Origin of the sequence: Tardiphaga robiniae, from assembly GCF_001618955.1 — a bacterium.
GTDB classification, from domain to species: Bacteria; Pseudomonadota; Alphaproteobacteria; order Rhizobiales; family Xanthobacteraceae; genus Tardiphaga; species Tardiphaga robiniae_A.
In genome coordinates this window covers 1-57671 of record NZ_LVYV01000034.1, presented here as the reverse complement: position 1 = coordinate 57671, position 57671 = coordinate 1, and the positions used below count along the sequence as shown (strand labels likewise).

Annotated in this window: 49 protein-coding genes (1 of these 49 running past the window's edge); 23 read left to right on the top strand and 26 right to left on the bottom strand. The window is 61.6% G+C overall.

The genetic code is table 11. The features are described 5' to 3' along the window. The 6 genes from fmdA to urtA form a co-directional block, all read right to left on the bottom strand. Positions 1-941 carry the 5' portion of a formamidase gene (gene fmdA, locus A4A58_RS20390; RefSeq protein WP_068735529.1) on the bottom strand. It extends 289 nt beyond the left edge of the window, so the window shows 941 of its 1230 coding nt (coding positions 1-941); it begins with the start codon at positions 939-941; its stop codon lies off the left edge, out of view. A 48-nt stretch (positions 942-989) separates the two neighbouring features. Continuing rightward, positions 990-1679 (bottom strand): urea ABC transporter ATP-binding subunit UrtE, encoded by a 690-nt coding sequence (urtE, locus tag A4A58_RS20385; protein ID WP_068735526.1) that lies wholly within the window; start codon positions 1677-1679, stop codon positions 990-992. A 10-nt stretch (positions 1680-1689) separates the two neighbouring features. Beyond that, the gene (gene urtD / locus A4A58_RS20380; RefSeq protein ID WP_068735525.1) at positions 1690-2445 is read right to left on the bottom strand and encodes an urea ABC transporter ATP-binding protein UrtD; all 756 of its coding nucleotides are present in this window, start codon (positions 2443-2445) and stop codon (positions 1690-1692) included. A 9-nt stretch (positions 2446-2454) separates the two neighbouring features. After that, entirely contained in the window at positions 2455-3600 is a 1146-nt protein-coding gene (gene urtC / locus A4A58_RS20375; RefSeq protein WP_068735523.1) for an urea ABC transporter permease subunit UrtC, read from the bottom strand. A gap of 36 nt (positions 3601-3636) precedes the next feature. Then, a complete protein-coding gene (gene urtB, locus A4A58_RS20370; protein ID WP_068735521.1) occupies positions 3637-4563 on the bottom strand; it encodes an urea ABC transporter permease subunit UrtB in 927 nt (308 codons plus the stop codon). Positions 4564-4696: 133 nt separating this feature from the next. Then, positions 4697-5956 carry an urea ABC transporter substrate-binding protein gene (gene urtA, locus A4A58_RS20365; protein WP_068735519.1) on the bottom strand — a complete coding sequence of 420 codons (1260 nt, stop codon included), beginning with the start codon at positions 5954-5956 and terminating at the stop codon, positions 4697-4699. Positions 5957-6118: 162 nt separating this feature from the next. Between urtA and A4A58_RS20360 the strand changes: the two genes are divergently transcribed. The 11 genes from A4A58_RS20360 to A4A58_RS20310 all read left to right on the top strand — a co-directional run bounded on the left by A4A58_RS20360 (position 6119) and on the right by A4A58_RS20310 (position 19164). Further along, complete coding sequence (locus tag A4A58_RS20360; RefSeq protein WP_068735517.1) at positions 6119-9493, top strand: hybrid sensor histidine kinase/response regulator; 3375 nt, start codon at positions 6119-6121, stop codon at positions 9491-9493. Beyond that, on the top strand, positions 9483-10406 hold the full coding sequence (locus A4A58_RS20355; protein ID WP_068735515.1) for a response regulator: 924 nt from the start codon (positions 9483-9485) through the stop codon (positions 10404-10406). The genes A4A58_RS20360 and A4A58_RS20355 overlap by 11 nt, the downstream gene beginning before the upstream one ends. Before the next feature lie 196 nt (positions 10407-10602). Beyond that, on the top strand, positions 10603-11808 hold the full coding sequence (locus A4A58_RS20350) for an ABC transporter substrate-binding protein (RefSeq protein WP_068735514.1): 1206 nt from the start codon (positions 10603-10605) through the stop codon (positions 11806-11808). Between the two features lie 6 nt (positions 11809-11814). Further along, on the top strand, positions 11815-13542 hold the full coding sequence (locus tag A4A58_RS20345; RefSeq protein WP_068735512.1) for an FAD-dependent oxidoreductase: 1728 nt from the start codon (positions 11815-11817) through the stop codon (positions 13540-13542). After that, complete coding sequence (locus A4A58_RS20340; RefSeq protein ID WP_068735510.1) at positions 13542-14309, top strand: SDR family NAD(P)-dependent oxidoreductase; 768 nt, start codon at positions 13542-13544, stop codon at positions 14307-14309. Before A4A58_RS20345 ends, A4A58_RS20340 begins: the two co-directional genes overlap by 1 nt. Positions 14310-14336: 27 nt before the next feature. Then, a complete protein-coding gene (locus A4A58_RS20335) occupies positions 14337-15122 on the top strand; it encodes an IclR family transcriptional regulator (protein WP_068735508.1) in 786 nt (261 codons plus the stop codon). Between the two features lie 216 nt (positions 15123-15338). After that, the gene (locus A4A58_RS31850) at positions 15339-15425 is read left to right on the top strand and encodes a type II toxin-antitoxin system HigB family toxin (RefSeq protein ID WP_433993647.1); all 87 of its coding nucleotides are present in this window, start codon (positions 15339-15341) and stop codon (positions 15423-15425) included. Further along, the gene (locus A4A58_RS20325) at positions 15413-15838 is read left to right on the top strand and encodes a helix-turn-helix domain-containing protein (RefSeq protein WP_068735504.1); all 426 of its coding nucleotides are present in this window, start codon (positions 15413-15415) and stop codon (positions 15836-15838) included. The genes A4A58_RS31850 and A4A58_RS20325 overlap by 13 nt, the downstream gene beginning before the upstream one ends. A gap of 238 nt (positions 15839-16076) precedes the next feature. Next, the gene (locus A4A58_RS20320) at positions 16077-17399 is read left to right on the top strand and encodes an ABC transporter substrate-binding protein (RefSeq protein WP_068735501.1); all 1323 of its coding nucleotides are present in this window, start codon (positions 16077-16079) and stop codon (positions 17397-17399) included. 50 nt (positions 17400-17449) lie between these two features. Next, positions 17450-18349, top strand: coding sequence for a carbohydrate ABC transporter permease (locus tag A4A58_RS20315; protein ID WP_068736246.1), 900 nt, complete (start codon positions 17450-17452; stop codon positions 18347-18349). A gap of 2 nt (positions 18350-18351) precedes the next feature. Then, complete coding sequence (locus A4A58_RS20310) at positions 18352-19164, top strand: carbohydrate ABC transporter permease (protein WP_068735498.1); 813 nt, start codon at positions 18352-18354, stop codon at positions 19162-19164. Between the two features lie 4 nt (positions 19165-19168). Here A4A58_RS20310 and A4A58_RS20305 read toward each other — a convergent pair whose 3' ends face one another. The 7 genes from A4A58_RS20305 to A4A58_RS20275 all read right to left on the bottom strand — a co-directional run bounded on the left by A4A58_RS20305 (position 19169) and on the right by A4A58_RS20275 (position 27193). Continuing rightward, complete coding sequence (locus tag A4A58_RS20305) at positions 19169-21874, bottom strand: nitrate reductase (protein WP_068736244.1); 2706 nt, start codon at positions 21872-21874, stop codon at positions 19169-19171. Further along, entirely contained in the window at positions 21874-23091 is a 1218-nt protein-coding gene (locus A4A58_RS20300; protein ID WP_081421979.1) for an NAD(P)/FAD-dependent oxidoreductase, read from the bottom strand. Before A4A58_RS20300 ends, A4A58_RS20305 begins: the two co-directional genes overlap by 1 nt. Before the next feature lie 9 nt (positions 23092-23100). After that, complete coding sequence (locus tag A4A58_RS20295; protein ID WP_068735494.1) at positions 23101-23526, bottom strand: globin family protein; 426 nt, start codon at positions 23524-23526, stop codon at positions 23101-23103. A gap of 85 nt (positions 23527-23611) precedes the next feature. Beyond that, positions 23612-24037: a globin family protein gene (locus A4A58_RS20290; RefSeq protein ID WP_068735492.1), complete on the bottom strand. Its 426-nt coding sequence runs from the start codon at positions 24035-24037 to the stop codon at positions 23612-23614. Positions 24038-24111: 74 nt separating this feature from the next. Then, positions 24112-24906, bottom strand: a complete 795-nt coding sequence (locus tag A4A58_RS20285; protein WP_068735490.1) for an ABC transporter ATP-binding protein — start codon at positions 24904-24906, stop codon at positions 24112-24114. Positions 24907-24931: 25 nt separating this feature from the next. Next, positions 24932-25825, bottom strand: a complete 894-nt coding sequence (gene ntrB, locus A4A58_RS20280; protein WP_068735488.1) for a nitrate ABC transporter permease — start codon at positions 25823-25825, stop codon at positions 24932-24934. Between the two features lie 51 nt (positions 25826-25876). Further along, on the bottom strand, positions 25877-27193 hold the full coding sequence (locus tag A4A58_RS20275) for a CmpA/NrtA family ABC transporter substrate-binding protein (protein ID WP_068735486.1): 1317 nt from the start codon (positions 27191-27193) through the stop codon (positions 25877-25879). Positions 27194-27393: 200 nt separating this feature from the next. On the opposite strand from A4A58_RS20275, the gene A4A58_RS20270 reads away from it, so the two are divergent. Next, on the top strand, positions 27394-28125 hold the full coding sequence (locus tag A4A58_RS20270) for a hypothetical protein (RefSeq protein ID WP_158005712.1): 732 nt from the start codon (positions 27394-27396) through the stop codon (positions 28123-28125). A gap of 27 nt (positions 28126-28152) precedes the next feature. On the opposite strand, the gene A4A58_RS20265 is transcribed toward A4A58_RS20270, so the two are convergent. Then, entirely contained in the window at positions 28153-29064 is a 912-nt protein-coding gene (locus A4A58_RS20265) for an intradiol ring-cleavage dioxygenase (RefSeq protein ID WP_068735483.1), read from the bottom strand. Between the two features lie 152 nt (positions 29065-29216). On the opposite strand from A4A58_RS20265, the gene A4A58_RS20260 reads away from it, so the two are divergent. From A4A58_RS20260 to A4A58_RS20250, 3 genes are all read left to right on the top strand, one after another. Next, complete coding sequence (locus A4A58_RS20260; RefSeq protein ID WP_068735481.1) at positions 29217-30473, top strand: serine hydrolase domain-containing protein; 1257 nt, start codon at positions 29217-29219, stop codon at positions 30471-30473. A gap of 621 nt (positions 30474-31094) precedes the next feature. Next, positions 31095-31466 (top strand): helix-turn-helix domain-containing protein, encoded by a 372-nt coding sequence (locus tag A4A58_RS20255; RefSeq protein ID WP_068735479.1) that lies wholly within the window; start codon positions 31095-31097, stop codon positions 31464-31466. 164 nt (positions 31467-31630) lie between these two features. Beyond that, a complete protein-coding gene (locus A4A58_RS20250) occupies positions 31631-32953 on the top strand; it encodes a dicarboxylate/amino acid:cation symporter (RefSeq protein WP_068735477.1) in 1323 nt (440 codons plus the stop codon). A gap of 67 nt (positions 32954-33020) precedes the next feature. On the opposite strand, the gene A4A58_RS20245 is transcribed toward A4A58_RS20250, so the two are convergent. The 4 genes from A4A58_RS20245 to A4A58_RS20230 all read right to left on the bottom strand — a co-directional run bounded on the left by A4A58_RS20245 (position 33021) and on the right by A4A58_RS20230 (position 38797). Next, on the bottom strand, positions 33021-34088 hold the full coding sequence (locus A4A58_RS20245; RefSeq protein ID WP_068735475.1) for an alcohol dehydrogenase: 1068 nt from the start codon (positions 34086-34088) through the stop codon (positions 33021-33023). A gap of 78 nt (positions 34089-34166) precedes the next feature. Beyond that, positions 34167-36494 (bottom strand): xanthine dehydrogenase family protein molybdopterin-binding subunit, encoded by a 2328-nt coding sequence (locus A4A58_RS20240; RefSeq protein ID WP_068735473.1) that lies wholly within the window; start codon positions 36492-36494, stop codon positions 34167-34169. A 150-nt stretch (positions 36495-36644) separates the two neighbouring features. Further along, positions 36645-37520 carry a dihydrodipicolinate synthase family protein gene (locus tag A4A58_RS20235; protein WP_068735471.1) on the bottom strand — a complete coding sequence of 292 codons (876 nt, stop codon included), beginning with the start codon at positions 37518-37520 and terminating at the stop codon, positions 36645-36647. Between the two features lie 17 nt (positions 37521-37537). Continuing rightward, a complete protein-coding gene (locus A4A58_RS20230) occupies positions 37538-38797 on the bottom strand; it encodes an allantoate amidohydrolase (protein WP_068736239.1) in 1260 nt (419 codons plus the stop codon). A 153-nt stretch (positions 38798-38950) separates the two neighbouring features. On the opposite strand from A4A58_RS20230, the gene A4A58_RS20225 reads away from it, so the two are divergent. Continuing rightward, positions 38951-39448 (top strand): nucleoside deaminase, encoded by a 498-nt coding sequence (locus A4A58_RS20225; protein WP_068735469.1) that lies wholly within the window; start codon positions 38951-38953, stop codon positions 39446-39448. A gap of 102 nt (positions 39449-39550) precedes the next feature. On the opposite strand, the gene A4A58_RS20220 is transcribed toward A4A58_RS20225, so the two are convergent. After that, positions 39551-40600, bottom strand: coding sequence for a hypothetical protein (locus A4A58_RS20220; protein ID WP_068735467.1), 1050 nt, complete (start codon positions 40598-40600; stop codon positions 39551-39553). A 593-nt stretch (positions 40601-41193) separates the two neighbouring features. Here A4A58_RS20220 and A4A58_RS20215 point away from each other — a divergent pair. Genes A4A58_RS20215 through A4A58_RS20200 form a run of 4 tightly spaced genes read left to right on the top strand, consistent with a single transcriptional unit; the run spans position 41194 to position 45861 of the window. Continuing rightward, on the top strand, positions 41194-42762 hold the full coding sequence (locus A4A58_RS20215) for an ABC transporter ATP-binding protein (RefSeq protein ID WP_068735465.1): 1569 nt from the start codon (positions 41194-41196) through the stop codon (positions 42760-42762). Further along, entirely contained in the window at positions 42746-43837 is a 1092-nt protein-coding gene (locus tag A4A58_RS20210) for an ABC transporter permease (RefSeq protein WP_068735463.1), read from the top strand. Before A4A58_RS20215 ends, A4A58_RS20210 begins: the two co-directional genes overlap by 17 nt. Further along, a complete protein-coding gene (locus A4A58_RS20205) occupies positions 43824-44741 on the top strand; it encodes an ABC transporter permease (RefSeq protein WP_068735461.1) in 918 nt (305 codons plus the stop codon). Before A4A58_RS20210 ends, A4A58_RS20205 begins: the two co-directional genes overlap by 14 nt. A gap of 40 nt (positions 44742-44781) precedes the next feature. Next, positions 44782-45861: a BMP family ABC transporter substrate-binding protein gene (locus A4A58_RS20200; protein ID WP_068735459.1), complete on the top strand. Its 1080-nt coding sequence runs from the start codon at positions 44782-44784 to the stop codon at positions 45859-45861. Positions 45862-46132: 271 nt separating this feature from the next. On the opposite strand, the gene A4A58_RS20195 is transcribed toward A4A58_RS20200, so the two are convergent. Then, positions 46133-47482, bottom strand: coding sequence for an 8-oxoguanine deaminase (locus A4A58_RS20195; protein WP_068735457.1), 1350 nt, complete (start codon positions 47480-47482; stop codon positions 46133-46135). Positions 47483-47649: 167 nt separating this feature from the next. Here A4A58_RS20195 and A4A58_RS20190 point away from each other — a divergent pair, with 167 nt between their 5' ends. Together A4A58_RS20190 and A4A58_RS20185 are read left to right on the top strand one after the other, a co-directional pair. Then, positions 47650-48471 carry an FAD binding domain-containing protein gene (locus A4A58_RS20190; RefSeq protein ID WP_068735454.1) on the top strand — a complete coding sequence of 274 codons (822 nt, stop codon included), beginning with the start codon at positions 47650-47652 and terminating at the stop codon, positions 48469-48471. Beyond that, complete coding sequence (locus A4A58_RS20185; protein ID WP_068735452.1) at positions 48468-51077, top strand: molybdopterin-dependent oxidoreductase; 2610 nt, start codon at positions 48468-48470, stop codon at positions 51075-51077. Before A4A58_RS20190 ends, A4A58_RS20185 begins: the two co-directional genes overlap by 4 nt. Positions 51078-51322: 245 nt before the next feature. Here A4A58_RS20185 and pucL read toward each other — a convergent pair whose 3' ends face one another. Then, the gene (gene pucL, locus A4A58_RS20180; RefSeq protein WP_068735451.1) at positions 51323-52162 is read right to left on the bottom strand and encodes a factor-independent urate hydroxylase; all 840 of its coding nucleotides are present in this window, start codon (positions 52160-52162) and stop codon (positions 51323-51325) included. Positions 52163-52366: 204 nt separating this feature from the next. Here pucL and A4A58_RS20175 point away from each other — a divergent pair, with 204 nt between their 5' ends. Beyond that, a complete protein-coding gene (locus A4A58_RS20175; protein ID WP_068735449.1) occupies positions 52367-53761 on the top strand; it encodes a nucleobase:cation symporter-2 family protein in 1395 nt (464 codons plus the stop codon). Between the two features lie 187 nt (positions 53762-53948). On the opposite strand, the gene A4A58_RS20170 is transcribed toward A4A58_RS20175, so the two are convergent. From A4A58_RS20170 to A4A58_RS31285, 5 genes are all read right to left on the bottom strand, one after another. Next, on the bottom strand, positions 53949-54722 hold the full coding sequence (locus A4A58_RS20170; RefSeq protein ID WP_068735447.1) for a substrate-binding domain-containing protein: 774 nt from the start codon (positions 54720-54722) through the stop codon (positions 53949-53951). A gap of 184 nt (positions 54723-54906) precedes the next feature. After that, positions 54907-55794 carry a 2-oxo-4-hydroxy-4-carboxy-5-ureidoimidazoline decarboxylase gene (uraD, locus tag A4A58_RS20165; RefSeq protein ID WP_068735445.1) on the bottom strand — a complete coding sequence of 296 codons (888 nt, stop codon included), beginning with the start codon at positions 55792-55794 and terminating at the stop codon, positions 54907-54909. 24 nt (positions 55795-55818) lie between these two features. Next, positions 55819-56769: an allantoinase PuuE gene (gene puuE / locus A4A58_RS20160; protein WP_068735443.1), complete on the bottom strand. Its 951-nt coding sequence runs from the start codon at positions 56767-56769 to the stop codon at positions 55819-55821. Beyond that, positions 56769-57182 (bottom strand): DUF3830 family protein, encoded by a 414-nt coding sequence (locus A4A58_RS20155; RefSeq protein WP_068735441.1) that lies wholly within the window; start codon positions 57180-57182, stop codon positions 56769-56771. Before A4A58_RS20155 ends, puuE begins: the two co-directional genes overlap by 1 nt. Before the next feature lie 305 nt (positions 57183-57487). Beyond that, positions 57488-57671 (bottom strand): hypothetical protein (locus A4A58_RS31285; protein WP_204378192.1); only part of this gene is annotated, 184 nt, incomplete at its 5' end.

Below are 57671 nucleotides of genomic sequence, written 5' to 3'. Positions count from 1 at the left end.
TCGACAGAGATGCCTTCGAAGATCAGATAGTCGTTGTAGTTCGGCGTCATCGGCGATGGCTTGAACACCGGGTTCTTGATGCCGTATTTCGACACGCCGTCCTTGATGACATCGACCTTGATGTGCAGCCAGCCGGCCATTTCGATGGCGCCGCAGAAGGTGATTTCGCCGTCGCCCTGCGAGAAGTGCAGGTCGCCCATCGAGAGACCGCCGCCGGGCACATAGACCGGGAAATAGACCTTGGAGCCACGCGACAGATCCTTGATGTCGCAATTGCCGCCGTGTTCGCGCGGCGGCACGGTGCGCGCGCCTTCGGCCGCAGCCTTCTCCTTCGCCTCACCCTTCAGCCGGCCCATATGGGCAGTCGGGCCGAATGGTGGATTGGCGAGGCCGGGAATGCGGGTCGGATTGGTGGCGATCAGCGCGGTCTCGCGCTCGTTCCAGGTGGCGAGCAGTTTCGGATCGGGCAGACAGCCGATCAGGCCGGGATGGATCAGGCCGGCGAAATTCACGCCCGGGATGTGGCGCGACGAGGTGTACATGCCCTTGAAATCCCAGATCGACTTCTGCGCTTCCGGGAAGTGGTCAGTCAGGAACCCGCCGCCGTTCTGCTTGGAGAAGAAACCGTTGAAGCCCCACAGCGAATCTTTCATCGGGCCGACATCGAGCAGATCGACAACCAGAAGATCGCCGGGCTCCGCACCCTTGACGCCGATCGGGCCGGACAGGAAGTGTACGATCGACAGATCGATATCGCGCACGTCGTCGGCGCTGTCGTTGTTCTTGATGAAGCCGCCGGTCCAGTCATAGGTCTCGACGATGAAGTCATCGCCGGGATTGACCCATGCGACCATGGGAATGTCCGAATGCCAGCGGTTGTGAATCATGTCGTTGTCGTAAGCCGATTGCGTGAGGTCGACCTTGATCAGTGTATCTGGCATTCAATGCTCCCCTTCGGTTACTGTCTTGGTGGTTGGACGCGTGGTGAATTAGACGGACAGATATTTAGCGATCTGCGCGGCATCGATACCTTCGCGGGCTTCGTCGCGAACGATCTCGCCGTTTTCGATCACCAGCACGCGGTCGGCGACATCGAGCGCGAAACTCAGCACCTGTTCGGAGACGATGATCGACAGGCCCTTGGTGTCGCGGATGTGCTTCAGCGTCCGCGCCATGTCCTTGATGATCGACGGCTGGATGCCTTCGGTGGGTTCGTCCAGCAGCAGAACCTTCGGCTTGGTCGCGAGCGCCCGCGCAATGGCAAGCTGCTGCTGTTGGCCGCCGGAGAGATTGCCGCCGCGACGGCCTTTCATTTCGAGCAGCACCGGAAACAGCTCATAGAGATCGCCGGGCACTTCCTTCTCGCCGGAGGCGACAAGGCCGGTCTCGATATTCTCCTTCACCGTCATATGGGAGAAGATCATGCGGCCCTGCGGCACGTAGGCGAGGCCGCGCGCGACGCGCTCATAGCTCTTCAGCGCACCGAGCTCCTTGCCTTCCATGGTCACCGAGCCCGACTTGGTCGGCACGATGCCCATCAGCGATTTCATCAGCGTGGTCTTGCCCATGCCGTTGCGGCCCATGATGGCCACGATTTCGTTGGGCTGCACCGAGACATTCAGGCCATGCAGAACTTCGCTCTGGCCGTAAGCGACGTGGAGATCGTTGATAGCGAGCATGATGATCTCCTCAATGACCCAGATAAACTTCAATGACCTTCGGGTCGTTCTGGACCTTCTCCATGGTGCCTTCGGACAGGATCTGTCCCTGATGCAGCACGGTCACCTTGTGAGCGATGTCCTCGACGAATTTCATGTCGTGTTCGATCACCAGCACCGAGCGATTCTTGATGATGGTATTGAGCAGCTCCGCAGTCTTGACGCGCTCGCTGACGCTCATGCCGGCGACCGGTTCGTCGAGCATCAAGAGGTCCGGATCCTGAATCAGCAGCATGCCGATCTCGAGCCACTGTTTCTGGCCATGCGAAAGCACGTCGGCATACATGTTGAGACGATCCTTCAGGAAGATCATCTCGGCGACTTCCTCGACGCGCTCGCGCACCGCGGCATCGCGCTTGAACATCAGCGAACCGAACACCGAGCGACCGCGCGGATAGGAGATCTCCAGATTTTCGAACACCGTCAGATCGTCATAGACAGACGGCGTCTGGAACTTGCGGCCAACGCCGGCCTGCACGATCTGGTTTTCCTTCAGCTTGGTCAGTTCCGTGCCCCGAAACTGCACCGAACCCGAGGTAGCTTTGGTCTTGCCGCAGATCAGATCGAGGACGGTGGTCTTGCCCGCGCCATTGGGGCCGATGATCACGCGGATCTCGTTCTCCTCCACATAGAAGGAGAGATCGTTGACCGCCTTGAAGCCGTCGAAGGAAACGGTGAGCCCTTCGACCGCAAGCAAAAACTCTTTGGGCTGATGTCCGATGAGCATGATGTCCCCTTACTCGGCCGGCGCGCCGTCGGCGGCGGATTTGATGGCCCAGGCCTTCTTGGATTTAGACGAGCGCATGGCGATCAGGCGATCGATGTGGCGCGCCACGTGATCGCGCCAGATACCGGACAGGCCATTGGGGAAGAACAACACCACGGCGATGAACAAGCCGCCGAGGCCGAACAGCCAGAGTTCCGGGAAAGATTCCGACAGCATCGTCTTGGCGTAGTTCACCAAGAGCGTGCCGTAGACGGCGCCGAAGATGGACATGCGGCCGCCAACCGCCGTGTAGATCACCATCTCGATCGACGGCACGATGCCGACAAAGGACGGCGACATGAAACCGATCTGCAGCGTGAACATGGCGCCGCCAATCGCTGCGAACATCGCCGCAGCACAGAAGGCGAAGATCTTGAAGTTGGCGACGCTGTAGCCGGAGAAGCGAACACGGTCCTCCTGCTCGCGCATCGCCACCAGGATGCGGCCAAGCTTGGTCAGCCGGATGAATTGCGCCGCGATGATGCAAGCAAACAGCACGAACACTTCAAAGAAGTAGAGAATGACCTTGGCGTGGTCGGTGCGGATGTCCCAGCCGTTCAGCGTGCGCAGGTCGGTCATGCCATTGATGCCGCCGGTGTAGCCCTGCTGGCCGATGATCAGGATGGTGGCGATGGCCGCGATGGCCTGGGTGATGATGGCGAAATAGACGCCGCCGACACGCCGCTTGAACATCGCCGCGCCAATGATGAAGGCCAGCAGCGTCGGCACCACGAGTATGGCGATTATGGTGAGCGTCAGCGAGTGGAACGGCTTCCAGAACAGCGGCAGCGCGGTGATCTGGTTCCAGTCCATGAAATCCGGAATGCCGGGGGTCGACTGGATCTTGGTGTTGGCGACGCTGGAGGCTTCCAGCTTGAGGAACATCGCCATGCAGTAGCCGCCGAGGCCGAAGAACACGCCCTGTCCGAGGCTGAGAATGCCGCCATAACCCCAGCACATCACAAGGCCCAGGGCGACGAAGGCATAGGTCAGATATTTGGCGACGAGGTTGAGACGAAACACATCGAGAAACAGCGGCAGGATCACCGCGAGCAGCAGCAGCAGCGACAGGAAACCGAGAAGCTCCGAGCGGTTGAAGAAGCGTGAATTGATCATGGTAATGATGCCCTGCTCTGTCTGTACTGCACGCGCTTACTTGCGGACCTTGAGGGCGAACAGGCCCTGCGGCCGGATCATCAGGATTCCGACGATGGTGAGCAGCGTCAGCACCTTGGCCATCGAGCCAGACATGAAGAACTCCATGGTCGACTGCGCCTGGGAGATGGTGAAGGCCGAGGCAATGGTCCCGAACAGGCTGGCCGCGCCGCCGAACACCACGACAAGGAACGTATCGACGATGTAGAGCTGGCCGGAGGTCGGCCCGGTCGAGCCGATCATGGTGAAGGCGGAGCCGGCGATCCCGGCGATGCCGCAGCCGAGACCGAACGTATAGCGGTCAACCTTCTCGGTATTGATGCCGACGGCGCCGGCCATCACGCGGTTCTGCACCACGGCACGAACCTGACGACCCCAACGCGACTTGTACATGATGTAGGCCACCACCATGGTGATCCCCAGCGTCAGCACCATCACGAAGATGCCGTTGATCGGCACTTCGATCGTATCGGTGACCTGCTTGGAGCCCATCATCCATTGCGGCAGTTCGACGCCGACTTCACGGGCGCCGAACACCGAACGATAGGCCTGCTGCAGGATCAGGCTGAGGCCCCAGGTCGCCAGCAGCGTGTCGAGCGGGCGCTTGTAGAGATGCCGTATCAGCCCCCATTCGACCAACATCCCCAGCGCACCGGAGGCGATGAAGGCGAGGACCATGGCGACGAAGAAGTAGCCCGAGAACAGCGACGGCAGATGCGACTGGAAGAAGTTCGACGTCAGCCAGGTGACGTAAGCGCCGAGGATCATGAATTCGCCATGCGCCATGTTGATGACGCCCATCTGGCCGAAGATGATGGCGAGGCCCAGGGCCATCAGCACGTAGACCGAGAACAGGATCAGGCCGGCAAAGCCCTGCATTGCGAAGATGGCGCCAAGGTCACCAATCGAATAGTCGCCGAACATCGATCCGTCCTCCGTCAGGGAAAGGGTCCCGCGCCGCGCGATGAGACGCGACGCGGGGTTGTCGTGCGCGGATAGGTCGTCCGCGCCAGGGAGAAGGCGCGCGGAGATACGCTCCGCACTTGAGGAGGAAGGCTTACTGGTAGCCTTTGGGGAACGGATCCGGCTCGATCAGTTCGGGCGTCTCGTAGACCACCTTGAACTGCCCATCGAGCTGGGCCTGGCCGACGCGGGCCTTCGACCACAGATGGTGGTTCGGATGGACCTTGACGTAGCCTTCCGGCGCCTTGGTGAATTCGATGCCGGCAGACGCGGGCGCGATCTTGTCGATATCGAAGGAGCCGGCCTTTTCGACCGTCATTTTCCAGAGCCACGGGCCGAGATAGGCGGCCTGCGTCACGTCGCCGATCACGGTCTTCTCGCCCCACATCTTCTTGAAGGCGGCGACGAATTCCTTGTTGTTCGGATTATCGAGCGACTGGAAGTACTTCATACAGGCATAGGCGCCCGCGATGTTCTCGCCGCCGATGCCGTCGATCTCGTCCTCGGTGACCGAGATGGTCAGCAGGGTCTGCTTCGACAGGTCGATGCCGGCCGCCTTGAGCTGCTTGTAGAAGGCGACATTGGAGCCACCGACCACTGCCGCATAGATCACGTCCGGCTTGGTCAGCTTGATCTTGTTGATCACCGAGTTGAACTGGGTGTGGCCGAGTGGGAAGTATTCTTCGCCCGACACCTTGCCGCCGAGCTTGCCCTCGATGTGCTTGCGGGCGATCTTCATCGACGTGCGCGGCCAGATATAGTCCGAGCCGATCAGATAGAAGCTCTTGCCGTTCTTGGTCTTGGAGACCCAGTCGAGGCCGGCGAGGATCTGCTGGGTAGCTTCCTGACCGGTATAGATCACGTTCTTGGACTGCTCGAGACCTTCATAAAAGGTCGGATAGTAGAGCATGCCGTTATATTGTTCCATGACCGGCAGCACCGCCTTGCGGGAGGCCGAGGTCCAGCAGCCCATGATGGCAGCGACCTTGTCGTTGACCAGCAGCTTCTTGGCCTTTTCAGCGAAGGTCGGCCAGTCCGAGGCACCGTCTTCCTGGATGAACTTGATCTTGCGGCCGAGCACGCCGCCCATGGCGTTGATCTGATCGATGGCGAGCTTTTCAGCCTGTACCGAGCCGGTTTCCGAGATGGCCATCGTACCGGTGACGGAATGCAGGATGCCGACGGTGACTTCCGTATCGGTAACCGCGAGGCCCGTGGTGTTGATGGCCGAGGTGGCCGGCGCCTGCGCAAAAGATGTGCGCGGAAGCAGCGATATTGCCGGCAAAGCCGCCATGCCCATCAACAGTTTACGCCGCAATGGCGAGTGCAAGCCCGGTTTCTTCTCGTCTGACATTTCAACCCCACTGGTTTCGAGTACGCCTATTGGTGAGGCAAGCATTGCTGAACTTGTGCGGTGCACGGATACGCGAGATCGCGTATACTGCACCGCAAAATGCCGACGTAGGTTTTTGCATCACGTAAACATGCGTAGTTTGACAGGGTCAGGAGCGAAGTAGTGGCAGGGCGGCAGCGTATCGACCGCGTGAGACGCCAGTACAATCAATGGGTCGCCAACCAGACCCTGGAGGATTACGCACTCCGCTTTACGGCGAAGAGCGCTAGGCGCTGGTCCGCCGCGCGGGTCGCCAACACGGCATTGGGCGCTATTTCGTTTCTCGCCCTCGAGGCCGTCGGCGGCACCATCACCATCAATTACGGCATGACCAACGCCACGGCAGCGATCCTGGTGGTCAGCGTCATCATCTTCTGCTGCGGATTGCCGATCGCGTATTATGCCGCAAAATGCGGCATTGATATCGATCTCCTCACCCGCGGTGCCGGTTTCGGCTATATCGGCTCGACTGTTACCTCGCTGATTTATGCGTCTTTCACCTTCATCTTCTTCGCCATCGAGGCCGTCATTCTCGCCTCGGCACTGGAGATGTGTTTCGATATTCCACGCCCCATCGGCTACCTGATATCGGCCGTGGTCATCATCCCGCTGGTGACCCACGGCATCACGCTAATCAGCCGTTTTCAGCTCTGGACCCAGCCGATCTGGCTGGTGCTCAACCTGCTGCCTTTCGCGGCCATCGCCTATGCCAGCCGCGACTCCTTCGTGGCCTGGACCAAATTTCCGGGCGACCACGGCAGCGCCGCCGGCCATCTCGATCTCCTGCTGTTTGGCACCGCCGCTTCGGTCGTATTCTCGCTGGTCGCGCAGATCGGCGAACAGGTCGACTTCCTGCGCTTCCTGCCGCGCGACCGCCGCAACTCGCGTGCGAGCTGGTGGGTAGCGCTGCTGTGCGCGGGCCCGGGCTGGATCATTGTCGGCGCGATCAAGCTGCTGGCCGGCTCGTTCCTCGCTTATTTCGCACTGACCCACGGCGTTTCGGCCGAGCACGCCGCCGAGCCCGCACATATGTATCTCGAAGCGTTTCGCTATGTGTTGTCCCAGCCCGATCTCGCGCTGGCACTGACCGGCACCTTCGTGATCCTGTCGCAGCTCAAGATCAACGTCACCAACGCCTATGCAGGCTCGATCGCCTGGTCGAACTTCTTCTCGCGCCTCACTCACAGCCATCCCGGCCGCGTGGTCTGGTTGGTGTTCAACGTGCTGGTCGCGCTACTGCTGATGGAGATCGGCGTCTACAAGGCGCTGGAGCAGACGCTGGCGCTGTATTCCAATGTTGCCATTGCATGGGTCGGCGCGCTGGTCGCCGATCTCGTGATCAACAAGCCGCTCGGACTGCGCCCGCAGCAGATGGAATTCAAACGCGCGCATCTCTACGACATCAACCCGGTCGGCGTCGGCGCGATGCTAGCTGCGACATTGATGTCGGTCAGCGCCTTCTATGGCCTGTTCGGGCCCACGGCCAAGGCGCTATCGCCTTTCGTGGCGCTGATCACCGCGCTCGCCACCGCCCCCATCATCGCCTTCGCAACAGGTGGGAAATACTACATTGCCCGCAAGCCGAAGCGCGCCTGGCAGAACATGGCAGCGATCCAGTGCTGTATCTGCGAACATTCGTTCGAGCCCGAGGACATGGCGCATTGCCCGGCCTATGCCGGCCCGATCTGCTCACTGTGCTGCTCGCTCGATGCGCGTTGCCACGATCTCTGCAAGCCGCATGCGCGGATCGACGCACAGATGTCGGCGACGTTCGGCAAATTGCTGCCGGAGCCGATCCTGGCCCGGCTCAATTCACAGCTCGGCCATTATCTTGGCGTGTTCATGATTGCTGCCGGTCTCGTCGGCCTGACGCTGGGACTGATCTATCTGCAGACCTCCGCTGCATCGCCGGGAGACAGTGCGCAGGTCTCGGAAGTGCTGTGGAAAGTGTTCTTCGCGCTGGCGATCATCATCGGCGTGGTGGCATGGCTATTCGTGCTGGCCAAGCAAAGCCGTCGCGCCGCGGAAGCCGAGACCAAGCGGCAGACCACCCTGCTGATGCAGGAAATCGACGCGCACAAGCGCACCGATGCAGAACTGCAGCGCGCCAAGGAGGTCGCAGAATCCGCCAACCTCGCCAAGAGCCGCTATGTGGTCGGCCTGAGCCACGAGCTCCGCTCGCCGCTCAATGCCATCAGTGGCTATGCGCAGCTCCTGGAGCAGGACGAAAGCCTGCAGACGCGCCCGCGCGATCAGGTGCGCGTGGTCAAGCGCAGCGCCGATCATCTCTCCGGACTGATCGACGGCATTCTCGATATTTCCAAGATCGAGGCAGGTCGTCTCTATCTGTCGCGTGACGAAGTCCGCCTCACCGACTTCCTCGATCAGCTCGTCGGCATGTTCCGCCTGCAGGCCGCAGCCAAGGGCATCGACTTCGTGTTCCGGCGGCCGAACATTCTGCCGACCGTGGTCTATGCCGACGAGAAGCGGTTGCGACAGATCCTGATCAACCTGCTCTCCAACGCTATCAAGTTCACGCAAGCAGGCAGCGTGCAGTTCGTGATCCATTATCGCAGCCCGGTCGCTGAATTCGAGATTATCGATACCGGACCCGGCATTCGTCCCGACGATCTGGAACGCATCTTCGCGCCGTTCGAACGCGGCGCGCTCGGCGCCGCGCAGCCGCACACCGGCACAGGTTTGGGCCTCACGATTTCCAAACTGCTCGCCGGCGTGATGGGCGGCGACATCCGCGTCTCCAGCGAGGTCGGCACCGGCAGCACCTTCCGCGTCAAGATGCTGCTGTCGGAGGTGACCAATCCCACCCGTATCGCGCCGGTGGACGCGCCGATCTATGGCTATCACGGCGCGCGCAAGACCATTCTCGTCACCGACGACGATCCAACGCAGCGCGACCTCTTGCGCCAGGTGCTGACGCCGCTGGGCTTCATCCTTCTGAGCGCGCCGGATGGCCAGGCCTGCCTCAGCCTCGCCCAGCATTGCCGCCCCGATCTGTTCCTGCTGGATATTTCCATGGCCGGTATGGACGGATGGACCGTCGCCGAGAAGCTACGGTCGTCGGGCCACCATCAGGCGCGTATCCTGATGGTCTCGGCTAGCGCGTTGGAAGCCCATGGCACGCCGCTCGCCCAGCCATTCCATGACGGCTACCTGATGAAGCCGATCGAACTGCCGCGGCTGATCGAACAGATCGGACAACTCCTAAAGATCGAATGGCAATACGAACGCGACGAAGTGGCGCCTCTGCCGCAATGGACGCCCACCAGCGGCGCCCGACCGCCGGTGCATCATGTGGAGGAACTCATCAGCCTCGGGCAGATGGGGCACATCCGCGCCATCCAGCTCAAGCTCGACGAGATCGGCAACGAACACCCCGAACATGCCGACTTCGTCGCCCAGATGCGTTCGCTGATCGACCGCTTCGACCTCGATCAATACATGGCCACCTTGAAGACGCTGTACACCTATGACCACTGAATCGAAAAAACGCGACGTCGCGCTGGTGGTAGATGACTCGCCGGAAACATTGCGGCTGCTAACTGATGCCTTGGACGGCGCCGGCATGACCGTGATGGTGGCCATGGACGGCGCCGCTGCGATGCGGATCGTCGAACAGATCACGCCGGACATCATCCTGCTGGATGCCGTCATGCCGGGAATCGACGGCTTCGAAACCTGTCGCCGGCTGAAGCGCGACGCGGGCCTGGGCGACGTGCCCGTGATTTTCATGACCGGTCTGTCCGAGACCGAACACATCGTGCGCGGGCTTGAGGCGGGCGGCGTCGATTACGTCACCAAGCCGATCATCATCGAGGAAATGCTGGCGCGGATCCGCGTGCATCTCGCCAACGCGCGGCTGACGCAGAGTGCGCGCACCGCGCTCGATGTCTCCGGACGCTTCCTCCTCGCGGTGAGCGGCAAGGGCAATATCCTGTGGGCCACACCGCAGGCGCAGAAGTTGCTCAGCGATCACCTGATCGCCGCCCCCAATGATGAATTGCTGCTGCCACCAGCCATGATGCAGTGGCTCGAGCAGATGCAGCGGCCGGGCGCCAAGCCGACACCATCATCGGGCTTTCCGAGCAATGAGCTGCTGCGTCTGCAATATATGGGGAAAGTCGGGTCCGACGAATTCCTGCTGCGGCTCGCCAAGGAAAACGCGCCAACCGCTCCCGCCGAATTCAGCAAGGAGCTTGGCCTCACCGGCCGCGAGGGCGAAGTGCTGTCCTGGCTCAGCAAGGGCAAGAGCAACCGCGATATCGCGCAGATACTCGGCCTCTCACCGCGCACCGTCGACAAGCATCTTGAACAGATCTACGCCAAACTTGGCGTCGAGAACCGTACTGCGGCTGCGGCAATTGCGGTGAATGCGAGCCACAGACGGCAATAGCTTCAACCCGTCATTCGGATAGTTCGGCTCCCTCTTCAATTGATTTGATGCTGCGCTGCACGAGCGGCATCGCCGCGCATGCCGATACGGGCGTATTCACATATTCGCCATTGACAAACCTTTTCGCCAATATCTAATTTGTCGAAAAACAGAGAATGACTGGCCCGACACGAGGCCGCATTGGGGAGAGAAACACATGACACGCCAGTTCCTGGTGTGCGCAGCCGCGCTCACGCTTTGGACATCCACCGCTTCCGCTCAGGTCTCCGACGACGTCGTTCGCATCGGCGTTCTCACCGATCTCTCAAGCTGGGGGCGCGACAACAGCGGCCCTGGATCGGTTGAAGCCGCGAAGATGGCGCTCGAGGAATTCGGCCCGACCGTTCTCGGGAAACCGATCGAGATCATCAGCGCCGATCATCAGATGAAGTCTGACGTCGGCATCCAGATCGCGCGCAACTGGTTCGACGCCGGCAAGGTCGACGCCGTTGTCGATATCCCGAACTCCGCCATCGCCATCGCGGTTCATAATCTGGCGAAGGACCGCAACAAGATCGCACTGCTGTCCGGCCCTGGCGCAAGCACGCTCACGGATGAGCTGTGCAGCCCCAACACGGTCCACTTCACCTACGACACCTACGCGCTTGCGAAGGTAACGGCCTCTGCCGTGGTCGCCGGCGGCGGCAAGTCATGGTTCTTCATCACCGCCGACTACGCCTTCGGCAATCAGCTTGAACAGGACGCGACGCGCTTCATCAAGGCGAGCGGCGGCACCGTGCTGGGCGGCGTTCGTCATCCGACCAACACCGCCGATTTCTCGTCCTTCGCATTGCAGGCGCAGAACTCGAAGGCCGAAGTCGTCGCCTTCGCCAATGCCGGCCAGGACACCGACAATTCGATCAAGCAGTCAGGCGAGTTCGGCCTTGTCAAAGGCGGCCAGAAGCTGGTCGGCCTGTTGATGTTCGACACGGATGTGCATGCCATCGGGCTGGAGGCGGCTCAGGGCACATACCTGACAACCGCGTCCTACTGGAACATGGACGACAAGACGCGCGCCTGGTCGAAGAAATTCTACGAACGCACCAAGGTGATGCCGACCATGATCCAGACCGGCGTCTATGGCTCGGTGCTGCATTATCTCCAGGCCATCAAGGCTGCCGGCACCGACGATCCGGCCAAGGTGATGGCCAAGATGCGCGAACTGCCCATCGAGGACACCTTCGTGCATGGCGGCAAACTGCGCGAAGACGGCCGCGTCATCCGCGACATGTATCTGGCCCGCGTCAAGAAGCCGTCGGAATCCAAAGAGCCCTGGGACTATCTCGACATCGTCAAGACCGTGAAGGGCGATGACGCGTTCCGGCCCGTCTCTGAATCGAAATGCCCATTGCTGAAGAAGTAAGGTCTCATGGCTGCTGATCCCAAAGCGAATATCGAGCTCTATGAATGCGACGTACTGGTCGCCGGCTCCGGCTGCTCCGGCATGTCGGCGGCAATCACCGCCAAACATAGCGGGCTCGATGTCCTGATCGTCGAAAAGGAGCCGCGGTTCGGTGGCACGACCGCGCGCTCCGGCGGCTGGCTCTGGATTCCCGGCACATCACTGGCGCGCGCCTGGGGCATCAATGAGGGCCCCGACGAAGCGCGCACCTATCTGCGTCATGAGGCTGGCAACAGCTATGACGCCGCGCGTGTCGATGCGTTTCTGGCCGCAGGGCCCGAAGCGATAGACTTCTTCACCAGCAAGACGGCGGTGCGCTTCGACATGCCGCTGACCTTTCCCGATTACGATGCGGAGGCGCCCGGCGGCAAGCAGGGTGGCCGCTCCATGGTGGCCCGGCCGTTCGACGGACGCGAACTCGGCGACCACATCAAGGATATCGGTGCGCCGCTGCCCGAACTGACGGTGTTCGGCATCATGTTCGGCTCCGGCAAGGACATCATCCACTTCATGCGCGCGACGAAGTCGCTGACCTCGGCGATCTATGTGGCCAAGCGGCTGTCGAAGCATTTCATGCACGTGCTGCGCTATGGCCGCGGCATGACACTGACCAACGGCAACGCACTCGCCGGCCGGCTCGCCAAATCCGCCTTCGACCTCAAGATCCCGCTCTGGCTGTCATCGCCGGTGCGCGAACTGATCATCGAGAACGGGGCGGTCCGCGGTGCCATCGTCGAGCGCAACGGCAAGCGCATCCGCATCTTCGCACGCCGCGGCGTGGTGCTCGCATGCGGCGGCTTCCCACATGACATCGAACGACGCAAGGCAATGTTCCCGCATGCGCCGACCGGACGAGAACATTATTCGCCCGGTCCAACCGGCAATACCGGCGACGGTCTTCGTCTGGCCGAGTCCGCGGGCGGCCGTGTCGAAGATTCATTACCGAATGCCGCTGCCTGGGTGCCGGTCTCGGTCACCCATCGTAAGGACGGCAGCAAGGGCGTGATGCCGCACTTCATCGATCGCGCCAAACCCGGCGTAATCGCCGTGGTGCGCGATGGCGCCCGTTTCGCCAATGAAGGCAATTCCTACCATGCTTTCGTCCAGCAGATGATGAAGGCGGCGAAGCCCGGCGAGGAGATAGCGGCCTGGCTCGTTTGCGACCATCGCGCCTTGCGGCAATACGGGCTCGGCGCTGTGCCGCCCTTCCCGATGCCGATCGGCCAGTATCTGAACTCGGGCTATCTCATCAGGGGCAACACGCTCGAAGAGCTCGCGGGCAAGGCCGGCATCAACGCTGGCGGCTTTGTCACCACTGTCGCGCAATTCAACAACACCGCAGCCGAAGGCCGCGATCCCGCCTATGGCAAGGGCTCACGCGCCTATAATCGCTATCAGGGCGACGCCAACCATGGGCCGAACCCCTGCGTTGCACCCATCGAACAAGGACCGTTCTATGCCATCAAGATGGTGATCGGAGATCTCGGCACTTACGCCGGCATCAAGACCGATGCGCAAGCGCGTGCGCTCGATGCCGGCGGTCAGGTGATCAATGGCCTCTATGCGGCCGGCAACGACATGGCGAGCATCATGGGCGGCAACTACCCCGGCGCGGGTATCACGCTCGGCCCCGCGCTCACCTTCGGCTATATCGCCGGCCGCCACCTCGCCGGCACACCGGTGAAGGCAGCATGATGGCCAGCTTCGCCCCCGATCTGCTGAAGGGTCAATTGGCGCTTGTCACCGGTGCCGGCGCCGGCAACGGCCGCGCCATTGCAATGGGTCTGGCCGCGCATGGCGCCGATGTCATCGTGACCGACATCGACCGCGATGGCGCCGCACGCACGGCCGGCGATATTGCAGCCACCGGGCGGCAGTCATGGCATCACCATCTTGATGTCACGGATGTCGATGCCTGCCGACAGCTCGCACAGACTGCCAAAGCGAGTGCCGGCGACATCTCGATCCTGATCAACAATGCCGGCATCATCATTCGCGAAGGCATCGATTCCGAACGCGCGGTGGAGAACTGGCGGCGCGTGCTCGACGTCAATCTCAACGGCGTATTCAATGTCACCCACGCGTTTCTGCCGGCATTGCGTGCGCGACGCGGCAGCGTGATCAATCTTGGCTCCATTGCCTCTTTCGTCGGGGTCGCCGATACGCTCGGCTATTCGCCCTCCAAGGGCGGCGTGAAACTGCTGACGCAGGCACTGGCGCGCGAGCTTGCCAAAGACGACGTGCGCGTCAACGCCATCGCGCCAGGTGTCATCGAGACCGCGATGACCGAAGCAACACGCAACGATCCCGCGCGGCTGGCCGGCTTCCTCGGCCGCACGCCAATGGGGCGCGTCGGCCAGCCCGATGAGCTGATCGGCCCCGTGGTCTTCCTCGCCTCCCCCATGGCGTCCTATGTCACGGGCGTGACCTTGCCAGTGGATGGAGGCTTCCTGGCCGTGTAGTGTCCGCGGCACTGGTTTGGGGCAAGCATGGCTAAAGAGAGTCGCGGTATTCAGTCGATCGAGGTCGGGGGTGAATTGCTGCAAGCGCTGGTGCGCAATGGGGAACCGATGATGCTGCGGGATCTAGCGCGCGAGGCCGGCATGTCGCCGGCCAAAGCGCATCCCTATCTCGCTAGTTTCTCCCGCATCGGCCTGATCGAGCAGGACCCCTCCACCGGCCGTTATGAATTCGGTGCACTCGCTCTCGAACTCGGCATCGTGACGTTGCGTCGCCTGTCGGCCGTCCGCGTGGCAACGCCGGCCATTACCGCTCTCGCGGGTACGATCGACCACGCCGTTTCGCTGGCGATTTGGGGCACCCACGGACCGACCGTGGTGCGCATGGAAGAGCCCAGCCACCCTGTGCACATCGCCATGCGCGTGGGCTCCACGGTATCGCTGCTCGAGACTGCGACAGGGCGGATATTCGCGGCATTCATGCCACCTGCAACCATCAATGCCGCACTCACTGAGGATCTCGATCGGCTCTCGATCGGCTACGATCCGAACCGCAAGATAAAAGGCCCGGCCATCGACAAGATCCTCGCTGACATTCGCACGCGCGGGCTGGCCCGCGCCGTCGGTGAGCCCTTGCGCGGCGTCAATGCATTCTCCGCGCCGGTGTTCGATCATAGCGGCGCGGTGGTCCTGGCCGTGACCGCCATGGGCGCGGTGGGCACCTTCGACGTCAACTGGAACAGCCCGATCGCCAAGGCTCTGCTCGATTGCACCAATGCGATCTCGCGTCGGCTCGGCCGCGACGTCAAGGACTGAGCAGCGCAGCAGACGGCCTTACAAAATATCTCAATTTGAGATATTGAGGAGCTGCATGCGGGTTATCTCAAACAGCGCATTGGTGAGCTTCTCCGCCACGCATTCCGCGGCATCGATACCACTGCAGGCGTGGCGCAAGATCGTGGAATCGCGCTTATTCAAGAATTTCGCTGAGATGAAGGCGACGCTTTCGATATCGGGGGCAATAAATTCCGTATCGTTGCCGCCATCCATTTCGATAGACAACGCCTGTATGTCAGGCACGTATTCACACACAAGGAGTACGACGCATGGAAACCATGACGCTGACCCGTGCGGACGTCGATGATCTCGCCGAGCATCTGAGCGCCATTTCAGCGCGCATTCCGCTTCAAACCATCAGATCAAAGCGTGCCTACAAGACAGCGACGGCTGCGATGAATGCACTCCTCGATGCAGGCGGCGCCGATGAGGGCAATCCGCTGTCGACACTCGTTAGCCTCCTCGGCGAACTGATTGCCGATTATGAAGACGCGCATTCTTCGCCCAAAACAATATCACCAGCCGACATGTTGCGTTTTCTGATGGATCAGCACGGCCTCAGCCAGGGCGACTTGCCCGAGGTTGGAAGCCAAGGCGTTGTGTCAGAAATCCTCAATGGAAAACGTGACCTGAATGTGCGTCAGATCAGGCTCCTATCCGAGCGTTTTGGCGTTGGACCGCAGGCATTCGTCTAACGACTGAGGTATCACGTCCGGCCTCGCCGTCACCACCCTGCCTTGAGCCAGCGCGTCGGTGCCGACCGGGAACGCAGGTCAAGCCGGCGAGGACAACGGGGGCAAAGTTGTCTGACAACCCGACGCGTGGCCTTGTCGCCCCAGTCCATCGTGTTACGATCCCTTAGGCGCATCTCCGGTCCACGGGGAGCGACCATAAAATCACCGCCGGTCAAGGCGGCTCGAGGGAGGATGACACATGGCTCTTTACGGCCCGACACGTCGTGCCTTTGTGCAGGGGGCGCTCGCCACCAGCGCGCTTGGCCTCACCGGCATTCCAGCTTTCGCCGATCCCGCCTGGAAGAAGTACGCAGGCACCACGATTGAAGCCAATCTGATCAAGGGCCCGCGCGGCGAACTGCTGCAGAAATACGCCTCCGAATTCACGGAACTGACCGGCATCAAGGTCGAGTCCGAAGTGATCCCGGAGCAGCAGCAGCGCCAGAAGGCCGTGATCGAGCTCACCTCCGGCAAGCCCAGCTTCGACGTCGTGCATGTCAGCTACCACGTCCAGAAGCGTCAGTTCGAAAAGGCCGGCTGGCTCGCCGATCTCACCGGCTTCATGAAGGATCCGAACCTGACGGCACCGGACTTGAAGGTGGAAGACTTCTCCGCCGGCGGCCTGCAATTCGCGCAGAACGACAAAGGCGAGATGCATTCGCTGCCTTGGTCGGTCGACTATTTCATCCTGTACTACAACAAGGAAATGTTCGCCAAGAAGGGCGTCGCAGTTCCAAAGACCATGGATGAGATGGCGGTAGCTGCAGAAAAACTCAACGATCCCGCCAATGGCATCTATGGCTTCACCGGCCGGGGCTTACGCAACGCCAACATGACGCTGTGGACCAATTTCTTCCTCAACTATGGCGGCGAATTCCTCGACGCCAAGGGCAATATCCTGACCGATGGACCCGAGGCGATCGAAGCGACCAAGATGTATCAGCGCCTCCTCACCAAGACGGCACCTCCCGGCGTCGCCGGCTTCAACTGGATGGAGTCGATGGCGTCGCTGACACAGGGCCGCGCGGCCATGTGGATCGACGGCGTCGGCTGGGCACCTCCGATCGAGGATCCCAATGCGTCGCGCGTGGTCGGCAAGATCGGCTACACCGTCGTGCCGGCCGGACCGAAAGGGCAATTTTCCGCCGCCTATGGCGACGGCATCGGCATCGCCAAGACCTCGACCAAGAAGGAAGCCGCCTATCTCTATTGCCAGTGGGCGGTGTCAAAGACCATGGGCGCCCGGCTGTTGCAGAGCGGCGGCGGCGTGCCGTTCCGCAATTCGATCCTCAATGACGAGACGGTGCGCAAGGGCGTGAAGAACCAGGAGTGGCTGGATTCGGTGATCGCCTCGGCCAAGATCAGCAAGCTCGGCCTCCCGGTCATCGTCCCTGTCGCCGAATTCCGCGATCTTGTCGGCGCCGCCGTCACCGCCACGCTGTCGGGGTCGGATCCGGCCACCGAGCTGAAGAAGGCCCATGAGCAGTTCCGGCCGATCCTGGAGCGCAGCGAGAAGTCGTGAGTGAACTGACAGCAGGCAAAGCCCCCGCGAAGACGGCCACGGCGGCCGAGATAACGACTGCAAGGAAAGAACAGTGGCGGCCAATTTCCTATTGGCCGTTCGTAATTCCAGCGATGATCGTCGTCATGGCGGTCATCATCTTCCCGTGGGTCTATACGATCTGGATGAGCCTGCACGAATGGAAGGTCGGCCAAGCGCCGACCTTCGTCGGCTTCGCCAATTATCTCAGGCTGCCAAGCGATGCGCGTTTTGTGGAATCCGTGGGGCACACCCTGGTCTATACGGCGCTGTCGGTCGCGCTGCCGCTGATCCTCGGCACATTGGCGGCGGTGATTTTCAACAACAAGTTTCCGCTGCGCGGCTTCTTCCGCGGGCTATTCATCCTGCCGATGATGGCGACGCCGGTCGCCATCGCCTTGGTGTGGACGATGATGTTCCACCCGCAGCTCGGCGTGCTGAACTATCTGCTGTCGCTGTTCGGCCTGCCGCCATCGCTCTGGGTATTCCATCCCGCCACCGCAATCCCGTCGCTGGTGCTGGTGGAGACGTGGCAATGGACGCCGCTGGTCATGCTGATCGTGCTCGGCGGCCTCAGCGCCATTCCGACCGAGCCCTATGAAAGCGCCCAGATCGACGGCGCGACACCGTGGCAGACCTTCCGCTACATCTCGCTGCCGATGATCATGCCCTTCCTGTTCATCGCGGCGATGATCCGCATGATCGACGCCGTGAAGAGTTTCGACATCATCTTCGCCATTACACAAGGCGGTCCCGGCAGCGCCTCGGAAACTATCAACCTGTATCTCTACAGCGTCGCTTTCGTCTATTACGACGTCGGCTACGCCTCCGCGATCGTGGTCGTATTCTTTGCGCTCATCGTCGCCCTCGCCGGCGCGCTCTTGCACCTGCGCCAGCGCACCCACTGGAACGAAGCCGGAGGCAGTGCCTGATCATGCGGGACTTTCTCAACAAACTCGGCCTGACCTTCGCCTTCATCGTCATCGTCTCGCCGGCGGTGCTGTTCTTCCTCTGGATGCTGTCACTGTCGCTGAAATTCGAAATCGACAATGCCTCCTATCCGCCGGTCTTCATCCCCGAGCGCATCAATTGGGGCAATTACGCCGCCGTCATCGAATCCAAGCGATTCATGACCTATTTCTTCAACACGCTGATCGTCACCGGCTCGGCGACCTTGTTCGCTCTCATCATCGGCGTGCCTGCCGGCTACGGCATCGCGCGCATGCGTGCGCGCAAATCGGCCATCGTGATCCTGATCGCGCGCATCACGCCCGGCCTGTCCTATCTGATCCCGCTATTCCTGCTGTTCCAGTGGCTTGGCCTCCTGGGTACGCTGTGGCCGCAGATCATCATCCATCTCGTGGTGACAGTGCCAATCGTGATCTGGATCATGATCGGCTATTTCGAGACGACGCCGATGGAGCTCGAAGAATCCGCCATCATCGACGGCGCCACCCGCTGGCAGGTGTTCCGCCACGTCGCGCTGCCGATCGCTCGCTCCGGCATCGCCGTTGCCTTCATCCTCTCGGTGATTTTCTCCTGGAATAATTTCGTCTTCGGCATCGTGCTGGCGGGACGGGAAACGCGGACACTGCCGGTCGCGGTCTACAACATGATCTCATTCGATCAGTTGAGCTGGGGGCCGCTGGCGGCGGCCGCCCTGATCGTGACGCTGCCGGTGCTGCTGCTGACGATGTTTGCACAACGGCAGATCGTGGCCGGACTGACCGCGGGCGCGGTGAAGTGACGAGTTAACTCGCCGCCACCTTGCGCTGCTGATCCGGCTCCGCCTCGCTCGTGGCTATCAGGCGCTTGAGCTCCGGTATGCACGAGCCGCAATTGGTGCCGGCCTTGAGCTTGGCGCCGATCTCGGCCGCGGTGCCAGCCCCCGCTGCAATTGCGTCGCAGATGGTGTTGCGGCCGACGCCGAAGCAGGCGCAGACGATGGGCCCTGCACTCGCAGCACCATCTGCGGACTTTCCAGAGAGCAGTGTACGGCGCTGGTCGTCGCTCACGGTCTCGGCGGCGAACAATTCCTTCACGGCGTCCCAGGAGAGCGCCCCTTCCGTCGGGCCGATGAACAGACAGGTCTCGATCCCGTCATCCTTGAACGACACTGCGCGATACACACCTTGGCCCACGTCTTCGTATTCAGCGGCATCATCGCCCAGCAACGGCTTCAGCCAGTTCTGCCAGGTCTCGACATCGGTACTGTCCGAGAGCAGATAACCGACGCCGCCCGTAACCGCGACGCGCGCCCATTGCACGCCGAACGGCATCTCCAGCGGTATGCGCGACAGCACGAAGCCACGCTGTGTAAACGCCGCGGGCACGATCGCCACCGGCGTCGCCTTGTTCTCGGGCTGACCGGAGAACGGGTCGGTGATCGGCGCAACAAGTCCACCGACACGCGCGAAACCCGCGGTCTCGTCGTTCCAGTGGATCGGCGCGAACAGCATGCCGCGCTGCTGGCGCTCGCTGACAATGACCCTCAGCACGCATTCGCCATAGTCGGTCGTCAGCCGCGCATGGCCGCCATCGACGATCCCGAACTGCGCGGCATCGTCGGGATGGATATCGACGAACGGCTCCGGAATATGCTGGCCGAGCCGCGGGCTGAGGCCCGTGCGCGTCATCGTGTGCCACTGATCGCGAACGCGGCCAGTGTTCAAACGTAGCGGGCGCTCGATCGACACTTGCGTGCGCAGCTCCGGCGCCTCCGGCGCGATGAAACGCGCGCGCCGGTCATTGGCGTAGAATTGGCCATCGGCGAAGAACCGCGCCTGCGGCTTCGTCGTGCCCTCGCGCACCGGCCATTGCACCGGGGCCATGGTGTCGAAGGCCTCGTCCGAGACCTTCATCAACCCGCCGATATCGAAGTCGCGGTTACCGTTGTTCTCGAAGGCCGAAAGGGCCGCGTGCTCGCGAAAAATCTCGGCGGCCGATGTGTAGGCAAATGACGCGCCATAACCCAGGCGCTTGGCGACTTCACTCAGCGCCCACCAATCCGGTCGCGCCTCGCCCGGCGCGCGGAGGAACGAGCGCTGCCGCGACACACGCCGTTCGGAATTGGTCACCGTGCCGGACTTTTCGCCCCAGGCCAGTGCTGGCAGCAGCACGTGCGCACCGGCATTCACGGTGTCGTTGGAGCGCACATTCTCCGACACCACGAACAGATCGAGCTTGCTCAGCGCCGCGCGCACGGCATCGGCGTCCGGAAGCGACACCGCGGGATTGGTACCCATCACCCACAACACCCGAATCTCGCCGCGGCCGATGGCTTCGAACATCTGCACGGCCTTGAGGCCTTCATGGGTGGCGATATGCGGCGCCTTCCAGAACCGGCGTACACGGTCGATATCGACAGGCGTGAAGCCCATATGGGCTGCGAGCTGGTTGGCGAGGCCACCGACCTCGCGGCCGCCCATGGCATTCGGCTGGCCGGTCAGCGAGAACGGCGATGCGCCGGGCTTGCCGATGCGGCCGGTCGCCAGATGGCAGTTGAGGATCGCATTGACCTTGTCGGTGCCCTGCGCCGACTGGTTGACGCCCTGCGAATACAGCGTGACCACACGCGGCGTCGCCTTGAACATCTGAAAGAAGGTCGCGACATCGATCTCGTCGAGTCCGGTCGCCTTTGCTGTCGCCACCACACTGCCGGCGATGGTTCTAGCCCGCACCAGCGCGTCGTCAAAGCCTGACGTATGCTCATCGATATAGCTGCGATCGAGCGCCGCGTTATCGGCGAGATAGGCGAACAGCCCGCTGAACAACGCGGTATCAGTGCCCGGCTTCAGGCCGAGAAACAGATCGTCATCGCCAACCGTGTCGGTGCGGCGTGGATCGATCACGACGATCCGTGCGCCCCGCGTCTGCTTGTTGGCCAGCATGCGCTGATACAGCACCGGATGGCACCAGGCGGCATTGGAGCCGACCAGCACCAGAAGATCGGCCTGATCAAGATCTTCATAGCAACCCGGCACGGTGTCCGCGCCGAACGCACGCTTGTGGCCAGCCACGGATGAGGCCATGCACAGCCGCGAATTGGTATCGACATTGGCGCTGCCGAGAAAGCCCTTCATCAGCTTGTTGGCGACGTAGTAATCCTCGGTCAGCAACTGGCCGGAGAGATAAAATGCCACGGCACTCGGGCCATGTTCGGCGACGACCTTCTGAAATCCCTCGGCGACATGATCCAGCGCATCGCCCCAGGCGACCTGCGCCATCTCGCCATCGTCGCTGCGCATCATCGGATGCAGCAGGCGCTCGTCGAGGCTCAACGTTTCGCCGAGCGCCGATCCTTTCGAGCAGAGCCGACCGAGATTGGCGGGATGCGCGGGATCGCCTGCAATCGCTGCGCCGCCATTGCCGTCCGGCGTCGCCAGCACACCGCAACCGACGCCGCAGTAAGGGCATGTCGTGCGCGTGGCGTGCAAATGCGGATCGACCGCGTTCATCACGCCGCCTCCGCGCGGACGGCGAGTGCGCGGCCGAACATCATCTCGGCGCGGATATCGGAAATATCAGCGCCGCTGCGGATCAGTTCGAGGTACCACAGCGCATCCTGCGTATCGCCGACCAGCACGGCGCCAGTGAGCGCGCCATCTGCGATCACCAGCTTCTTATAGGTGCCGCGGCGGACATCATTGAGCAGCAGCGTCTCGCTGCCTTCGCCTGCCATGAAATCTCCAGCGGAGAAAACACTGACGCCAGAGACCTTGAGATTGGTAGAGAGCACGCTGCCCGTATAGGCAGCAGCCTTGCCCGCTAGATGGCGCGCCAACACCCTGGCCTGTTCGTAGGCAGGCTCGACGAGGCCATAGCAGGTGCCGCGATGCTCGGCGCATTCGCCGAGTGCGAAGACGTCGTCGGTGCCGGTTGCCATCTGGTCGTTGACGACAATGCCGCGATTGACCGGGATTTCCGCTTCCTTGGCAAGCGATGTATTCGGCCGGATGCCGGCGGCAAAGATCACGGCATCGGCGTCGAGCGTGCGGCCATCGGCGAGCTCGACGCTCTCGACACAATCGCTGCCATGAATACGCGCCGTATTGGCATTGAGCAAAATCCTTACGCCCTTACGCTCGACCAGCGTTTTCAGGAGGTTCGCTGCGGGTGCATCGAGCTGGCGTTCCATCAGCCGGTCCATCAGATGGATCAGTGTGACGTCAGCCCCCGCCTTGGCGAGACCATAGGCAGCTTCGAGGCCAAGCAGGCCGCCACCGACCACGACGACGCGCTTCCTCTGTGTGGCGAGTTCGAGCAGCAGGTCCACATCGCGACTGTCGCGGAACACATGCACGCCCTTGAGATCACCACCGGGCACCGGCAGCCGCAGTGCAGATGAACCGGTGGCGATGACGAGCTTTGAGAACGACACATGCTTGCCGGTGGATGTCGTGACCTCGCGCGCGGCCATATCGATGGCGGTCGCCGTCGCGCGGTATTTCAGCGTGACGCCGCGGTCGCGCCACCAGGCAGCGGGCTTCAGCTCGATCTCCTGGGATGTCGCCTCACCAGCCAGCACCGACGACAGCAATACGCGATTATAGGCGAGCCGCGGTTCGTCTCCGATGACGGCGATGGCGTAACGGCCGAGCGCGCATTTCGCCAACTCGTCCACGAGCCGGGCCGCTGCCATTCCGTTACCAATGATGACCAGCGGCTCGCTCACGTCATATCCTTACTCGGCCGCCTGTGCTGTGCCGTAGGCTTCAGAAATCATGTAGCCGGACAGCGTGCCATAGGCCGCGGTCCAGGCTGCTGCGAGTTCGGGCGTCCAGGCGTCGCCGAGGCCCTTCTCCAGGGTCCACAGCAGCGCACCGCCGACGATCGGATAGTGCTCGGCCTTCACGCCATAGGCCACGTGCTGCTTGGCGAGCGCGCTCGCTGCAGGCAGTACAGTTTCGAGCCGCGTCAGGCCGGTGACGACGACGCCAAGCGTCGCCATCAATTTGCGACCCTGCTCCCTCATGTCGCCGCGAAACATCGGCTTCACCTGTGGGGCAACCTCGAAGAGACGGCCGTAGAACAATTCCGCAGCCACATCAGAAATCGGGGCGACTTTCCTGAAACTATCCTGAACCAGAGCGACGTCAGACGCATTCATGCTAACTCTCCTTGCAGTGGAAGGTGAGCTTGTGTGTCGCGCCGCGTGAGCGAATGTTCAGCGCGCGATGAAATGCGATGTGATTCTAGTGATAGGCCGCAGAAATCATGCGCGCCGACAGGAAATTGTAGACCTTGTGCCACGACGCTTCGACGTCGGGCGTCCAGCGTTCGCCAAGCCCCCGCTCCAGACTCCAGAACAGTGCCTCGCCGACGGGCTCGTAGTGCGCGGCCTCCACGCCATAATGCACATGGTCTTTCGCGAGCTTGCCGATGACTGACAGCAGGCCTGTGATATTGTCGAGACTGCCGACGATCACCGCAAGCGTTGCGATGAACTTGTGCTTGAGCTGCGCCATGTCGCCACGAAACAGCGGGCGCGTTTCCGGCAATGTCTCGAACAGCCGGGCATAAAACAGATCCACCATGACCGAGGAGTTCGGCCACATCTGATCGAACGAGGATTGCACGCGCATGATCTCTTCGCGCGTCAGGCCTATCGAACGAGTCATGATCTGCAGCTATCCGGAAAGTCTGAGCCGCATTCATTCGGTTTACCCTCGGAAGTCAAGAGGTAATAAGATGCTTACGCCGCCTCGACGAATTTGTGGCGCTCATACAGGAATTCGAGCACGCGCTTGCGGCAGTCGAGATAGACCGGGTTACTCGCCAGTTCGAGACGCTGACGCGGTCGTGCGAGCGGCACATCGAGCACTTCGCCGATAGTTGCTGATGGCCCGTTGGTCATCATGACGATGCGGTCCGACAGCAGTACGGCTTCGTCCACGTCGTGGGTGATCATGACGATCGTGTTACCGAGTTTCTGATGCAGCGCCATCACCGAGTCCTGGAGATGCGCGCGAGTCAGCGCATCAAGCGCACCGAACGGCTCGTCGAGCAGAAGCACCTTCGGCTCCATTGCCAGTGCGCGGGCAATGCCGACGCGCTGCTTCATGCCGCCGGAGATTTCCGAGGGACGCTTGTCCTTGGCGTGAGTCATCTGCACGAGGTTGAGATTGTGCATCGTCCATTCGTCGCGCTCGGCGCGGGACTTGGTCTTGGCAAACACCTTGTCCACTCCGAGGCGCACATTCTGGTATACGGTCAACCACGGCAGCAGACTGTGGTTCTGGAACACGACGGCGCGATCAGGGCCGGGCGAATTGACTTCACGGCCCTCGAGGATCACGCCGCCAATCGTTGCGCGCGTCAGGCCGGCGATGATGTTGAGCATCGTCGACTTGCCGCAGCCGGAATGACCGATGATGGATACGTAGTCACCCTTGCCGAGGTTGAGGTTGATATCCTTAAGGACTTCGGACGAGACCTTGCCGCGGGTGAACACCTTGTCGACGTGGTCGAGCTTCAGATATGGCGTCATGACAATGTCTCCTTAGCTGACCCGATTAACTGACTGACGTGCCGTGGGTGACGAGCTTGCCCAGACCCGCGATCAAGCGGTCGAGGACGAAGCCGACGATGCCGACGTAAAACAACGCCAAGATGATCTCGCTCATATGTGAGGAATTCCAGGCGTCCCAGATGAAGAAGCCGATGCCCACGCCGCCGATCAGCATTTCAGCCGCGATGATGGCCAGCCATGACAGGCCGATGCCGATGCGCAAACCGGTGAAAATATAGGGCGCAGCCGCGGGCAGCATGACCTTCCAGAAAAACTCCACCGGATTGAGCTGCACCACAGCGGCGACGTTGCGATAATCCTGCGGGATGTTGCGAATGCCGACGGCGGTATTGATGATAATCGGCCAGATCGACGTGATGAAGATCACGAAGATTGCCGAGGGCTGACCGTCACGGAAGGCAGCGAGTGCCAGCGGCAGCCAGGCCAGCGGCGGAATGGTGCGCAACACCTGGAAGATCGGGTCGAGACCACGCATCGCCCAGACCGACTGGCCGACCAGCGTGCCAAGAGCGATGCCGACCACGGCAGCGAGCGAGTAGCCGAAGGCGACACGCTGAAGACTTGCCGAGATATGCCAGAACAGACCCTTGTCCAGACCGCCATTGTCGAAGAACGGATCGAAGATCAGCTCCTTGGTATCCCTGTAGACCTTTGAGGGCGGCGGGAGCGTTGAGCCGGTGCGCCGGCACAGCAACTCCCACATCACACCAAGCAGGAGGACGACGATCAACGGCGGGATTACCCGCGCCGCTGTCTCTTTCGCCATCTTGGCGTATCTTTCAAAACTTACGGGCTGCTTGGGAGACAGTGCGACGCTCGCCACCGGCGGCTTCGCCAGTGCCGTTGCCGGCTCGGTCTTGATAGCTTGCATGTTCATCGCACTGTCTCCGTCATTTCAGCTAGTCCGCATCGGTCCCAGACGTGAGTTTCAGACTTCGACGCGCTTGATGGCGAGCGACTTGAGGTAGGCTGCCGGGTTTTCCGGATCGAACACCTTGCCGTCGAAGAAGGTCTCTTTTCCGCGCGAGGTCGAGGTCGGGATCTCGGCGGCAGCGACGCCCATGGTCTTCGCCGCGTCACGCCAGATATCCTCGCGGTTGACCTTGGCGATGAGGGCCTTGCTGTCGAAGCCGGGCTCGTATTTGCCCCAGCGGATGTCCTCGGTCATGAACCAGAGGTCGTGGCTCTGGAACGGATAGGATGCGAAGTCCTTCCAGTACTTCATGATGTGCGGCGAGTTCTCGACCACCTTGCCGGTCCCGTAGTCGAACTTGCCACGGGCGCGATCGAGAATGTCCTCGACGGGGCAGTTGATCCACTGCCGCTTGCCCATGATGGTAGCGAGCTCTTCTTTGTTCTCCATCTTGTCGGCCCACTGCTGGGCTTCCATGATGGCCATGGTGATGGCCTTCGCCGCCTTCGGATTCTTGTCGACCCAGGCCGCGCGCATGCCGAGCGACTTCTCCGGATGCTTGTTCCAGATCTCGCCGGTGTTCACCGCGGTGTAGCCGATCTTCTGGTGCACGAGCTGGCCGGGCCACGGCTCACCAACGCAGAACGCATCCATGGTGCCGACCTTCATATTCGCCACCATCTGCGGCGGCGGCACGGTGATGGTCTCAACATCCTTGTCGGGATCGATGCCGCCGGCGGCGAGCCAGTAGCGAATCCAGAGGTCATGGGTGCCGCCCGGGAAGGTCATCGCGACCTTCACCGACTTGCCTGCAGCCTTCTTCTTCTCGAACGCCGCTTTTAGCGGCGCGACATCGAGGCCAACCTTCAGATCGGCATATTCATTGCCGACCGAGATGCACTGCGCATCGAGATTGAGACGCGCGAGGATGTACATCGGCGTCGGCTGATTGTTCTGGGTGACCTTGCCGGACGAGATCAGGTACGGCATCGGCGTCAGGATATGCGCGCCATCGATGCCGTTGCCTTCGGAGCCGAGCACCATATTGTCGCGCAGCGTGCCCCACGAGGCCTGCTTCGACACTTCCACATCAGGCATGCCGTATTTGGCGAACAGGCCCTTGTCCTTGGCGACGAACAGCGGACCGGCATCGCTCAGCGCGATGAAACCGAGCTTGGCGCCCTTCACTTCGGGACCGGTATCCTGCGCGAAGGCGCCGCCAGGGAAGTTCAGTCGGGCGGCCGCGAGCAAGGCAGCGGTTCCCGCGCCGGCTTTCAGAAGCTGACGGCGGCTGATCTTGCGGCCCGGCTTGTTGGTCTCTGACTTCGTCATGTGCTGCTGTCGTCCTTTCGCGCCTCGGATGGCCTGCACCGTCATCGGCCCCTCGTCACAGCGCACTTCGGTCGAAGGCGTACGGACATAGCGGCGCGTCTGGGGGAGGCCCCATGATGGCAATGCTGGCTGGTGATTGATTGTGACGGCTACAATGGCGTCGCTAAGAACTATTCAAAGTTCGTGCCAATCGCCGCGTGATGGAAATTTCGATAAATTGCAGCCACTTACCCCAAGGCAACAGCGCCAGCGCGAAGAACCACACGCATCGAAAACTTGCGGGACGCTTATTTATTGTGCGACGCACGCGGAATAGGCAGCGAATGATGAGGTGTTATTTTACTGACCTCGTCGGCGCGCCGGCCGGCGGATCGGTGCTATCAACCGGCTCCAGTTTCTCTCGAACGGACCGCCTCATGCCGACCATTCCGGTGATCACCGAACCTGCCCTCGCATCACTCCGGAAGGTGATGAGCACCCTGAAGGCGGCGACCGTGGTGTCCGCGGCGGCGATCCTGTCTCAGGGCAAAAGCGATCTCGAAGCGAATGCGGCGGCAGCGTTCGGTCATTTCGAGGATGTCTCGCGGCAACTTCATATGTTCCGAAAGAGCGTCCTTGAAGACGCACTGATTCCCGCCAAAGACAACGCTGTCACTGTGGATGTCGATATCGATGCTCTCGATCGCGCCGTCGACGATGTCGATCTACAGATCGCACAAACCAAAGGCGCACTCCACGCAGTCGTCGAGAGTTCTGATCGCAGCGGGCTCGAGGCCTTTGCCGAGCGCATCGGCGAACTCGGCCGCGCGCTGTTAGGCATGATCACCCTCATCGCGCCACCCGCATTCCCCGGTGAAACCCCGTTCCTATTCGATCAGTTCTTCCTGGAGTCGCTGCAGGAACTCTCGCAACGCGACTGGAGCGCGACCTGATCGCAGATGGCAGACGGCCGAGATCGCTTACGCCTCGGCCTTTTCCGGCATCATCGGCTGAGGAACCGTGCCCTCGCCTGGCTTCATCCGGAAATTATAAGTCATCAGATGCCACGGCCCCGTGGCAGGCTGACCATCAGGCATGAAGGCGTCGCTGCGGTTCTCGACAGTGGCGATCAGATCGTCCTTCACGCCGAACACCACATCGGAGTCGAGATATTCGTCGCCCTCGATGAAGACGTGGGTAATCAGCGGTTCATAGCCGGGAGCTGCGACGAGAAAGTGCACATGCGCCGGACGCATCGGATGACGTCCCGTCTTCAGCACAAGATCCCCGGCCGGTCCATCGGTCGGGATCGGATAGCTGCAGGGCAGAATGGTGCGGAAAAACAGCCGGCCATCACTGTCGGTGATGAAGCGCGCGCGCGACGAGGGGCCCTGCGTGGCATAGCTGGCCTTCTGCGAGTCGTAGAAACCGTCATCATCGGCATGCCAGATATCGACCGGCACGCCGGCCAGCGGCTTGCCATCGAGATCGGTGACGCGGCTCTGCACGAACATGCGCTCACCCGTGAGGCCCGGAGAGATATCAGCGCCATGCGCCATGACGGGATGCTCGCCGACATAGAACGGTCCGAGCACCGTCGTCTGTGTGGCCCCCTCACGCTCCCTGTGGTTGACGGCATCGACCAGCATCGAGACGCCCAGCACGTCAGAGAGCAAAATGAACTCCTGCCGGATCGGCGTGCATTTCTGGCCCGTGCGGGTCAGGAAGTCGATCGCCACTTCCCATTCACCGAAGGTGAGATCGGTCCTGCGGACATAGTCGTGCAAAGACTTTACGAGTTCTTGCAGCAGGAATTTCGTGCGCGGATCGGGCGTCCTGTCGAAGCTCTGGATGACGGCCGCAGTGAGTTCAGTGTCATTGAATTGGGTCATAATTCCATCCTGAGCAACACGACGCAATTGCATCTTTAACGATACACCAAACAGAGCTTCACGTAAGCTCGCCGCGCTACAAACCCATATGGACAACCGCTGATTTTCATCCATAGAAACGAGCCGCGTCCACACATCGGAGTGATGCTGCAATGCCGTCGTCCCAAAGCCTGAGCCCTTCGTCTGCGTCACCCGAACAGGTCGGCATGTCGACCACGGCACTGGCCCGCGTCGAAGCGCATCTCAAGCAGCGCTATGTCGATGCCGGCCGCCTTCCCGGCACACGGCTGCTGGTCTATCGCCGCGGCGAAATCGTGCACAGCACGGCACAGGGCTTTGCCGATGTGGAGCGCAAAGCCCCCGTCAAGGACGATACGATCTTCCGCATCTATTCGATGACCAAGCCGATCACGACAGTCGCCTTCATGATGCTGGTGGAGGAAGGACGTGTCGCGCTCGATGAACCCGTTCATAAATATATTCCTGAATGGGCAAATCTCGGCGTATTTCAGGCTGGCGTGACGGCACCATTCCTGACGAAGCCACCGGCCCGTCCGATGCAGATCATCGACCTGCTACGGCACACATCCGGACTCACATACGGATTCCAGCAACGCACCAATGTCGATGCCGCTTATCGTGCGCTCAAGATCGGCGAGGTCGAGAAATCCGGTACGCTGACGTCAATGATTTCAGATCTCGCCAAAATCCCTCTGGAGTTCTCGCCAGGCGACGCGTGGAATTATTCGGTCTCGACCGATGTGGTCGGCTATCTCATCGAGAAGATCGCCGGGAAACCATTCGAACAATTTCTGCAGGAGCGCATCTTCGACCCGCTCGGCATGACTGATACCAACTTCTTTGTGCCTTCCGACAAGGCGCATCGCTTCGCCGCCTGTTACGCCGCCGATGGCAAGGGCGGCCTCACTTTGCAGGACGATCCCGCGACGAGTTCATTCTTGTCCCCGCCCTCGATGATCTCCGGCGGCGGCGGCCTGTGTTCGACAACCGCTGACTATCTCACCTTCTGCCGCGCACTGCTCAATGGCGGCGCGCTTGGCGACGTGCGCTTGCTGTCCCCAAAGACCATCGCATTGATGACCAGCAATCACCTGCCCGGCGGCCGCGATCTCACCGAAATGTCGAAGTCGATGTTCAGCGAAGCGAGCTATGCCGGCATCGGCTTCGGACTCGGATTTTCGGTGACGATGAATCCCGCCAAGACCATGATCCCCGGCAGCGCCGGTGAGTATGCATGGGGCGGCGCGGCGAGCACGGCATTCTGGATAGATCCGGCTGAACAGTTGATCGCAATCTTTATGACGCAGCTGTTGCCATCGAGCACCTATCCGATCCGGCGCGAGCTGCGTACCATGATCTACTCCGCGATTACCGACAGCAATGTTTAGTAACGGACGGTATGATCAATATTGCTCAGTCGGCGCGCGCCACCGGGCACCGGTCGCGTTCAGCACGAATCAAATGAAATTCTCTCTCAGTGAGAATTTGGAATGAAACTTCCGGTGCGCATGGGACGTAGCAACAACCACCCACGGAATTGTGATATTACGTCGGTGCTACACAGGAGATCGTAAAGTGCGAAATTGCAGCTGGAAATCGCATGGAATGCTGCATGCCAGAGATTTGCAGCTTCCGAATGCGAACGACTCTCAGTTATCCTGCGTGCGTCAGGCAAGTCACATGTGTATAGCATGATGACCAACTTGTACTTTCGCTTCCGCTGCAAGGCCCGTATCGATAGAAATTGAGTTCCGGTATTCGTTGGAAGTTTTGCAAGCAGTGCGAAGTAGCAACAGAATACCGCAAGGTTTTTTGTACGATTGGATGACCCTCGCGATTACGTGTCGATCAATTCGAGTATCGCGACGATTTCAGCCATCCCAATCGTCATGACGATGTGTATAACAGAGATGCCTTTGAAAGTTAGCTTTAAGGGCTCTCGGGCTAAGAAGCTCTAACCAAGAAAATATAACCAAACTCCCTTATTCAAACAAACTGAATGGTGACGAATGAAGCAACGTAGCGCCGGCAAACCCGACATTGAGATGGGCAAGAGGATCCGTCTGCGTCGTGTTGAGCAGAAAATTTCGCAGGCGGATTTAGGCGAAAAGCTGGGCGTCAGCTTCCAGCAGGTTCAGAAGTACGAAAAGGGTGTCAATCGCGTTGGCGCTGCGCGGCTTCAGCAGATTGCGACGGCGCTCGATGTGCCGGTCACGTTCTTCTACGATGGCGATGGCAAGACCCGCGAAGTGGAAAGCTTGCTGTTCCTCGATAGCGCTTTCAGCCTCCGCTTGCTTCGTGCTTACAGCCGCATCAAGAGCCAGACGGTCCAGCGCCAGATGGTCGTCCTGATGGAAGCGATTGCCGACGAAGAGAAGTAATCGTCGCATGGCCGCCGGAGCGACCCGGCCGCCGATCGGCTCGATTTCAATCCCCCCTCGACGCGAAAAGAGCTCGCCGTAACCGCGGCGAGATTTTACGCATCTGCACCTAGCGGTGGCACGGTTGTTGCTGGAATATTCGTGAACCTCAGGGGGAGCGAACCATGTCTACAGCTACGGTTACCGGCATCGAACCAATCCGCAAGCCTCTCTATCAGTCGCTCTTCGTGCAGGTGCTCGTCGCGCTGCTGCTCGGCATCGTCCTCGGCATTGCCGTGCCGGACTTCGCCGTCGGCCTGAAGGTCTTCAGCGACGCGTTCCTCAAACTCATCTCCATGATTGTGGCCCCCATCGTGTTCTGTGTGGTGGTGCATGGGATTGCGGGTGCCGGCGACCTCAAGAAGGTCGGCAGGGTCGGCGTCAAGGCGCTGATCTATTTCGAGGCCATGACCACGCTGGCGCTCGTTGTCGGCCTGGTGCTGGCCTATCTGTTCGGCCCGGGCCACGGCATGAACATCAATCCGGCCTCGCTCGACGGCAAGGCACTCACGACGGTCGCCGACAACGCTCACAAGCTGCAGGGCGGCGGCATCGGCAGCTTCCTGCTCAACATCATTCCGACCACCTCGTTCGACGCTCTGGCGCGCAACGACGTCCTGCAGGTGCTGTTCTTCGCCATCCTCTTCGGCACCAGCCTGGCGCTGGTCGGCGGCGAGAAAGGTGAACGCATCTCCAGTTTCATCGAAGCCGTATCGACCGTTCTGTTCCGCGCCATGGGATTGATCGTTCGCCTCGCCCCGATCGGCGTGCTCGGCGCTGTCGCCTATACGGTCGGACGCTACGGTGTCGGATCGCTGAAGCAACTCGTCTCGCTGGTCGTGCTGTTCTATGTCTCGGTCGCGATCTTCGTCTTCGGTGTGCTCGGCGGCGTCATGGCGCTGGCCGGACTCAACATCATCAAATTCCTGAACTACCTGCGCGAGGAACTCACCATCGTGCTGGCCACCGCGTCCTCGGATGCAGTGCTGCCACAGATCATGCGCAAGCTCGAACGGCTTGGCGTCAAGGACAACGTGGTCGGCCTCGTGATCCCGACCGGATACTCGTTCAATCTCGACGCGTTCTCGATCTATCTGACCCTGGCCGTCGTGTTCATCGCGCAGGCCACGAATACACCGCTGTCCTTCGGCGACCTCATGCTGGTGCTGGGCGTCTCGCTGGTGACGTCGAAGGGCGCCCACGGCGTACCGGGCTCAGCGATCGTGATCCTTGCGGCGACGCTGAATGCCGTGCCGAGTATTCCCGCCATCGGCCTCGTGCTGGTGCTGTCGGTAGACTGGTTCATCGGCATGGCCCGCGCGCTCGGCAACCTGATCGGCAACTGCGTCGCCACCGTCGTGGTCGGCGCATGGGAAGGCGATCTCGACCACGCCAAGGCGAAGCGCGTCCTTGATGGCGAGGAGCTGGTGGACGTGACGGCCGGCTAATTGCCTTCGAGACAAAAAAGAAGCGGCCCGAAGGCCGCTTCTCAACGTCAGAATGAATGCTTCAACCTTACGCCGGCGTGAGGATCGCGCGGCCGACCAGCTTGCCGTCTTTCAGATCGTTCAGCGCCGCATTGGCCTTTGCGAGCGGCATAGGGGTCGTCGGGATCGGTTGCACCTTCTTGGTGCGCACCAGCTCCAGCAATTCCTTGGTCTCGCGGAGATTGCCGACATAGCTGCCCTGGATGGTCAGCGCCTTCATGGCGATCAGCGGCAGCGCCCAGGTGGCGCCGCCACCGAACAGGCCGACCATGATCAGCTTGCCGCCCTTGGAGAGCACGTCAAAGCCGAGCTGCGTTGTCGACGGAGTGCCGACCAGATCGATCACCGACAGGATCGGCTGACCGGCGGCCTGCGAGAGCTGCGCCAGCGCATCGGGCGCATTGCCGTCCACGGCTGCAAGCGCACCCGCCTTGATGGCCGCTTCGCGTTTCTTGGCATCGATATCGACAACGATGGCGCCCTTGCCGCCCATCGCCTTCAACAGTTCAAGCGCCATCAGGCCGAGGCCGCCAGCGCCGAAGATCACGATCGGATTGCCGAGATCACTCTCGATCTTCTTCAACGCGCTATAGGTGGTGACGCCCGAGCAGGCGTAGGGCGCGGCGATAACCGGATCCATGCCTTTGAGGTCGATCAGGTAGCGCGGATGCGGCACCAGGAGGTGATCTGAATAGCCGCCGTCGCAATGCACGCCGAGGCAGCGCGGCGCGAGACACAAGTTCTCGTCACCAGTAAGACAGACCGCGCATTTTCCGCAGCCGATCCACGGATAGGCCAGCGCGATATCGCCAATCTTGACGCCGCCCGCTTCCTGCTCCGCATCCGGACCAAAGGCAATGACTTCGCCGACGGTCTCGTGGCCCATGGTGCGCGGCAGCGTGATGCCGCGATCCTTCAGCGACAGCTTCTTGCGGCCGTGGCCGAGTTCATAGCCGCCTTCCCAGATGTGGAGGTCGCTATGGCAGACGCCAGCAGCCTTCACGCGGATCAGCACCTGCGTGCCGGTCGGCTGCGGGGTTTGCTCGTCGACCTCGCCCAGCGGCTCGTTGAATTCGAGAACCTTGAAGCTCTTCATTGTGTTTTCTCTCCCGGTTGAAGTTTCTTGTTATCCGTAGGATGGGCTTAGCGCGTGCTCAACCCATCCTGAGCCAACTCAGGCATGCGCTGCGCTTGCGCCCCTGATCGCTTCCCACACCTTAAGCGGCGACAACGGCGTATTGAGCTGCTTGATACCGAGCGGTTCGAGGGCATCAAGAACGCCATTGACGATGCAGGGCGGGCCGCCGATCGCACCGGACTCGCCGCAGCCCTTCGATCCCAACGGATTGGTGACGCAGGGCGCCGAGCCGTCCAATGTCACTGACAGGAGCGGCAAGTCACCCGCGCGCGGAATGCAATAGTCCTGATAGCTCGCGGTGATGAGCTGACCATCCTCGTCGTAATAGGTGTTCTCGAACAGCGCTTGACCGATGCCCTGCGCCACGCCACCGTGAATCTGGCCGGTCACCAGCATCGGATTCACCGCCACGCCAACATCGTCAACCGTGGTGTAGCGAACGACATTGGTGATGCCGGTTTCCGGATCGATCTCGACCTCGCAAATATGCGTGCCGTTCGGCCAGGTCGGCCCATCCGCCACGCCGGTCGACTCGACGCTAAGCTGCTCGCCGTCTTCGGCCTTCGCGATCTCGAACAGGCCAACGCGTTTGTCGGTGCCGACGACGGTGAGGAAGCCCGCGGAATATTCGATGTCCTCCACCGAGGCCTCCAGCATGTTGGCGGCCTTTTCGCGCGCCTTCGCGATCATGTCGGCGGCCGACACCACCGCGGCAGTGCCGCCAACGAACAACGAACGCGAACCGACACTCCCCATGCCAACGATCACATCGGTATCGCCCTGGATCACATCGATCTTGTCGATGCCAATGCCAAGGGCTTCAGAGACGAGCTGCGAATAGGCCGTCTGCAGACCCTGCCCCATCGCCATCGTGCCAGAATGCAGGATGACCCGCCCATTGGCCGTCGCCCGTAGATTGACCTTCTCGGTGGTGCCCGGGCCGCCGGTCCATTCGATATAGCTGGTCAGCCCGCGGCCGTAGAGCAGGCCCTTCTTCTTCGCCGCCTTCTTGCGCGCGGCGAAGCCATCCCAATCGGCGAGCTCGGTGGCGCGGTCGAGCATGTGCGCGAAAGCGCCGCTGTCATAGGTCTGGCCGACGGCGTTCTTGTAGGGAAACTGCGTCGGCTTGATGTAGTTCACCTTGCGAATGGCGCGCGGATCCATGCCGATCTGGCGGGCGGCAGCATCGATCAGGCGTTCGATGATGAACACAGCCTCCGGTCGCCCGGCGCCACGATAGGCACCCACCGGTGCTGTATTCGTGATGACAGCCTTGATGTCGTAATGCACAAGCTGCAGATCATAGACGCCGGTCTGCACAAATGGCCCGAGCACCAGCGGAATGATGATCGCGGTGCCTGACATGTAAGCGCCGGTACCGCCGATCGAGCGCACCCGATAGGCCTGGATGCGGCCCTTGGCATCGAGCGCAATTTCCGCCGTCGAGGTCAGGTCGCGGCCATGGGTGCCACCGACGAAATCGTCGGTGCGATCGCCGCGCCAGCGGATGGTTCGCCCGAGCTTCACAGCCGCATAAGCGACGATGCCGTCTTCGGGATACAGGCTGGTCTTCTGGCCGAACCCGCCACCGATGTCGCCGACGACCACGCGGATACTGTCCTTCGGACGCTTCAGGATCGAGTCCGCCAAGATATCGCGGGTCGATGCAGGCGTTTGCGACTGCACATGAAGCGTGAGCTTGCCGGTCTTCTTGTCGACTTCAGCGATGGTGCTGCGTGGCTCCATGGCGGACGGCACCAGACGCTGGCTGGTGATATCGAGCGAGACTGTGTGCTTCGCCGCAGCGAATGCGGCCTCGACCTTGGCAGGATCGCCATAGCTGGTCGCAGCGACAATGTTGTCCGGCGCCTCCGGCCAGACCGCCAGCGCGCCGGGCTTCATCGCCTCAATGGGATCGACCACCGCCGGCAGGACATCGTAACTGACGTCGATCGCCTCGGCGGCGAGCTGCGCCGCAGCACGCGAGGTCGCGACGATCGCAGCCACCGTCTCGCCGGCGAAGCGGACGAATTCATGCGCCAGCAGACGGCGCGGCGGAAAGGTCGCCGCAGAGCCGTCCGGTCGCTTGAAAATTGGCAACGTCGGCAGCGTGCCGACATCCTCGGCCACGAGATCGGCACCCGTATAGACCGCCTGCACGCCCGGCATCGCCTTGGCGGCGGTTACATCGATAGCGGCGATTTTGGCATGGGCATGCGGCGAGCGCAGCAAATGCAGCCACAACGCGCCGTCTTCCGGTCTGTCATCGATGAACTTGCCCTGCCCGGTGAGGAGTCTCTGGTCTTCAAGGCGCTTGGGAGAAAGACCGGCGCCGAAGCGCAGATTGCCGGGCAGAATGTTCATCAGACGTCCTTCAATGGCGAGCCTTACGGGCGGGCTGTATGGTTTCTAGCCCAGAAAGACCGCGTGAGCCAACAGGCCAGCCGCACAAGGCTGAGCGACAGAATGTGCATGAGCGCTGCTCGTTTGCGCGTCTGGCGGCAACGACATCGATCAGCCGACATCCCGCAAAACGGCCTCGATCACCTTGCGCTCGTCCGCGGTCAAAGCCGGCTGTGGGGCCACGGGGTCGCCGACCTCATAGCCCTGGATCGCGAGGCCCGTCTTGATGCAGGCCGCCAGATTGTAGCGCGCGAAGGCCTCGTTGAGCCGCCACATCCGCCGTTGCAAGACCATGGCTTCGTCCCAGCGATGCGCCTTGCAGAGATTGTAGAGTTCGACGCTCTGCTTCGGCACGACGCAGGCCGGGCCCGCCATCCAGCCGACGCCACCGATCAGCATCACGGCTGACGGAATATGCGCCGAGGCGGCGAACACTTTCAGTTTGTCGCCGCAGCGGTTGATGATCGACAGCAACCGTCCGGTATTGGTCGAGGCATCCTTGATATACTGAATGCGCGGATGCTCGGCGAGCCGCGCCACCACATCGAGCGTCAGATCCGAGCGCTGGAATTGCGGATTGGTGTAGATCACCACCGGAATATCGACGGCATCGGCGATGGCACGGAAATAGGATTCGATCTGTGCATCCTTGAGCGGGAAATACGCCTCGAGTATCGCCAGAATGCCGTTGGCGCCGAGCTTCTGATACGACTTCGCCTGCGCCACCGCATCGACCGTCGAGGTCGAGGCCACGCCCGCCACCACCGGCACGCGCCCGCCTGCCGCATCGATCGTGGTCTGCACCACGGTCCTGCGCTGTTCGCGGTTGAGATAGGCGAATTCGCCGGTCGAGCCGAGCGGCGTCAGGCCATGCACACCTGAAGTGATGAGATCATCGCACAAGCGGCCCAGCACATTAGCGCGAATGCCCCCTTCGTCATCGGCAGGCGAGACCAGATAGGGAAACACACCGTGGAAGTCTGCCATTCAACTGTGCCTTACTATTAAATCTTCGGCTTGAAATTCTCGATCACGCGCAGCAGCACACGCGCACCGACTTCGACATCCGCATCCTCGACATGCTCGGCAGGATTGTGGCTGATGCCGCCACGACACCGCACGAACAGCATCGCCACATCGGCAATGTCGGTCATCGCCATGCCATCATGGCCGGCCCCACTCGGCAGCTCGAACGCGCGATAGCCCTCGGCAGTAATTGCATCGGCGATCTGCTTCTGCAGCCAGGGCGCACACGGCACCGTGCGATTCTCATGGGTGATGTTGATCTGCAGATCGAGCTTGCGCTGTTTGGCAATGGCCTCGATCTCGCGCACCATGTCGGTGATCGCGAGCTTGCGATAGGAATCCTTTGGCGATCGGATATCCATGGTGAACGATACCAGCCCGGGAATGACATTGGTCGCCCCCGGCATCGCATTGATATAGCCGACGGTGCCGACAAGGCCGCCGCGGTCCGACTGGCAGAACTCCTCGATCGCAACGATACATTCGGCAGCGCCCACCAGTGCATCGCGTCGCATCGCCATCGGCACCGTGCCGGCATGACCGGCCATGCCGTGCAACTCGACAGCAAGCCGCGTCGCACCCGAAATGGCAGTCACGACACCTACCGGAAGCTTCTGCGCTTCAAGCACGGGCCCCTGCTCGATATGCAATTCGAGATAGGCGAGCAATTCGCCGGGCGCGCGCGCTGCGGCGCCGATGTGATCGGGATCGAGGCCGAAGGTGATCATCGCCTCGCGCATCGAGATGCCCGCTTTGTCGCAGCCGCCGAGCACGCTCTCGACAAAAGTCCCGGCCACCGCACGGCTGCCGAGCAGCGTCGACGCGAAGCGCACGCCTTCCTCATCTGCAAAGGCAGCGATCTCGATGGCGAATGGCAGGCGCACGCCACGGCGATTGAGATCGCCGACGCAGGAAATTGCCGTGACGATCCCGAGCGGCCCGTCCCATCGGCCGGCATCGCGCACGGTGTCGTAATGTGAGCCCAGCATCAGGCACGGCAGGCCGGGCCGGTCGCCATCGTAGCGTCCGCAGACATTGCCGATCGCATCGATACGCGCCCGCATACCGGCTGCCTGCATCCAGCCGATGATCAGTTCGGCGGCAGCACGATGTTCCGGTGTAAGGAATATTCGCGTGATATTGTCCGGCACTTCCGAAATAGCAGCCAGCGCGTTGATACGTTCGACGATCTCGCCGCCGAGCGATTGGCCGGAAGCTCCGACGACTTTCTCTTCCATCGCAATCATGCTTCTTTGTTCAGATCACAGGCCCGGCTGGGATTTGAATGATTTAGGTCGTAAATACTAGTGCGGCCAGCGGGGCAAAGCGAATCCGCGTTTGACCTCGCGGGAAGCCAGCAGATTTCGACACCCGGACGACAGGAGCCCCTGATGGCCAAGCAAGACTCGTCAAGTAGAGATGAGGCCCTTCTCAGGCTTTCTTTCGACGCTGCACGCAAAGCCATGGAGCGCGGCAACCATCCGTTCGGCGCGATCCTGGTCGATGCACACGGCAAGGTCCTGATGGAAGCCGGTAACGCTTTCATGCCCTCCCATGACGGCACCGCCCATGCTGAGCGGCTGCTGTGCAGCGAAGCCTCGATTGCCTATGACGAGACCAAGCTAAAGACCTTCACGCTGTATTCGTCGGCAGAACCCTGCGCCATGTGCGCCGGCGCGATCTATTGGGTCGGCATTGGACGGCTGGTTTATGGACTCGGCGAACAGCGCCTGAAGATGATCACCGGCAATCACCCGGAAAATCCCACACTGGATCTGCCTTGCCGCGACGTATTTGCCGCGGGGCAGAAGAGCATCGAGGTCGTCGGTCCGTTGCTCGAGGACGAGGCAGCAGCCCAGCACGAGAGATTCTGGGCGCGTCCACACTAGTGCGCACTCGCACGAGCTTGCAAAAGGCAGATGGCGCCGCGAGAATATCGCGACGCCACCTGCCTTCAAATAGACCTTGAAGGACCAGTTCAGGACGTCAGATCAGAACTTGACGGTGATGCCCGAATAAAGCGAGTCCTCTCGGCACGAGCCCGCGCCTGCGCCGACCGTACAGGCAAAGCTGTTCTTCTCGTCGAGGCCGAACTTGTTCCTCCAGAGCCGATACGCCACCCACACATCGACATTGTGTGCGTATTTCTGTCCCCAGATCGCCTTGCTGGCGTCGAAGGTCAAACGGATTGGTTCGGCGTTGATTTCCATTTTGGTTTCCGTTCCGAGGATCTGGCCGTTTTCAGACCCCTTCGGCCCGTAAAAACCGGCACGACCGCTCACGGAGAAATACTGCAGGCTCGGCGGCAGGAAGCCGAGGTCCATGTAGTAGTTGAGTTCAACAGCCCAGGTCGGGTTGAATTGACGGTTGCCATCGGCGTTACAGGTCACCCCCGGAATCGTTCCTGCCAAAGCGTAACCGCACTGCGTGAACGTGCTGCGGTTTGCGAATTCATAGTAGAATAGCGGATTGACGTTGAAGAAGCCCTTGTAGGGCAGGTCGAAGGCGAACTGCAGACCCGTCACGACATCGCGCTTCGAAGCGGAGAAGAACCGGTTTTCCGTACTGCCATCCGCGCCGATCACGAATGACACGTTGCGCAGCGGCCCCATCGAGAAGGCTTTGGTGTTGAAGACTTCGTTGAAGCCGATGGTGCTGCGGATCAGGCCGTAGATCTCCGTCGCACCTTCACAGCCTGTGATGGTCGGACGGGTCGGATCGGCGCACGGATTAGCCGGGCTGCTCTTGCCGGCCTTCTCAAGACCGATGTTGAAGAAATTGGTGCCGTAGGTCCACACGTCGAAATGCGTGAAAGCAAAGACCTGCTTGGTGGTGTCGTTTGTCACGCCGGGATCGACCGCCCCCCACTGATAGGCATAGGTGAAGCGGTTATCGATCAGCAGGAAGAACGGCAGATCCGGGATCGGCTTTGCCTTGACTGGCATAGACGCCATGTCGGCGGCGCCTGCCGAGCCTGTCGGCACCATGGCTGTTAGCGACAGCAACGTCGCGGCTGCGATTGCTCGGAAACGATTGGCCATTGGAATTACCCCCACCTGTTGACAATGATTGCGTGCCTCTCGCGCGAGAGTTGTTGCAATCAGTCCGGGTGAGAAGCCTCAACTTTTTCCAATAGTTGCCACGGATTTCATCAGGGATGCCCAATGAAATCAGTATTTTATACTTGAAGCATCGTGTTTTCAGAGCGGTGAAACGACGCCATACCAGCTCGTGCGAGACTCGCGCTTAGAGGCTGTAAAGATTGGCGTTTCGCGACGTTCTGTCGCAGGTTTTCGAGCGAAGCTCCGATGGTGAAATCACACCGCGATTCCGTGTTTGCACCGCAAGAAAATCACTGCCCAACTTCTCAACACACGAGAAAATCCGGATCGCGAATTCGTTGCACCTGTACCAGAACTGCAACACTTCGGACCAAGTATACAATGCGAAAGTCGAATAAACTTCATTCAATCAATGAAAAGCCCGAACCTCACGCGATTGCGTCGGCAGGAATCGCCCAAGAAAGCGATCCAGTTCAAAAATAAGGCAGACGCTGGCGCTTATTCGAGATTTACGCTGCATTCCAATCCGGCACACACTTGCCGCAAACCTCCTTTTCACGCGTGAGTAGCGAATGTTGGATTCGGGATCGGGACACGCGCGTTCGGGGACGGTGCTTCTGCAGACCATCGGTCTGACCAAGCGCTATGGCAGTTTCCTCGCCAATGACGCCATCGACATCGCGATCCGTCCGCAGGAAATCCACGCGTTGCTCGGCGAGAATGGCGCCGGCAAATCCACACTCGTCAAAACCATCTACGGCCTGATCCAGCCGAGCGAAGGCGACATGCTCTGGCAGGGCGAGAAGATGGTGCTCGCCGGCCCGCATGATGCACGCGCCCGCGGCATCGGCATGGTGTTCCAGCATTTCTCGCTGTTCGACAATTTGACCGTCGCCGAGAACGTCGCGCTCGGTCTCGACGGCAAGGAATCCTTCAAGGCGATGTCGGCGCGGCTCGAACAGGTGTCGCAGCAATATGGCCTGCCGCTCGATCCCCAGCGCGAGGTCTGGCAACTCTCGGTCGGCGAACGTCAGCGCATTGAGATCGTGCGCGTGCTGATGCAGAATCCGAAATTCCTGATCCTCGACGAGCCCACCGCCGTGCTGACGCCGCAGGAAGCTGATCAGCTCTTCGTCGTGCTGGAGCGCCTGAAGTCGGAAGGCCGCGCGATCCTTTACATCAGCCACAAGCTGGACGAAGTGAAACGGCTCTGCGACACCGCCACCATCCTGCGCGGCGGCAAGAAAATCTCGACCTGTCTGCCGCGCGAGGAAACTGCCGCATCGCTGGCGCGCATGATGGTCGGCACCGAGATCAAGCAGGTCAAAGCTGCCGCCAACAGGCAAACCACGGTGCCGCGGCTCGTGGTCAACGATCTCAGCCTCGCGCCCGACGAACCACATGGCGTGCATCTGAAGAACATCTCGCTGGAGCTGAAGGGCGGCGAGATCCTCGGCATCGCCGGCGTCGCTGGCAACGGCCAGGACGAGTTCTTCGCGGCGCTCTCCGGCGAGCGTCTCGCCAAAGATCCCGGCACCATCGTCATCGACGGTCACGCCGCCGGACATCTGTCGATCACCGCGCGCCGCAAGCTCGGCGCGGCCTTTGTACCCGAAGAGCGGCTCGGCCACGGCACCGCGCCGCGCATGAGATTGTCGGAAAACGCGCTGCTCACCGGCCATGCTGCATCAGGCATGGTGCAGAACGGTTTCATCAATACGGCGGCGACGCTCGCGACCGTCGACCGCGCCACCGCGAGTTTCGATGTGCGCAAGGCCAAACGCGATCCGGAGGCCGCAAGTCTCTCAGGCGGCAACCTGCAGAAATTCATCGTCGGCCGCGAGATCCTGCGCAATCCGATCGTGCTGGTGGTGAGTCAGCCGACCTGGGGCGTCGATGCGGGTGCAGCCGCGGTCATTCGTCAGGCGCTGCTCGATCTTGCCGCTGCGGGCGCTGCCATCCTCGTCACCAGCCAGGACCTTGACGAACTCGCTGATATCGCCGACCGCATCGCCGTGATGTTCCACGGTCATCTCTCTGAACCGTTGATGACGGCCGATGCCGACAGGGAAACGCTGGGCTTGCTGATGGGCGGCAGCGCACTCACGCCAAAGGACGTGCCCGATGCAGTTGGTGCTTGAGAAGCGCGCGGAGCGATCGACCATCATCGCGCTGGTATCGCCTGTTATCGCCATCGGGCTGACCATCGTGACCATGAGCATCCTGTTCGTGATCATCGGCAAGAATCCGATCGCGGCGCTCAACGTCTATTTCATCACGCCGCTGACCGACGCCTATTCATTGCAGGAGCTCGCGGTGAAAGCCGCGCCGCTGGTGATGATCGCCATTGGCCTGTCGCTTTGTTACCTCGCCAATGTCTGGAATATCGGCGCAGAGGGACAGTTTCTCGTCGGTGCCGTGGCGGGCAGTTGGCTTGCGGTGAAGACCAACGGCACCGATGCCGGCGTCTGGGTCTTGCCGGCGATGCTGCTGCTCGGTGCCATCGCGGGCGCGCTCTATGCGTTGATCCCGGCCTTCTGCAAGGTGCGCTTCGGCGCCAGCGAAATTCTGGTCAGCCTGATGCTGGTCTATGTGGCCGACCTGCTGCTCGACTATCTCGTCCGTGGTCCATGGCGCGATCCCGCCGGCTTCAACTTCCCGACCACAGCCGAATTCGATCCGGTCGCCACCGTGCCTTTGCTGTTTGAAGGCGGACGGCTGCATCTCGGTGCGGTCATCGCGCTGGTGATCGTTGTTGCCGCTGCCGTCCTGCTCGGCCGCACCATCAAGGGTTTTGAAATTCGCGTGGTTGGCGCAGCACCTCGGGCGGCGCGCTTCGGCGGCTTCTCGTCGAACCAGCTCGTGCTGCTGACTTTCGCAATTTCCGGCGCGCTGGCCGGCCTCGCGGGGATCATCGAGGTTGCCGGCCCGGTCGGCCATCTGCAGCCCGGCATCTCGCCCGGCTACGGCTTCACCGCGATCATCGTTGCATTTCTCGGACGGCTCAACCCGGTTGGAATACTAATTGCAGGGCTTTTCCTGGCGCTGACATTTATCGGCGGGGAGCAAGCGCAGATCGCCATGAAGATCCCACTCGATATCACCAAGGTGTTTCAGGGTATCCTGCTGTTCTATGTGCTCGCCTGCGACAGCCTCATCCTGTACCGGATCAGGCTCATCATGCCGCAGCGAAAGGCCGCCGATGGAGCTGCTTGAAGCCATCATCCTTGCCGTACTCGCGGCCTCGACACCGCTGCTGCTCGCCGCCTCCGGCGAGCTGCTGGTGGAGCGCGCCGGCGTGCTCAATCTCGGCGTCGAAGGCATGATGATCGTCGGCGCAGCCTGCGGCTTTGCGGGCGCCTGGGCCACCGGCTCGACGCTCATCGGTGCGCTGTGTGGGATTCTCGCGGGCGTTGTCCTTTCGCTGGTATTTGCACTGATGACGCTTGGCCTCGCCGTCAATCAGGTCGCCACCGGTCTGGCGCTGACCATTCTGGGCGTCGGCGTTTCCGGCCTGATCGGCGCCGGCTTCGTCGGCGAGCGCATCGCCACCGCGCCGCGGCTGTACATTCCCGGCCTGACCACACTCCCCTTTGTCGGCAAGATCCTGTTCGGCGAAGACGCCTTCGTCTATGTCTCGCTCGCGCTGATCATCGGCATGTCCTGGTTCCTCTATCGCACCCGGGCGGGGCTGGTCCTCCGCGCCATCGGTGACAATCACGTCTCCGCCCATGCGCTCGGCTATCCCGTGCTGAAGATACGGACCCTCGCCGTGATGTTCGGCGGCGGCTGCGCGGGTCTCGCCGGCGCCTATCTGCCGCTGGCCTATACGCCGTTCTTCGTGCCCGGCATGACCGCCGGCCGCGGCTGGATCGCGCTGGCGCTGGTGGTGTTCGCCTCATGGCTGCCGGGGCGACTCGTGATCGGCGCCTATCTGTTCGGCGCGGTCTCGATCTTGCAACTGCACGCGCAGGGTTGGGGCGTCGGCGTGCCCTCGCAACTGATGTCGGCATTGCCCTATCTCGCAACCGTCGTCGTGCTGGTGCTGATCTCGCGCACCCGCAGCGGCGGCTCCACGGCGCCGGCCGCATTGGGCACGGTATTCGTGCCCGACCGCTAAAGACATTCTCGCAAGACTATCTCGCAAACAGGAGACGCGTATGAACAGGAAAGCACTTGCAGCCGCCGCCCTACTGCTGGCCACCGGCCTCGGATTGGGTGCAGCCGTCGCCGCCGACAAGCTGAAAGTCGGCTTCGTCTATATCGGCCCGGTCGGCGATTTCGGCTGGACCTATCAGCACGAAGTCGGCCGCCAGATGATCGTCAAGGAGTTCGGCGACAAGATCGAGACCACCTATCTCGAAAATGTCAGTGAGGGTCCGGATTCCGAGCGCTCCATCGAGCAGCTCGCGCGTGCCGGCAATCAGCTCATCTTCACCACGTCGTTCGGCTATATGGATCCGACGCTGAAGGTCGCCAAGCGCCATCCCAAGGTGATGTTCGAACACGCCACCGGCTTCAAGCGCGACAAGAACATGTCGAGCTATTCCGGCCGCTTCTTCGAAGGCCGTTACATCCAGGGCCTGATCGCCGCCAAGATGTCGAAGAAGGGCGTGCTCGGTTACATCGGCTCGTTCCCGATCCCGGAAGTCATCTCCGGCATCAATGCCACGATGGTGGCCGCGCAGAAGATCAATCCGGACATCAAGATCAAGATCATCTGGGTCAACACCTGGTTCGATCCCGGCAAGGAAGCCGACGCAGCCAAGGCGCTGCTCGATCAGGGCGCCGACGTGATCATGCAGCACACGGACTCGCCGGCCGCGATGCAGGTCGCCTCCGAGCGCGGCGCGCTCGCCTTCGGCCAGGACTCCGACATGATCAAGTTCGGCCCGAAGACGCAGCTCACCGCGGTGACCAATAACTGGGGTCCATACTACGTCGAACGCGTCAAGGCGGCGCTCGATGGCACCTGGAAGTCGGAAGACACCTGGGCGGGCCTGAAAGAAAAGATGGTGGTGATGGCGCCCTATACCAACATGCCGGATGACGTGAAGAAGATGGCGATGGACACCGAGGCCGCGATCATCGCCGGCACGCTGAAGCCGTTCAAATGCCCGATCATGGGACAGGACGGCAAGGAAGTGGAATGCAAGGGCGGCGACGCGCTCGATCCCGGCCAGGTGCTCGGCATGAACTTCTATGTGAAGGGCATCGACGACAAGATTCCGGGGAAGTAAGGCGGACGCTGTCGTCCCCTCTCCCCCAGGCGAAGCGAAGCTTCGCTTGGCGGGAGAGGGTGCGTAGGCGGCCTCCGGCCGCCGTTGTTGGAAAAGAGACGCCGATGCAAGGCATCGGCTATGGCGAAGCGAAGGCGGGAGAGGGGGAGCCGCAAACTCCGGCGCTTGTGGCGCCCCCTCTCCCGTCTCGAACATGCTTTGCATGTTCGATCCAACCTCTCCCACTGCGCGAAGCTTCGCTTCGCTGGAGGAGAGGGGAAGAAAGTAAGCACTACCCCGCCTGCATCGCCTTCGCCGCTGCACTGTGCCGGCGTATCAGATCACCGACATCCAGCCCCGGGATCGCACCGTCGATCACGCGCCACGCACCGCCGACCATCACCCGGTCCGCGCGATGCGCACCGCACAGCACGAGTGCCGCCAGGGGATCGCCATGGCCGGAGAAGCGCAGCTCGTCGAGCTTGAACAGCGCGAGATCCGCCATCTTGCCGACCGCGATCTCGCCGAGCTCCGGACGGCCGACACAGGCCGCCGAGCCCTTCGTCGCCCAGCGTAACGCATCCTTGTGGCTCACACGCCCGACGCCGTAACGCGCCCGCTGCAGCAGAAATGCCGCGCGCACTTCCTGCATCAGATTCGATCCGTCATTCGATGCCGAGCCGTCGACGCCGAGGCCGATACCGACGCCCGCGTCTTCCATCTCGCAGACCGGACAGCAACCGGAGGCCAGAAGCTGGTTGCTGCAGGAGCAATGGCTGATGGTGGTCCCGGCCTTGCCCAGCCGCAGCATCTCCGCCCCATTGAAATGAATGCCATGCGCCAGCCATGTGCGCCTGTTCAGCCAGCCGGTCTGTTCGAGATAGTCGAGGGGACGGCAGCCATAGATCTCCTCGCAATAGCGGTTCTCGTCCTCGGTCTCGCCGAGATGCGTATGCAGGCGGACATCGAGCTTGTCCGCCAGCGCCGCGGTCGACGCCATCAGCGACGTCGTTACCGAAAACGGCGAGCACGGCGCCAGTGCGATCTGCACCATGGCATCCGCCCCGCGCTGATGGAATTTAGCCACCACACGTTCACTATCGGCGAGGATCGTATCCTCGTCCTGCACCACGCTATCCGGCGGCAGGCCGCCGTCGCGCTGCGAGCGGTTCATCGATCCCCGCGTCAGCAGCACGCGCATGCCGAGGCGTTGCGCGACCGCCACTTCGATATCGACGGACTGCTCGAGCCCGACAGGAAACACATAGTGGTGATCGGTAGTCGTGGTGCAGCCCGACAGCAGCAATTCCGACATCGCCACGCTGACGCCGAGATGGAGATTTTCCGGCGTCAACCGCGCCCAGACCGGGTAGAGGGCCTGCAGCCAGGGAAACAGCTCGCGATCCAGCGCCGCCGGCAATGCGCGGGTCAGCGTCTGATAGAAGTGATGATGCGTATTGATCAGTCCCGGCAGCACCACATGGGCGCCAGCATCGTAGACCGCCAAATCCGCTGTCGCCGGCTGGCCGCCGGCCGGCACCAGTTCGACGATCCGGCCGCCCTTGATGATAACACCGCGCTCGGCCCCCTCGGCAAAAATACCGAGCGGATCTTTGATCCAGGTGGCCTGCGTTTCTGTCATGGCTCATCTCCTTCGGTCATGGACCCGACCTTGCAATTCAGGGACCAGCCGCGAATACTTCGATCTGCTCAAGATCGGTCTAGGCTTACCCTCGACTTGGCGTCGGTCTTGCAAGGTTCACGATGATACTTCAAGGGGTCATTGCCGAGTGAAAGCATAACCGCCCTATGGATTTGAATACGGTCACGTCCGTCGCCCGCCCGCAGACGCGGGAACAGCTACCGACATGGAGTGCCGGGGATGCATGGCTCGCCGGGGGCACCTGGCTTTTTTCCGAACCGCAGACCCACCTGACGCGGCTGATCGACCTCACCGATCTCAAATGGCCGGCCCTCACCATCACCGACAGCGAATTGCAGATCGCCGCGACATGCACGGTCGCACAGCTCGACGCGCTGCCCTGCCCGCCCGACTGGATCGCGTCGCCGCTTATCAATCAATGTTGCCGCGCCTTTCTCGCTTCCTTCAAGATCTGGAAGACCGCAACGGTCGGTGGCAATCTCTGCATGTCGCTGCCCGCCGGCCCGATGATCGCCCTCACCGCAGCGCTCGATGGCCGCTGCACGATCTGGAAGGCGGATGGCAGCGTAGACACGATCGATGTCGTGGACTTCGTCACCGGCAATCAAAGCAATGTGCTGCACTCAGGCGATCTCCTGCGCAGCATCGCCATTCCGCTTGCAGCCTTCAAACGACGCTCGGCGTTTCGGCAGATCTCGCTGACGCCGGTCGGGCGATCTGCTGCGCTGCTGATAGGAAGCCTTGATGAGGATGGCTTGCGGCTGACGATCACGGCATCGACGAAGCATCCTGTCCGCATCGTGCTTCCGGCACTTCCCGATGCCGATACGCTCGAAGAAGCAATCCTCGACCGGGTTCCGGACAACCTCTATCACGACGACGTTCACGGCAAACCGGCCTGGCGCAAGCAGATGACGCTGCGGCTCGCGGAAGAAATCCGCGCCGAGCTGCGGAGCATCAGGCCATGAGTTTCGAGATCAACGGCCACAGCTTTTCGCAGCAACCGCAAGCCGGCCAATGTCTGCGCACCTTCCTGCGCGAGCTCGGCCATTTCGGCGTCAAGAAAGGCTGCGATGCCGGCGACTGCGGCGCCTGCACCGTGCTGCTCGATGGCGAGCCGGTGCATAGCTGCATCATCCCGGCATTTCGCGCCGAAGGTCATGCCGTCACCACCATCGAAGGTCTCGCGTCCGACGGCGGCATCCATCCGATGCAGCAGGCGTTCCTGGACGCACAGGGATTCCAGTGCGGCTTCTGCACATCCGGCATGATTGTGACCTGCGCGTCGCTCAATCAGGCACAGCGTGCCGATCTCGGAGCGGCGTTGAAAGGCAATCTGTGTCGCTGCACGGGCTATCGCGCGATCGAAGACGCACTCGATGGCAAGTCCAATGTGGAAGACGCCGAGCCCGGCACCGCCTTCGGCCGCAACCTGCCCGCCCCCGCTGGTCCCCAGGTGGTGACGGGCAAGGCGCGCTACACATTTGACGTCACCATGGACCGCTTGCTGCATCTCAAGATGCTGCGCTCACCACATCCGCATGCGCGTGTCGTCTCCATCGACACGTCCGTAGCGCGCGCCATGCCGGGTGTTCATGCGGTCTTGACCCATGCGGATACTCCGGCCACGCTGTTCTCGACCGCGCGCCACGAGATCGATGCAATGGATCCCGAGGATACGCGGGTGCTCGACGATGTCGCGCGCTTCATCGGCCAGAAGGTTGTAGCCGTGGTCGCGGAAAGCGAAGCGATAGCCGAGGAAGCTTGCCGCCGCATCGACGTCGTCTATGACATCCTGCCCGCGGTATTCGATCCCGCTGCCGCCATCGCGCCCGGCGCACCGATCATTCACCCCGACAAGACGCCTACACATCGCGTCAGCGATGCGGCACGCAACGTCATCGCCGAAACACACGGCGAATTCGGCGATGTCGCGGCGGCACTGGCGGCGTCGGCCGCCACCTATGAGGGCACATTCACCACGCAACGCGTGCAGCACGGCCATCTCGAGACCCATGGCGGCATGGCGTGGCTCGATGCAGACGGCGTGTTGAACGTGCGCTCCAGCACGCAGACGCCGTTCCTGACGCGGCGTGCACTTGCGCAGCTCTATGGCCTTCCCTCCGACAAGGTCCGCGTGTTCTGCGAACGCGTCGGCGGCGGCTTCGGCGGCAAGCAGGAGATGTTCGTCGAAGACATTCTCGCGCTGGCCGCGCTCAAGACCGGCCGCCCGGTGAAATGGGAACTGACCCGCGAGGAGCAATTCATCGCCACATCGACGCGTCATCCGATGCGCGTCACGGTCAAGGCCGGCGCCGACAAGCACGGCAAGCTCACCGCATTGCAGCTCGACGTGCTTTCCAACACTGGCGCCTATGGCAATCATGCGGGCCCGGTGCTGTTTCACGCCTGCGGCGAATCGCTCGGCGTCTATAACTGCACCAACAAGAAGGTCGATGCTGTCGTCGCCTATACCAACACGGTGCCGGCCGGTGCGTTTCGCGGCTACGGCCTGCCGCAGACGCTGTTCGCGGTGGAAGCCGCCATCGACAATCTCGCCGCGCAGCTCGGCATCAGCCCGTATGATTTCCGCCGGCACAACGTCATCAAGCCCGGCGATCCCATGCTGTCGCCAGCCGGCACGCATTATGACGACGTGACAATCGGCAGTTACGGCCTCGACCAGTGCCTCGATCTGGTCGAGCGCGCGATGCAGGTGAAGACGAAGCACGATCTCGATGACAACTGGCTGATCGGCGACGGCATCGCGCTCACCATGATCGACACCGTGCCGCCGCAGGGCCACATCGCCGAAGTCGTCATCACCAAACGCGACGACGGCGGTTACGATCTCACGGTCGGCACCGCCGAATTCGGCAATGGCACCGCGACGGTGCACCGGCAGATCGCCGCCACGACGCTTGGCTGCACTGTGGAGCAGATTCATCTGCGCCAGTCCGATACGAGGAACGGCGGCCACGACACCGGCGCCTATGGCAGCGCCGGCACATTCGTCGCTGGCAAAGCCACCCATGACGCGGCGCAAAAGCTGGTGGCGGCGATGCAGGCGGACAGCAACGCACGCAGCGCCACCGGAACGTCGGGTGGCACCCCGCGTTCGGTCGCCTTCAACGTCCAGGGATTTCGCGTGGCGGTGAACAAGGGTACCGGTGCGATCAGGGTTCTCAAGAGCGTGCAGGCTGCGGACGCTGGCGCCGTCGCCAATCCGATGCAGCTCCGCGGCCAGATCGAAGGCGGCGTCGCGCAATCGCTCGGGGCGACGCTCTATGAGGAGATGGTGATCGACGAACGCGGCCGCGTCGTCAATCCGAAATTCCGCGACTATCATTTGCCGTCGTTCGCGGACGTGCCGCGGACTGACGTGTATTTCGCCGATACCTATGATGCGATCGGCCCATTGGGTGCGAAGTCGATGAGCGAAAGCCCGTATAATCCCGTTGCGGCCGCCTTGGGCAACGCACTGTTCGACGCCACCGGCATCCGGTTTACACAGGTGCCGTTCAAGCCGGACCGGATTTTTCCGGAATTGCAGAAGAGGTTCGGGAAGTCGTAGCAGCGTGCTGTTCCTAACCTCTCCCCGCCCTTTGCGGGGAGAGGTCGCCCGGCGAAGCGCAGCGAAGCCGGTCGGGTGAGGGGCATGGCACGGCGCCCGAAGCAAACTCATTCCATCGGATCGGTATCACCGCAACTGAACGACCCGATTGGCTATCGATGTGGTTAGCTGCGTCCGCGGCCCCTCACCCGCCGCGAAGACGCGGCGACCTCTCCCCGCGCAGAGCGGGGAGAGGTTAAGCAAAACTACCCCCGCCCCACCGTGCATTCGATCTGCCCGTGCGGCTCGTCCGTCGGCAGGAACACGTCGTTGTTGTTATCGAGACCAAAGGCCGAGAGATTCATGGGGATGTAGTGGATGTTCGGGCAGGCCATGCTGATCTCGGAAATTTCTGGCACGGCGGCCAGCACCTTCTCGCCCATGCGGTACAGGCTGTTCTGTACGCTCGGACTATAGGTGGTCGCGAATTCCTTCAGCAGGATATCGAGGATCTTCGCATTGGTCGCGGGATAGCTGGCGGGCTTGCCGGACCATGTCCACGACGCCACCATCGATGTCGCGCAGATGCGGTCATTGGTCGGCTGGATCGTGGAATATTTGTCCGTGTAGTAGTTCTCCCAGCCGGACTGCGTCGACTTCATGAAGGTGAAGTTATCGAGACCGGAGCTCATGGTCATGCCGTCGCGCGTGGCATGGATCTCGACGGTCGGCTTGCCGTTGCTGTCGAGCAGGAATGCGTGCGGGTGTAGTTCGCCATCGACGGCCAGTCGCGCCCACTTGGTCTCATGCGCCGTGATGCTGACGGAACGGGCCTGCGGATACAGGTCGAGATAGCGCTTCGCCAGCACCTGACAGAACTCCTCCGTCGAGAGCGCGGTGTTTTCGCGCGCCACCACATTGACGATGTTCTTGATGGTGTCCGTGGATGTCGAGGTGGAGTTGTCCGCGTCGGTATAGGCCCGGCCGAAATCGCCTTCCAGCATCGCCTTGATGCTGAGCTGGCTGACGTCCTGCTTGTCGCCGTCGCGATGGATCCGCATGATCCGGACACGGCCTTTTCCATATCTGTTCTTGATGAGCGGCACGCGCGACCTCCAGTCTGTGTTGGCGACCAGGGAACCCCAGTCGCCGGGCAATATATTTCAGCAATGCTTAGTATCGAGCAACCTTCGTGCCACCGGTCACCACACCACCGGGGCGAAACGGCTTTCAGCGGCGTCTGGCACGAGGCTTGTATCTGTCGATCATATTGCCACGACATTTCATCACCTAAGCAAGGGGCTAGATCAATGACAACGAGCGTCCATCCCGTCGACGAGGTCCTCCCGACCCCGCGCCTCCTCGCGCTGGGTCTGCAGCATGTGCTGGTGATGTATGCCGGCGCCGTGGCGGTGCCGCTCATTATCGGCCGCGCCCTGAAGCTGCCACCTCAGGACGTCGCCTTCCTGATCTCCGCCGACCTGTTCGCTTGCGGCCTTGCGACCCTGGTCCAGTGTATCGGCTTTCCCGGTGTCGGCATCCGCTTGCCTGTCATGATGGGCGTCACCTTCGCCTCGGTCGGCCCGATGCTGTCGATGGCCGCCGCCCCGGATATCGGCCTGCTCGGCATCTATGGTTCGGTCATCGCTGCCGGAATCTTCGGCATCATTATCGCGCCTTTCATCAGCCGGCTGCTGCCGCTGTTTCCGCCTGTGGTCACCGGCACCATCATCATGGTGATCGGCATCTCCCTGATGCGCGTTGGTATCAACTGGGCTGGTGGCGGACTACCCATGTTCACCAAGGTCATCGATGGCGTTCCGCACACATTCCCCAATCCGGCTTACGGCCAGTTGCAGGGGCTCGGCATCGCGCTGTTCGTGCTGGTCGTGATCCTCGCTCTGATCAAATGGGGTACCGGCTTTCTGTCCAATGTCTCGGTGCTGCTCGGAATCATCGCCGGCGCCGTCCTTGCCAGCGTGCTGGGCGTGATGCATTTCGACAAGGTCGGCACCGCCGGCTGGGTCGACATCGTACTGCCGTTCCATTTCGGCATGCCGCAATTCCATCTCGTCCCGATCGTCACCATGTGCATCGTGATGATCGTGGTCATGATCGAATCCCTCGGTATGTTCCTGGCACTCGGCGAGATGACCGACAGGAAAGTCGACAGGGACGCACTGACCAAGGGCCTGCGCGCCGACGGTGTCGGCACGTTCCTTGGCGGTATCTTCAATACCTTCCCCTACACGTCGTTCTCGCAGAATGTCGGCCTTGTCGGGATCACCGGCGTGCGCTCCCGCTGGGTGACCATTGCCGGCGGCGGCATCATGCTGGTGCTCGGCCTGCTGCCGAAGATGGCCGCGCTGGTGGAATCCGTGCCGCAGGTCGTGCTCGGCGGCGCCGGCCTTGTGATGTTCGGCATGGTCGCTGCGACCGGTGCCCGCATCCTCACCGCGGTCGATTTCAAGACCAACCAGCGCAACCTGTTCGTGGTCGCCATCTCCGTCGGCTTCGGCATGATCCCGCTGGTGTCACCGAACTTCTTCAAGGCGCTGCCGCATGACCTGCATCCGCTGCTGGAGTCGGGCATCCTGCTTTGCGCGCTGGTGGCCGTGATCCTCAACGCGTTCTTCAATGGCGTCAGCAGTGCCGAGACCGCAAAAGCCGAAGCGGCGGGCGTGGCTGCGGCTGCGACGCATTAGTTACGACACGCCGGCCTCTCGCTCCCTCGCCCCGCAGTTGCGGCGAGAGGGCTGGGGTGAGGGGCGCTTGCGAACCGCAAAGTCCATCGCCGTGGTAGGCGGGGGCCTCGCCCCTCACCCGCCGCGAAGACGCGGCGACCTCTCCCCGCGCAGAGCGGGGAGAGGTTAAGTAAGCCGTTTACCTGCCCTACTTCACCTTCGGCTCGAGCCCGCTCGCCACGATCACAGGCGCGGCCTGCTTCGAGGACAGAAACGCGATCAGCGCCTTGCCCGCCTCGGGCTGCGGCGCATTGCTCGCGAGCCCTGCAGAGAACACGGTGATCTTCTGCAGCTCCGCCGGCAACGGGCCGACGATCTCGATGCCCTTGACCGGTTTCAATTCGCTGATCTGCTGAAAGCCGATCTCGGCCTCGCCCCTGGCGACGATCTCGCCGACCGGCGTCGCCGGGATCTTGCGCGCCTTGTCCTTCATGGCGTCGGCAATGCCGAGCTTCTCGAACATCTCCTTGCTGACATACACACCGCTGGCGCTGTCCGAATAAGCCACGGTCCTGGTCTTCAACAGCGCAACCTTCAGCGTATCCGCAGAGGACAGGTCCGGCTTCGGCGCGCCCTCCTTCACGACAACGCCAATGGGCGAATCCGCGAGATCGACGCGGCTGTCGGCGATCACCTTGCCCTTGCTGACGAGATCACCCAACGCGTAGCCCACCATGATCAGCACATCGGCCGGCTCGCCCCGCGCGAGCCGCATTGGGATCGCCTGCGGCGTCTCCCCCATCGACGGCCCATAGGCCGTGACGACCGTATTGCCCGTCGCCTTCTCGAATTGCGGCACCAGTTCCTTGTAGGCCGCCGTGAAGCCGCCGGAGATCATCACATGGACTTCGGAGGCCAAGGCGCTGGGCGTCGAGGCGACGGCGCAGCCGAGCACGAGCAGCGAACGAATGATGTGGCGCATGGTGTCTCTCCCGGTTGACGTCTTTTTTCTTATCCTCTCCCCGCTTGCGGGGAGAGGTCGACTGGAACGCGCGAAGCGCGTGGAAGTCGGGTGAGGGGGAGCCAGTGTTTTACTCGCTGGCTCCCCCTCATCCGTCGTCGCTTCGCGACGCCACCTTCTCCCCGCAAGCGGGGGGAAGGAAATCTCAGCTCCCTCGATAGGTCCCATAGCTCCACGGCGTTACCAGCAGCGGCACGTGGAGATGGCCTTCGGGCTCATAGACGGAAAAGCGCAACGGGATCTCGTCGAGGAACGGCGGATCGGACATCGGCACGCCCCGCTCCGCAAAATAGCTCCCAACCTTGAAAGTCAGTTCATAGCCTCCGATCGGCACCGGCCTGCCGGCGATCAGCGGCACATCGGTGCGGCCGTCGTGATTTGTCAGCGTGCGCGCAATCACGCGGCTGACGCTGAGCTTCGACAATTCGACCAGTTCGACCGAAATCCCCGCTGCAGGCCGACCGCTATGGGTATCGAGCACATGGGTCGAGAGCCGGCCATGCACCTGTAGGCGATCCGGCCCGTTGACCAGCAGATCGGTGCGCAATGCCGCGATCTTGCAGATTTCGGCAACCGATGCGGTGACCTCGGCGGCCGGGTCGTTGGGCAACCGCTTCTCGAAATCCGCCAGGATGGAATCCTTGGTGTGGCGGCGAACGCAGACGATATAGGGGAAGCCGAACTTGGCACGATAGGCATTGTTGACGCGATCGAAGGCGGCATATTCGGCTTCCGAGAGCCGGTCGAGCCCGGCGCTGTTCTGCTCGGCATTGGATTCTGCCGTCAGGAGATCGCCCCGTTGCGTTTTATCGGCAAGGTCCGGATGCGCCTTGATCAGCGCCAGCCGCTGGCCTGCAGCCGCCTCCTCGACCACCTTGCGCATCGCCGCAAACAACTGCTTCACGCCCGCGAAAGGCCGGTTGTCCGCAGCCTTCTCCGCGATCCACGGCGAATACTCGAAGATATTCGCCAGCGCTGCGACGAAATCCACTTTGCTGCAGCTGTTGAGTTCGTGGAGCGTCTTTTCGGTCATGGCAAGCGCTATCCCAATCCTGGTCTACCCGATGGCACGGGCGTCGGCGGCGAGATGTTTCAGATTGGCGTGCCAGTGCTCAGCGATATCAAGACGCGTCGGCACCCAGACGCGCTCGTGGCTCGCGATGTAATCGAGGAACCGCATCAGCGACGCCGCACGACCGGGACGACCGACGACGCGGCAATGCAGGCCCACGGTCATCATCTTCGGCGACGTCGCGCCTTCGGCATACAGCACATCGAACGAATCCTTCAGGTAAGTGAAGAACTCGTCGCCGCCACCAAAACCCTGCGGATTGACGAAACGCATGTCATTGGCATCGAGCGTATAGGGAATGATGAGCTGCGGTTCGCTGGGTCCCTTGATCCAGTACGGCAGATCGTCGGCATAGCTATCGCACAGATACTTGAAGCCACCGGCTTCCATCAGCAGGCGAATGGTGTTGATCGAACTGCGGCCGGTGTACCAGCCGGTCGGGCGCGCGCCGGTCGCCTCGGTATGCACGCGGATCGCCTCGGCGATCTCGAAGCGCTCCTCGGGCTCCGACATATCCTTGTGCTCGATCCACTTCAGACTGTGGCTGGCGATATCCCACTTCGCCTCCTGCATGGCGGCGACGATTTCGGGATTGCGTTGCAGCGCTGTCGCGACGCCGAACACCGTGGTCGGCATGTTGCGTTCGGTGAACATCCGCCACAGCCGCCAGAAGCCGGCGCGCGAGCCATATTCGAACATGGATTCGATATTGGCATGGCGCTGGCCCGGCCAGGGCTGCGCACCCAGCACATCCGAGAGAAACGCTTCCGAGGCGCGATCGCCATGCAGAATGTTGTTCTCGCCGCCCTCTTCGAAATTGACGACGAACTGCACCGCCACGCGGGCGCCATCCGGCCATTTCGGATCGGGCGGCGTGCGGCCGTAGCCACGGAGGTCTCTTGGATAAAGACCTTGGGGATAATCGCCTGATGTCATCAGACCATCTCGAAACGGACGGGTTGCGCACCCTTCCAGAGCACGGTCTTGCCCATCTCTTTCAGATTTTCGAGATTCGAGGTCAGCGTAATGAAATGGTTACCGGCGAGCTGACCCATCTTGCTGGCGAAATGCACGCCGCTATAGGCCAGCAGGATCTCGGTCTCGCTGATGCCGCCCGGATACAGGATGATGTGGCCCGGCGCCGGAAAGCTGGTGTGGTTCTCATAGGGCACGCCGAAATCGAGATCGCCAAGCGGCATCCAGACGCCCTCGCCGCTCCAGCGCACATGGATCGCCTGGCTGACAAACGGCATCGCCTTCTTGAAGGCGGCGACGGTCTTGGGGGCGTCCTTCTCCTCGAATTTCGCGTCGAAGGTGAAGTCGCCGACATGGACTTTGAGCTGGCTCATCCGTGGAATCTCGTAATTGGAGTGACTGACAGTGATCCATCCAGATTGCAGCAGAGGGCGAAAGAAGCAAGCCGCAGTTTTCGGCGGCGTTGCCTGTAGACTGCGTTCCCTCTCCAACACTGTCATTCCGGGGCCTCCTTGCTCGTCATTCCGGGGCGCACGAAGCGGCGCAGCCGCGTAGTGCGAACCCGGAATCTTGAGGTGTTTTGCTGAACATGCTGGGATTCCGGGGTCGCGTCCGGCTTACGCCGGCCACGCCCCGGAATGACGAGCTGGAGGCGGCGACAGCGCCAAAACCTTTTTTCCTATTTTTCGTTGACAATATCCCTATCAGGATTATTATCTCTTCCGTCCGGCCCGATGAGAGGGGCGAGCGCGATCGTCACGTTCGCGGGGCTGGATGCGGTGGACGCCGGAGATGCGGCGTTACGCGGTTCATGGGTGACGTCTGTCTTCGGGCAGGACGGATCTGCGCCAGCACTGCCACTG

What these genes read in the sequence shown, in the direction of transcription:
- A4A58_RS20305 (WP_068736244.1), bottom strand. Translation starts at nt 21,874, where the DNA reads ATGAACGCGGTCGATCCGCATTTGCACGCCACGCGCACGACATGCCCT.
- A4A58_RS20290 (WP_068735492.1), bottom strand. Translation starts at nt 24,037, where the DNA reads ATGACTCGTTCGATAGGCCTGACGCGCGAAGAGATCATGCGCGTGCAA.
- urtB (WP_068735521.1), bottom strand. Translation starts at nt 4,563, where the DNA reads ATGTTCGGCGACTATTCGATTGGTGACCTTGGCGCCATCTTCGCAATG.
- A4A58_RS20170 (WP_068735447.1), bottom strand. Translation starts at nt 54,722, where the DNA reads ATGCGCCACATCATTCGTTCGCTGCTCGTGCTCGGCTGCGCCGTCGCC.
- A4A58_RS20310 (WP_068735498.1), top strand. Translation starts at nt 18,352, where the DNA reads ATGCGGGACTTTCTCAACAAACTCGGCCTGACCTTCGCCTTCATCGTC.
- A4A58_RS20195 (WP_068735457.1), bottom strand. Translation starts at nt 47,482, where the DNA reads ATGACAGAAACGCAGGCCACCTGGATCAAAGATCCGCTCGGTATTTTT.
- ntrB (WP_068735488.1), bottom strand. Translation starts at nt 25,825, where the DNA reads ATGAACATGCAAGCTATCAAGACCGAGCCGGCAACGGCACTGGCGAAG.
- urtD (WP_068735525.1), bottom strand. Translation starts at nt 2,445, where the DNA reads ATGCTCATCGGACATCAGCCCAAAGAGTTTTTGCTTGCGGTCGAAGGG.
- A4A58_RS20275 (WP_068735486.1), bottom strand. Translation starts at nt 27,193, where the DNA reads ATGACGAAGTCAGAGACCAACAAGCCGGGCCGCAAGATCAGCCGCCGT.
- urtE (WP_068735526.1), bottom strand. Translation starts at nt 1,679, where the DNA reads ATGCTCGCTATCAACGATCTCCACGTCGCTTACGGCCAGAGCGAAGTT.
- A4A58_RS20205 (WP_068735461.1), top strand. Translation starts at nt 43,824, where the DNA reads ATGGAGCTGCTTGAAGCCATCATCCTTGCCGTACTCGCGGCCTCGACA.
- A4A58_RS20175 (WP_068735449.1), top strand. Translation starts at nt 52,367, where the DNA reads ATGACAACGAGCGTCCATCCCGTCGACGAGGTCCTCCCGACCCCGCGC.
- A4A58_RS20210 (WP_068735463.1), top strand. Translation starts at nt 42,746, where the DNA reads ATGCAGTTGGTGCTTGAGAAGCGCGCGGAGCGATCGACCATCATCGCG.
- A4A58_RS20270 (WP_158005712.1), top strand. Translation starts at nt 27,394, where the DNA reads ATGGAAATTTCGATAAATTGCAGCCACTTACCCCAAGGCAACAGCGCC.
- A4A58_RS20265 (WP_068735483.1), bottom strand. Translation starts at nt 29,064, where the DNA reads ATGACCCAATTCAATGACACTGAACTCACTGCGGCCGTCATCCAGAGC.
- uraD (WP_068735445.1), bottom strand. Translation starts at nt 55,794, where the DNA reads ATGACCGAAAAGACGCTCCACGAACTCAACAGCTGCAGCAAAGTGGAT.
- A4A58_RS20320 (WP_068735501.1), top strand. Translation starts at nt 16,077, where the DNA reads ATGGCTCTTTACGGCCCGACACGTCGTGCCTTTGTGCAGGGGGCGCTC.
- A4A58_RS20345 (WP_068735512.1), top strand. Translation starts at nt 11,815, where the DNA reads ATGGCTGCTGATCCCAAAGCGAATATCGAGCTCTATGAATGCGACGTA.
- A4A58_RS20325 (WP_068735504.1), top strand. Translation starts at nt 15,413, where the DNA reads ATGGAAACCATGACGCTGACCCGTGCGGACGTCGATGATCTCGCCGAG.
- A4A58_RS20255 (WP_068735479.1), top strand. Translation starts at nt 31,095, where the DNA reads ATGAAGCAACGTAGCGCCGGCAAACCCGACATTGAGATGGGCAAGAGG.
- A4A58_RS20295 (WP_068735494.1), bottom strand. Translation starts at nt 23,526, where the DNA reads ATGAATGCGTCTGACGTCGCTCTGGTTCAGGATAGTTTCAGGAAAGTC.
- A4A58_RS20185 (WP_068735452.1), top strand. Translation starts at nt 48,468, where the DNA reads ATGAGTTTCGAGATCAACGGCCACAGCTTTTCGCAGCAACCGCAAGCC.
- A4A58_RS20235 (WP_068735471.1), bottom strand. Translation starts at nt 37,520, where the DNA reads ATGGCAGACTTCCACGGTGTGTTTCCCTATCTGGTCTCGCCTGCCGAT.
- A4A58_RS20215 (WP_068735465.1), top strand. Translation starts at nt 41,194, where the DNA reads ATGTTGGATTCGGGATCGGGACACGCGCGTTCGGGGACGGTGCTTCTG.
- A4A58_RS20190 (WP_068735454.1), top strand. Translation starts at nt 47,650, where the DNA reads ATGGATTTGAATACGGTCACGTCCGTCGCCCGCCCGCAGACGCGGGAA.
- A4A58_RS20350 (WP_068735514.1), top strand. Translation starts at nt 10,603, where the DNA reads ATGACACGCCAGTTCCTGGTGTGCGCAGCCGCGCTCACGCTTTGGACA.
- urtC (WP_068735523.1), bottom strand. Translation starts at nt 3,600, where the DNA reads ATGATCAATTCACGCTTCTTCAACCGCTCGGAGCTTCTCGGTTTCCTG.
- A4A58_RS20245 (WP_068735475.1), bottom strand. Translation starts at nt 34,088, where the DNA reads ATGAAGAGCTTCAAGGTTCTCGAATTCAACGAGCCGCTGGGCGAGGTC.
- A4A58_RS20340 (WP_068735510.1), top strand. Translation starts at nt 13,542, where the DNA reads ATGGCCAGCTTCGCCCCCGATCTGCTGAAGGGTCAATTGGCGCTTGTC.
- A4A58_RS20250 (WP_068735477.1), top strand. Translation starts at nt 31,631, where the DNA reads ATGTCTACAGCTACGGTTACCGGCATCGAACCAATCCGCAAGCCTCTC.
- A4A58_RS20260 (WP_068735481.1), top strand. Translation starts at nt 29,217, where the DNA reads ATGCCGTCGTCCCAAAGCCTGAGCCCTTCGTCTGCGTCACCCGAACAG.
- urtA (WP_068735519.1), bottom strand. Translation starts at nt 5,956, where the DNA reads ATGTCAGACGAGAAGAAACCGGGCTTGCACTCGCCATTGCGGCGTAAA.
- A4A58_RS20155 (WP_068735441.1), bottom strand. Translation starts at nt 57,182, where the DNA reads ATGAGCCAGCTCAAAGTCCATGTCGGCGACTTCACCTTCGACGCGAAA.
- A4A58_RS20225 (WP_068735469.1), top strand. Translation starts at nt 38,951, where the DNA reads ATGGCCAAGCAAGACTCGTCAAGTAGAGATGAGGCCCTTCTCAGGCTT.
- A4A58_RS20285 (WP_068735490.1), bottom strand. Translation starts at nt 24,906, where the DNA reads ATGACGCCATATCTGAAGCTCGACCACGTCGACAAGGTGTTCACCCGC.
- A4A58_RS20230 (WP_068736239.1), bottom strand. Translation starts at nt 38,797, where the DNA reads ATGGAAGAGAAAGTCGTCGGAGCTTCCGGCCAATCGCTCGGCGGCGAG.
- A4A58_RS20355 (WP_068735515.1), top strand. Translation starts at nt 9,483, where the DNA reads ATGACCACTGAATCGAAAAAACGCGACGTCGCGCTGGTGGTAGATGAC.
- A4A58_RS20240 (WP_068735473.1), bottom strand. Translation starts at nt 36,494, where the DNA reads ATGAACATTCTGCCCGGCAATCTGCGCTTCGGCGCCGGTCTTTCTCCC.
- A4A58_RS20220 (WP_068735467.1), bottom strand. Translation starts at nt 40,600, where the DNA reads ATGGCCAATCGTTTCCGAGCAATCGCAGCCGCGACGTTGCTGTCGCTA.
- A4A58_RS20200 (WP_068735459.1), top strand. Translation starts at nt 44,782, where the DNA reads ATGAACAGGAAAGCACTTGCAGCCGCCGCCCTACTGCTGGCCACCGGC.
- A4A58_RS20335 (WP_068735508.1), top strand. Translation starts at nt 14,337, where the DNA reads ATGGCTAAAGAGAGTCGCGGTATTCAGTCGATCGAGGTCGGGGGTGAA.
- puuE (WP_068735443.1), bottom strand. Translation starts at nt 56,769, where the DNA reads ATGACATCAGGCGATTATCCCCAAGGTCTTTATCCAAGAGACCTCCGT.